Source organism: Neisseria sp. P0021.S006, assembly GCF_051956895.1.
On sequence record NZ_JBQCWZ010000005.1, the window covers coordinates 1 to 57,671 of the forward strand.

The 57,671-nt window shown below is 49.0% G+C and carries 52 protein-coding genes, 3 tRNA genes and 2 pseudogenes (1 of these 57 running past the window's edge); 34 read left to right on the forward strand and 23 right to left on the reverse strand.

Translation table 11 applies throughout. The features are described from left to right. The 7 genes and pseudogenes from ACTHUM_RS01975 to ACTHUM_RS02005 form a co-directional block, all read left to right on the forward strand. Positions 1-331, forward strand: a 331-nt coding sequence (locus ACTHUM_RS01975) for a hypothetical protein (protein WP_440364647.1), incomplete at its 5' end; no start/stop codon positions are given. Between the two features lie 83 nt (positions 332-414). Continuing rightward, a pseudogene (locus tag ACTHUM_RS01980) lies at positions 415-1,155 on the forward strand (RHS repeat domain-containing protein); the annotation flags it as partial. Positions 1,156-1,353: 198 nt separating this feature from the next. Then, positions 1,354-1,746 (forward strand): hypothetical protein, encoded by a 393-nt coding sequence (locus ACTHUM_RS01985; RefSeq protein WP_004521002.1) that lies wholly within the window; start codon positions 1,354-1,356, stop codon positions 1,744-1,746. A 252-nt stretch (positions 1,747-1,998) separates the two neighbouring features. Then, the gene (locus ACTHUM_RS01990; RefSeq protein WP_049343954.1) at positions 1,999-2,403 is read left to right on the forward strand and encodes a hypothetical protein; all 405 of its coding nucleotides are present in this window, start codon (positions 1,999-2,001) and stop codon (positions 2,401-2,403) included. Between the two features lie 18 nt (positions 2,404-2,421). Then, positions 2,422-2,832 carry a tetratricopeptide repeat protein gene (locus tag ACTHUM_RS01995; protein ID WP_224783393.1) on the forward strand — a complete coding sequence of 137 codons (411 nt, stop codon included), beginning with the start codon at positions 2,422-2,424 and terminating at the stop codon, positions 2,830-2,832. A 40-nt stretch (positions 2,833-2,872) separates the two neighbouring features. After that, positions 2,873-3,001 (forward strand): annotated as a pseudogene (locus ACTHUM_RS02000) (colicin E3/pyocin S6 family cytotoxin); the annotation flags it as partial. Positions 3,002-3,450: 449 nt separating this feature from the next. After that, positions 3,451-3,606 carry a hypothetical protein gene (locus ACTHUM_RS02005; protein ID WP_004521108.1) on the forward strand — a complete coding sequence of 52 codons (156 nt, stop codon included), beginning with the start codon at positions 3,451-3,453 and terminating at the stop codon, positions 3,604-3,606. A 210-nt stretch (positions 3,607-3,816) separates the two neighbouring features. Here the strand turns inward: ACTHUM_RS02005 and ACTHUM_RS02010 are convergent. Both ACTHUM_RS02010 and ACTHUM_RS02015 read right to left on the reverse strand, forming a co-directional pair. Then, positions 3,817-3,891, reverse strand: a tRNA-Glu gene (locus ACTHUM_RS02010). A gap of 12 nt (positions 3,892-3,903) precedes the next feature. Further along, positions 3,904-3,980: transfer RNA gene (locus ACTHUM_RS02015), tRNA-Arg, on the reverse strand. Positions 3,981-4,095: 115 nt separating this feature from the next. Between ACTHUM_RS02015 and ACTHUM_RS02020 the strand changes: the two genes are divergently transcribed. Beyond that, complete coding sequence (locus ACTHUM_RS02020; protein ID WP_039862575.1) at positions 4,096-5,487, forward strand: 3'-5' exonuclease family protein; 1,392 nt, start codon at positions 4,096-4,098, stop codon at positions 5,485-5,487. Between the two features lie 198 nt (positions 5,488-5,685). Then, entirely contained in the window at positions 5,686-6,477 is a 792-nt protein-coding gene (locus tag ACTHUM_RS02025; RefSeq protein WP_004521105.1) for a Cof-type HAD-IIB family hydrolase, read from the forward strand. A 67-nt stretch (positions 6,478-6,544) separates the two neighbouring features. Here the strand turns inward: ACTHUM_RS02025 and ACTHUM_RS02030 are convergent, their stop codons facing one another. The 4 genes from ACTHUM_RS02030 to ACTHUM_RS02045 all read right to left on the reverse strand — a co-directional run bounded on the left by ACTHUM_RS02030 (position 6,545) and on the right by ACTHUM_RS02045 (position 9,637). Continuing rightward, on the reverse strand, positions 6,545-6,751 hold the full coding sequence (locus ACTHUM_RS02030) for a DUF2788 domain-containing protein (RefSeq protein ID WP_004521104.1): 207 nt from the start codon (positions 6,749-6,751) through the stop codon (positions 6,545-6,547). Positions 6,752-6,840: 89 nt separating this feature from the next. After that, complete coding sequence (gene metZ / locus ACTHUM_RS02035) at positions 6,841-8,010, reverse strand: O-succinylhomoserine sulfhydrylase (protein WP_004521103.1); 1,170 nt, start codon at positions 8,008-8,010, stop codon at positions 6,841-6,843. Positions 8,011-8,154: 144 nt separating this feature from the next. After that, the gene (locus ACTHUM_RS02040; protein ID WP_004521102.1) at positions 8,155-8,715 is read right to left on the reverse strand and encodes a DUF3465 domain-containing protein; all 561 of its coding nucleotides are present in this window, start codon (positions 8,713-8,715) and stop codon (positions 8,155-8,157) included. A gap of 121 nt (positions 8,716-8,836) precedes the next feature. Beyond that, entirely contained in the window at positions 8,837-9,637 is an 801-nt protein-coding gene (locus ACTHUM_RS02045) for a hypothetical protein (protein WP_004521101.1), read from the reverse strand. Positions 9,638-9,799: 162 nt separating this feature from the next. On the opposite strand from ACTHUM_RS02045, the gene ACTHUM_RS02050 reads away from it, so the two are divergent. The 3 genes from ACTHUM_RS02050 (at position 9,800) to ACTHUM_RS02060 (ending at position 11,300) form a co-directional block, all read left to right on the forward strand. After that, entirely contained in the window at positions 9,800-10,051 is a 252-nt protein-coding gene (locus ACTHUM_RS02050; RefSeq protein ID WP_003680526.1) for an NGO1151 family protein, read from the forward strand. 76 nt (positions 10,052-10,127) lie between these two features. Further along, positions 10,128-10,931 carry a basic amino acid ABC transporter substrate-binding protein gene (locus tag ACTHUM_RS02055; protein WP_004521100.1) on the forward strand — a complete coding sequence of 268 codons (804 nt, stop codon included), beginning with the start codon at positions 10,128-10,130 and terminating at the stop codon, positions 10,929-10,931. 129 nt (positions 10,932-11,060) lie between these two features. Further along, entirely contained in the window at positions 11,061-11,300 is a 240-nt protein-coding gene (locus tag ACTHUM_RS02060) for a putative hemolysin (RefSeq protein ID WP_004521099.1), read from the forward strand. Between the two features lie 65 nt (positions 11,301-11,365). On the opposite strand, the gene serS is transcribed toward ACTHUM_RS02060, so the two are convergent. Together serS and ACTHUM_RS02070 are read right to left on the reverse strand one after the other, a co-directional pair. Next, complete coding sequence (gene serS, locus ACTHUM_RS02065; RefSeq protein ID WP_004521097.1) at positions 11,366-12,661, reverse strand: serine--tRNA ligase; 1,296 nt, start codon at positions 12,659-12,661, stop codon at positions 11,366-11,368. 125 nt (positions 12,662-12,786) lie between these two features. Further along, positions 12,787-12,862: transfer RNA gene (locus ACTHUM_RS02070), tRNA-Glu, on the reverse strand. Positions 12,863-12,995: 133 nt separating this feature from the next. Here ACTHUM_RS02070 and ACTHUM_RS02075 point away from each other — a divergent pair. The 4 genes from ACTHUM_RS02075 (at position 12,996) to dcd (ending at position 15,903) form a co-directional block, all read left to right on the forward strand. After that, the gene (locus tag ACTHUM_RS02075; protein WP_004521096.1) at positions 12,996-13,895 is read left to right on the forward strand and encodes a recombination-associated protein RdgC; all 900 of its coding nucleotides are present in this window, start codon (positions 12,996-12,998) and stop codon (positions 13,893-13,895) included. Between the two features lie 78 nt (positions 13,896-13,973). Further along, entirely contained in the window at positions 13,974-14,756 is a 783-nt protein-coding gene (locus tag ACTHUM_RS02080) for an ADP-ribosylglycohydrolase family protein (protein WP_039862574.1), read from the forward strand. 22 nt (positions 14,757-14,778) lie between these two features. Continuing rightward, positions 14,779-15,210 (forward strand): hypothetical protein, encoded by a 432-nt coding sequence (locus ACTHUM_RS02085; RefSeq protein ID WP_004521094.1) that lies wholly within the window; start codon positions 14,779-14,781, stop codon positions 15,208-15,210. Between the two features lie 126 nt (positions 15,211-15,336). After that, on the forward strand, positions 15,337-15,903 hold the full coding sequence (gene dcd / locus ACTHUM_RS02090; protein ID WP_003680541.1) for a dCTP deaminase: 567 nt from the start codon (positions 15,337-15,339) through the stop codon (positions 15,901-15,903). 55 nt (positions 15,904-15,958) lie between these two features. On the opposite strand, the gene ppsR is transcribed toward dcd, so the two are convergent. Further along, entirely contained in the window at positions 15,959-16,780 is an 822-nt protein-coding gene (gene ppsR / locus ACTHUM_RS02095; protein ID WP_004520520.1) for a posphoenolpyruvate synthetase regulatory kinase/phosphorylase PpsR, read from the reverse strand. Positions 16,781-17,192: 412 nt separating this feature from the next. Here ppsR and ppsA point away from each other — a divergent pair, with 412 nt between their 5' ends. The 5 genes from ppsA to ACTHUM_RS02120 all read left to right on the forward strand — a co-directional run bounded on the left by ppsA (position 17,193) and on the right by ACTHUM_RS02120 (position 22,676). Further along, complete coding sequence (gene ppsA, locus ACTHUM_RS02100) at positions 17,193-19,577, forward strand: phosphoenolpyruvate synthase (protein ID WP_004520518.1); 2,385 nt, start codon at positions 17,193-17,195, stop codon at positions 19,575-19,577. A 270-nt stretch (positions 19,578-19,847) separates the two neighbouring features. Further along, a complete protein-coding gene (locus ACTHUM_RS02105; RefSeq protein ID WP_049332073.1) occupies positions 19,848-20,552 on the forward strand; it encodes a peptidoglycan DD-metalloendopeptidase family protein in 705 nt (234 codons plus the stop codon). 170 nt (positions 20,553-20,722) lie between these two features. After that, positions 20,723-21,205: a hypothetical protein gene (locus tag ACTHUM_RS02110; RefSeq protein WP_049336190.1), complete on the forward strand. Its 483-nt coding sequence runs from the start codon at positions 20,723-20,725 to the stop codon at positions 21,203-21,205. Positions 21,206-21,410: 205 nt separating this feature from the next. After that, positions 21,411-22,370: a DnaJ C-terminal domain-containing protein gene (locus ACTHUM_RS02115; RefSeq protein ID WP_440361292.1), complete on the forward strand. Its 960-nt coding sequence runs from the start codon at positions 21,411-21,413 to the stop codon at positions 22,368-22,370. 15 nt (positions 22,371-22,385) lie between these two features. Then, positions 22,386-22,676: a chaperone modulator CbpM gene (locus ACTHUM_RS02120; protein ID WP_049336193.1), complete on the forward strand. Its 291-nt coding sequence runs from the start codon at positions 22,386-22,388 to the stop codon at positions 22,674-22,676. A gap of 117 nt (positions 22,677-22,793) precedes the next feature. Here ACTHUM_RS02120 and ACTHUM_RS02125 read toward each other — a convergent pair whose 3' ends face one another. Together ACTHUM_RS02125 and ACTHUM_RS02130 are read right to left on the reverse strand one after the other, a co-directional pair. Then, positions 22,794-22,988 carry a YbdD/YjiX family protein gene (locus ACTHUM_RS02125; RefSeq protein WP_003747442.1) on the reverse strand — a complete coding sequence of 65 codons (195 nt, stop codon included), beginning with the start codon at positions 22,986-22,988 and terminating at the stop codon, positions 22,794-22,796. After that, complete coding sequence (locus tag ACTHUM_RS02130) at positions 22,978-25,059, reverse strand: carbon starvation CstA family protein (RefSeq protein WP_049336196.1); 2,082 nt, start codon at positions 25,057-25,059, stop codon at positions 22,978-22,980. Before ACTHUM_RS02130 ends, ACTHUM_RS02125 begins: the two co-directional genes overlap by 11 nt. A 330-nt stretch (positions 25,060-25,389) precedes the next feature. Between ACTHUM_RS02130 and ACTHUM_RS02135 the strand changes: the two genes are divergently transcribed. Beyond that, positions 25,390-26,133: a pseudouridine synthase gene (locus ACTHUM_RS02135; protein WP_004520512.1), complete on the forward strand. Its 744-nt coding sequence runs from the start codon at positions 25,390-25,392 to the stop codon at positions 26,131-26,133. 59 nt (positions 26,134-26,192) lie between these two features. On the opposite strand, the gene alr is transcribed toward ACTHUM_RS02135, so the two are convergent. Further along, entirely contained in the window at positions 26,193-27,251 is a 1,059-nt protein-coding gene (alr, locus tag ACTHUM_RS02140) for an alanine racemase (RefSeq protein WP_049336198.1), read from the reverse strand. Positions 27,252-27,467: 216 nt separating this feature from the next. Between alr and ACTHUM_RS02145 the strand changes: the two genes are divergently transcribed. Together ACTHUM_RS02145 and ACTHUM_RS02150 are read left to right on the forward strand one after the other, a co-directional pair. After that, positions 27,468-27,929 (forward strand): winged helix-turn-helix transcriptional regulator, encoded by a 462-nt coding sequence (locus tag ACTHUM_RS02145; protein ID WP_440361293.1) that lies wholly within the window; start codon positions 27,468-27,470, stop codon positions 27,927-27,929. 573 nt (positions 27,930-28,502) lie between these two features. Continuing rightward, positions 28,503-29,840, forward strand: a complete 1,338-nt coding sequence (locus ACTHUM_RS02150) for a GTPase/DUF3482 domain-containing protein (RefSeq protein ID WP_107849057.1) — start codon at positions 28,503-28,505, stop codon at positions 29,838-29,840. Positions 29,841-29,914: 74 nt separating this feature from the next. Here ACTHUM_RS02150 and ACTHUM_RS02155 read toward each other — a convergent pair whose 3' ends face one another. The 3 genes from ACTHUM_RS02155 to ACTHUM_RS02165 are packed head-to-tail and all read right to left on the reverse strand — an operon-like array spanning position 29,915 to position 35,869. Then, positions 29,915-31,321 (reverse strand): efflux transporter outer membrane subunit, encoded by a 1,407-nt coding sequence (locus tag ACTHUM_RS02155; RefSeq protein WP_440361291.1) that lies wholly within the window; start codon positions 31,319-31,321, stop codon positions 29,915-29,917. A 55-nt stretch (positions 31,322-31,376) separates the two neighbouring features. After that, entirely contained in the window at positions 31,377-34,589 is a 3,213-nt protein-coding gene (locus ACTHUM_RS02160) for an efflux RND transporter permease subunit (RefSeq protein WP_070829651.1), read from the reverse strand. A gap of 11 nt (positions 34,590-34,600) precedes the next feature. Continuing rightward, entirely contained in the window at positions 34,601-35,869 is a 1,269-nt protein-coding gene (locus ACTHUM_RS02165; protein ID WP_440361290.1) for an efflux RND transporter periplasmic adaptor subunit, read from the reverse strand. 226 nt (positions 35,870-36,095) lie between these two features. Between ACTHUM_RS02165 and mtrR the strand changes: the two genes are divergently transcribed. Further along, the gene (mtrR, locus tag ACTHUM_RS02170; RefSeq protein ID WP_440361289.1) at positions 36,096-36,731 is read left to right on the forward strand and encodes a multidrug efflux system transcriptional repressor MtrR; all 636 of its coding nucleotides are present in this window, start codon (positions 36,096-36,098) and stop codon (positions 36,729-36,731) included. Positions 36,732-36,796: 65 nt separating this feature from the next. Here the strand turns inward: mtrR and ettA are convergent, their stop codons facing one another. Then, a complete protein-coding gene (ettA, locus tag ACTHUM_RS02175) occupies positions 36,797-38,473 on the reverse strand; it encodes an energy-dependent translational throttle protein EttA (RefSeq protein WP_003747462.1) in 1,677 nt (558 codons plus the stop codon). 341 nt (positions 38,474-38,814) lie between these two features. Here ettA and ACTHUM_RS02180 point away from each other — a divergent pair, with 341 nt between their 5' ends. The 3 genes from ACTHUM_RS02180 (at position 38,815) to pgmB (ending at position 43,178) form a co-directional block, all read left to right on the forward strand. After that, on the forward strand, positions 38,815-40,167 hold the full coding sequence (locus ACTHUM_RS02180) for an SLC45 family MFS transporter (RefSeq protein WP_440361288.1): 1,353 nt from the start codon (positions 38,815-38,817) through the stop codon (positions 40,165-40,167). A gap of 74 nt (positions 40,168-40,241) precedes the next feature. Next, positions 40,242-42,500 (forward strand): glycoside hydrolase family 65 protein, encoded by a 2,259-nt coding sequence (locus ACTHUM_RS02185; RefSeq protein WP_049336213.1) that lies wholly within the window; start codon positions 40,242-40,244, stop codon positions 42,498-42,500. Positions 42,501-42,512: 12 nt separating this feature from the next. After that, complete coding sequence (gene pgmB, locus ACTHUM_RS02190; RefSeq protein ID WP_049336215.1) at positions 42,513-43,178, forward strand: beta-phosphoglucomutase; 666 nt, start codon at positions 42,513-42,515, stop codon at positions 43,176-43,178. 161 nt (positions 43,179-43,339) lie between these two features. Here the strand turns inward: pgmB and nadB are convergent, their stop codons facing one another. Next, positions 43,340-44,848 (reverse strand): L-aspartate oxidase, encoded by a 1,509-nt coding sequence (nadB, locus tag ACTHUM_RS02195; RefSeq protein ID WP_004520497.1) that lies wholly within the window; start codon positions 44,846-44,848, stop codon positions 43,340-43,342. A 51-nt stretch (positions 44,849-44,899) separates the two neighbouring features. Continuing rightward, positions 44,900-46,012: a quinolinate synthase NadA gene (gene nadA / locus ACTHUM_RS02200; protein ID WP_003747473.1), complete on the reverse strand. Its 1,113-nt coding sequence runs from the start codon at positions 46,010-46,012 to the stop codon at positions 44,900-44,902. Positions 46,013-46,168: 156 nt separating this feature from the next. Between nadA and ACTHUM_RS02205 the strand changes: the two genes are divergently transcribed. Together ACTHUM_RS02205 and nadC are read left to right on the forward strand one after the other, a co-directional pair. Further along, positions 46,169-47,107, forward strand: a complete 939-nt coding sequence (locus tag ACTHUM_RS02205; protein WP_049343932.1) for an NUDIX hydrolase — start codon at positions 46,169-46,171, stop codon at positions 47,105-47,107. Between the two features lie 75 nt (positions 47,108-47,182). Continuing rightward, entirely contained in the window at positions 47,183-48,064 is an 882-nt protein-coding gene (nadC, locus tag ACTHUM_RS02210) for a carboxylating nicotinate-nucleotide diphosphorylase (RefSeq protein ID WP_004520494.1), read from the forward strand. A gap of 62 nt (positions 48,065-48,126) precedes the next feature. Here the strand turns inward: nadC and murI are convergent, their stop codons facing one another. Further along, positions 48,127-48,936, reverse strand: coding sequence for a glutamate racemase (gene murI, locus ACTHUM_RS02215; protein ID WP_049343929.1), 810 nt, complete (start codon positions 48,934-48,936; stop codon positions 48,127-48,129). Positions 48,937-48,997: 61 nt separating this feature from the next. After that, complete coding sequence (locus ACTHUM_RS02220; protein ID WP_070503814.1) at positions 48,998-50,227, reverse strand: multidrug effflux MFS transporter; 1,230 nt, start codon at positions 50,225-50,227, stop codon at positions 48,998-49,000. 241 nt (positions 50,228-50,468) lie between these two features. On the opposite strand from ACTHUM_RS02220, the gene ACTHUM_RS02225 reads away from it, so the two are divergent. Both ACTHUM_RS02225 and ACTHUM_RS02230 read left to right on the forward strand, forming a co-directional pair. Beyond that, positions 50,469-51,998 carry a helicase HerA-like domain-containing protein gene (locus ACTHUM_RS02225; protein ID WP_070607567.1) on the forward strand — a complete coding sequence of 510 codons (1,530 nt, stop codon included), beginning with the start codon at positions 50,469-50,471 and terminating at the stop codon, positions 51,996-51,998. Positions 51,999-52,179: 181 nt separating this feature from the next. Continuing rightward, entirely contained in the window at positions 52,180-52,659 is a 480-nt protein-coding gene (locus tag ACTHUM_RS02230) for a DUF4410 domain-containing protein (RefSeq protein ID WP_049343922.1), read from the forward strand. Positions 52,660-52,758: 99 nt separating this feature from the next. On the opposite strand, the gene ACTHUM_RS02235 is transcribed toward ACTHUM_RS02230, so the two are convergent. The 3 genes from ACTHUM_RS02235 to ACTHUM_RS02245 all read right to left on the reverse strand — a co-directional run bounded on the left by ACTHUM_RS02235 (position 52,759) and on the right by ACTHUM_RS02245 (position 55,649). Next, on the reverse strand, positions 52,759-54,114 hold the full coding sequence (locus ACTHUM_RS02235; RefSeq protein ID WP_070695317.1) for a PFL family protein: 1,356 nt from the start codon (positions 54,112-54,114) through the stop codon (positions 52,759-52,761). Positions 54,115-54,129: 15 nt separating this feature from the next. After that, positions 54,130-54,402 carry an ACT domain-containing protein gene (locus ACTHUM_RS02240; protein WP_003680574.1) on the reverse strand — a complete coding sequence of 91 codons (273 nt, stop codon included), beginning with the start codon at positions 54,400-54,402 and terminating at the stop codon, positions 54,130-54,132. Positions 54,403-54,509: 107 nt separating this feature from the next. After that, positions 54,510-55,649, reverse strand: coding sequence for a polyamine ABC transporter substrate-binding protein (locus tag ACTHUM_RS02245; protein WP_070646723.1), 1,140 nt, complete (start codon positions 55,647-55,649; stop codon positions 54,510-54,512). Positions 55,650-55,977: 328 nt separating this feature from the next. Here ACTHUM_RS02245 and ACTHUM_RS02250 point away from each other — a divergent pair, with 328 nt between their 5' ends. Both ACTHUM_RS02250 and parE read left to right on the forward strand, forming a co-directional pair. Further along, positions 55,978-56,514 carry an RNA pyrophosphohydrolase gene (locus ACTHUM_RS02250; protein ID WP_070583356.1) on the forward strand — a complete coding sequence of 179 codons (537 nt, stop codon included), beginning with the start codon at positions 55,978-55,980 and terminating at the stop codon, positions 56,512-56,514. A 68-nt stretch (positions 56,515-56,582) separates the two neighbouring features. Then, a protein-coding gene (gene parE / locus ACTHUM_RS02255; protein WP_440361287.1) for a DNA topoisomerase IV subunit B crosses the window boundary here: on the forward strand, positions 56,583-57,671 show its 5' portion. The gene runs 897 nt beyond the window's last position; 1,089 of the gene's 1,986 nt are visible here — the first part of the coding sequence; its start codon is at positions 56,583-56,585; the stop codon falls past the right edge of the window.

Here is a 57,671-nt window from a genome sequence, read left to right on the forward strand (position 1 = left end):
ATTTATAGTAGTTCAAAGCATCTCTGATTTTCTGAGAGCAATATCTATACTCAACTTTAATGACCTACAAAAACAGGAAATTGCTGATTTGATTTTTCAAAATCTAAATATTTTAAGCAAAAATTGTGATTTTGAGTTAAATGTACTAATAACAAAATTAATAGAACCCAATAAATTTTTTATGCAAGTTGAGAAAATTAAAAATAATTTAGATGATTATTCAAGAAAATATTTATTAGATTTTATTTTTTATGAGAAAGAATATCTTGAAAATGGCTTTAATGAAGATGAAATAAATGATTTCATAAAATTTTTGAGCTACCCTAGATAAAATAGCAAGCCGTAGCCCGCACGTAGTATGTGTGCCCAAAGGCATGCACGCGGGTTTTGTTCTTACAATTTAAAAGGCCGTCTGAAATTCTTTCAGACGGCCTAACCAATGGAGAAACAGTCACCGTCGTCAGCCTTTGCTACGGCTACGACTATACCGGCAACCTGATCCACCGCAAACTGCCGGACGGCGAAGTGCAGAACTATTTCTACGATCTGCACGACCAACTGGTTAAAGCGGAAATCTTCAAAAAAGACGGCACGAAAGAGACTTGGGCCTACACCTACGACGCCTTGGGCAGAAGGATAGGCAAAGGCCGTCTGAAAAACGAAGAAGTTTCAGACGGCCTGAAAGAGGAAACCGGATTCGTTTGGGACGGCAGCCACCTCTTGCAAGAAATCCACCCGGACGGCAGGTATACCTATATCTACACCGATCCCGACAGCTATGAACCTTTGGCACAGGTACGCAACTGGACCAACGAAGACGGCGAAAGCAAACAGGAAATCCACTACTTTCACTGCGACCAAATCGGCATCCCGAGAGAGATGACCGATAAAGACGGCAACCTGGTTTGGTTTGGCAACTACACCGGTTGGGGCCGTCTGAAAGAGGAAACCAAGGTAACGTATAACGCATACCAACCCTTCCGATTGCAAAACCAGTACGCTGACCGTGAGACAGGGCTGCATTACAACTTCTTCAGGTACTATGAGCCTGATGCGGGTCGATTTATCAATCAGGACCCGATTAGGTTGTGGGGCGGGGATAATTTTTATTGGTTTGCACCAAATTCTAGTGCTTGGATTGATGTTTTAGGTTTAGCAAGTATTTTTGAGAAACTTAAAATTACAACTTCTGATGGATTTTTGTTTAAAGGATTTACTGTTAAGGCACCATTTAACATACCTGTACAGAGATTTGGAGATTTGCATCTTAATTCAAGTCGTGGAGATTTTTGGGGGCTACGTATAGGAACTAACAAATTCATAAAAAATTAAAAGAAAGGGAAAGTGTTAGAAATGCCTAAGTTAAAAATTTTGAATGAAACTCCTTTAGACTTTCAAGAAAAATTTTTGTTTGACAAATGGGAAGTCAGCTACCTTGATTTGATGGAAGTAAATCAAGGTTCTCCCTTAGTTGGGAGTCTATCCATTAACGGTCAAGTTATTATTAAAGAACAGGGGTTTGGAGGGCCTTTGTTGTATTTCAATAGAAAAATATATATTCCAGTTTTCATTAGACGATTTTGCGTTGTTGGATTTAGGCTTGCAACATTAAATTTAGATGATTTATCAATTGAGTATATTGGGGGTATCGAAGACTTGGTTTATCTGAAAGAGATAAAAGGTAATAGAATTTATTTCTATACAGATATATATAAAAGCACAGAAAAGAATTTAACTTTATATTAACAAATATATCTCAAGAATATGCTGTAAACTGAAGCGTGCCGAGATAAATAAGACGATTTTTTGAGAAAAATGAAGTGCTGTTTTATTTCATAATGTGAAAGCTATTTTCAAATCCTGCCGATCTTAAGGCAGGATTTTTAATTAAGCGATGGCGTCGTCGCTATCCGATAGGGTTGATGGGGGGATAATCTTTATCAATTTGCACCTAATACCCAAGTATGGGTCGATTGGTTAGGTTTAGCTGGAGTTGATATGAATTTATTCCTAAGTAATGAAGACATACACTCTTACGCTCATAAAGTTGCCAATAAACCGAATACTTTCCAAGTAGGAGGGCATGGTAATCCTTCATTGATGGTAGATGGAGCTACAGGTGAAAGATTAGATGCTAAAAAATTAGCAGCGAGAATTAAAAAAAATCCTAACTATAAATCAGGTATGACGGTTGAGATTTTATCCTGTAATACAGGAAAAGGAGCAAACCCTCTTGGACAACAACTTGCTAATGAATTAAATACTACAGTTAAAGCACCAAATGAATATCTTTGGTTTTCAAGTAACGGGGAATTAACACCGATGGGAATGAAGGCTGATCGCTCGCAAGATACAAGCAAACCAGGCACCATGAGAAGCTTTACTCCTCAAAGTAAAAAATAAGTAAGGAACATGCTAACTATGGAAATACTGAAAAATTTCTTAATTTTATTTTTGTTATTAACCCCTTTAATATCATGTAAACAACATCCGGAAAGAAATGAGAAAATGACTGACTTCATATCAACAGGTAGTACTTATTGGATTCCAGATGAAGAAATTCAAATTCTCGAAAAGAACGCCACTAATGGAGATAAAAACTCAGCATTCAAATTATATCAATACCATATGTTTGTATCTTTAGATCAAGATTTGGAATTTAAATGGCTAGAGATAGCGGCAAAAAATGGACATCCAATTGCCCAATCCAATTTAGCCGATTTATTTTTCACACAAGGCAATAAAGAAAAAGCCATATTTTGGGCTAAAAAGGCATATATAAATGGTGCCAAACTACCAGACGAATTAAAAATATTGATAAATATCAATTAATTAATAAGATTTAGCGGACTATCGTTACAAACCTAAAACTTCTGGAGGAGGATTAAGAAAATGTTGGAAACTTCCTAAGGGGCACATTATCGAACAGGACTCATTCCATGGAGAATATTTGATATCAAATAAAGTTTCAAAAATTAATCTTACTTATTTAAGAAATTAGACACAAAAAATTATGACTATTTTTTGCCCTGTTAAGAAGATATTATTTACCCAATAATGTGAAGATAATATCTTAACAGAGCATTAAGTTTGTCTGGAAGGAATGTTTTAAGACAACCTTAATGCCATAGCTCATAATACCTGAAAAAGTTGTAATGCATAATCGAAATGGTTAGCGAGCAGTTCCAGATATATCCATTTCTCTTTTTAGTTTGCCCCAGTCGTAATAATTCCCAAACCAGAGGTTATCTTCACAGTCGGTCATCCCTCTTGGGATACCAATTTGATTACAGAGGAGGTAGTGTGTCTGTTGGCTGCTTTCTTCTGCAGTTGTCTAATCGTGAATTTACACCAGTAGCTTGACTCTTTCGGCACCTGAAAACCAGAAAGAGAAGATAGTACTGGAATAGAGGCAAGCCCTAATGGGTCAATCTATCTTTCCCCAAAAAATTGAACCTAATTCAACAAATCGTCCCTCATATACCGGACAACCCCCTTAAAGAATACAACGGCAGCAACTATTACTACGACCACTTCGGCAACCTGATCCACCGTGAACTGGCCGACGGCGAAGTACAGAACTACTTCTGCGATCTGCATGACTAACTGGTCAAAGCCGGAATCTTCAAAAAAGACGGCACAAAAGAGACTTGGGCCTACACCTACGATGCTTTGGGTAGAAGGATAGGCAAAGGACGTCTGAACAACTAAGAAAGCTATTTAAAAAATTAAATAACTATAAACTTATAAATGTAAAAATAAATGTAAAAAAATAAGCCATCACTATTCTTTAGTGATGGCTTATTTTAAAGTAACTGGCACGCCCACGGGGAATCGAACCCCGGTTACCGCCGTGAAAGGGCGATGTCCTAACCGCTAGACGATGGGCGCGGAGATTTTCTGTGGCGCACCCGGAGCGATTCGAACGCCCGACCCTCTGGTTCGTAGCCAGATACTCTATCCAACTGAGCTACGGGTGCATCAAGAAAGATTCGAATTATAAAGAGAGGGCTATTTATTGTCAAGCGTTTTATTTGGAAAACTTGCAGACAGCGTGTAAAATGCGCATTTGCTATTGAATTTACAGAGAATAAAATGTCAGATTTCGCACGCTGGCCGCTCTTATCCGAAGCATTTTCCCGTTTGGGACGGCCTGTGGTCGTGGTGGATTTGGAGACGACCGGTGGAAATTTCTATCAAGACAGGATAACGGAAGTCGCCCTTGTTCGCTTTGAGCAAGGACGCGCCTCACATTACGAGCAATTGGTCAATCCTTGCCGCAGCATTCCCGAATTTGTTGCCAGGCTGACCGGAATTCATGATGAAACGGTAAAAAACGCGCCTGTCTTTGCCGATATTGCAGGCGATTTGTTGCCGCTGCTGCAAGGTGCAGTGGTTGTTGCCCACAACAGCCGCTTTGACTACACCTTCCTGCGCCACGAGTTTGCCCGTATCCATACTGACTTTGCCGCTCCCTCGCTCTGTACGGTTCAACTGTCGCGCCGCCTGTATCCTGAGTTTTACAAACACAGCCTCGACAGCATTATCGAACGCACCGGCATTCAGACGACCAACCGCCACCGCGCCATGACCGATGTGGCCGCATTGTGTGATTATCTCGAATTAAGTCTGACAGAAAAAAATCATCAACAATGGGACGAACACGTCCGTGTATTGATGAATCCGAAAATGTTGCCCACTTGGCTGCCTGATTCGCTTGCCCAACAGCTCTATGCCCTGCCCGACAGTTACGGCGTATTGGTTTGGTTTGACTATTTCGGCAAAGCCCAAGCCATTGAAGCACATGAACGCACATACAGTGAAACCGCTACCCTGCTGCACAGCAAAAAACTGCCGCCGCACATCAAAGCCGCAGCCTCCATCCGTTTTATTCCGGCAGTCGGGCAGCTCCATACATTATGGCTCAAAGCCCAGACTATGCAGGAATACCAACTGATGCCGTCTGAAAAGTCCACATCGTTTTCTACCGTCCGCTTTATCGCTGACGAACACGGCGGCCTTCAAGCACGCATTGTCTTGTTAAACAGCGGCACCAGAAACTGGCGTCCTTACGGTTTGTTTGCCCACAAAAAAGCAGCCAAACGCGCTTTGACGCAATGGTCGCAAGAACACAGACTCTGCCCAGATTCGCTCAATATTTTGCCGACCGGCTACGCAAAGGGCGAACCCTGCCCTGTTGAGGCTGTCGGAAAATGCAATGGCAACTGCCGCCAGCCAAACGGCATCAAACATCAAAACCAACGCATTACCGAGCTTGCTGCCCTACTCCCCGTAACTGATTGGGGCAAAGCGCACGAAATTGAAATTACCGAAACCGACCCCCTGACCGGAAACAGCATTACCCTGCTCTGCGCCGGCGGCGCGTTGGCATTGCCTGATGGAAGCTGGTATTTCGACAGCAGCCTGCCTCTCGTGATTAAAAACAAATTCAGACAAGACAAAGAAAATATCCGTTTGATTGCTTAAAACAAGGCCGTCTGAAAACCAAATTTTCAGACGGCCTATTGTGAATAACTTTCCGCTTTATTCTCAAAATAAAACTCTGCCTAAATTTTAATCAGAACTTATTTTTATAATAGCAATCAAATACTAAACCAATTTATACACAAGCTGTTCACACAATTTTCAATGAAAGCTGTGTATACCCAGCCCGATGAGTAAACCATGAACAATCCTGAAATCATCTTCTTTGACATCGACGACACCCTCTACCGCAAATACACGGATACCCTGCGTCCTTCGGTTGCCCAAGCCATGCGCGCATTGAAAGCCAAAGGCATTTTAACTGCCATTGCCACCGGCCGTCCGAAAGCCGCCATTCCCGCCAAAGTCAAAGCCTTGATTCAAGAATGCGGTATCGACATGCTCGTTACCATCAACGGCCAATATATTTCCTTTCGCGGCGAACCTCTGCAAAGCTACCCCTTGGACATTGCCGACATCGAAACCGCCATCAACCTGCTTGAACAACACAAAATAGACTACGCCTTTGTCAACAACCAAGAAATTGCCGTTTCCTCCCATTCGCCACGCGTTGTCGAAGGCTTATCGCATATCCTGCCCAACTTCCTGACTGACAAAGAATATTTCCGCAAACAACCTGTTTATCAAATGTTGGTCTTTGTGGATAAGGAAGAAGAAAAAATCCTGCAACCGCTAACCCAGCAACACGGCTTCAAATCCGTCCGCTGGCATGAATATGCTGTGGACCTGCTGCGCAAAGAAGGTTCAAAAGCACGGGGCATCGCCCACGCAGTGGAAAAACTGGGGATTGATATGAACAAAGTGATGGCATTCGGCGACAGCTTCAACGACTTGGAAATGCTGTCAACCGTCGGCTTTGGTGTTGCCATGGGCAATGGCGAAGACGCTGCCAAATCTGCCGCACAATTCGTCTGCCCAAGTGTTGATGAAGACGGCGTCTTGCGCGGCTTGCAAGAATTGGGCGTAATTTAAAACATCAAATCAAAAGGCCGTCTGAACATTTTTTCAGACGGCCTTGTTCTATCAATAAACTTCCTGCCTACTTCGGCAATACCAAAAAGCTAATCAGCAATTCTTTAAATACGAACCCAAACACACCCAAGCCCAAAACCAAGAAGAGCATGGCAATGCCGAATTTGCCGGCTTTGGATTCTTTACCCAAGTTCCAAACGATAAAGCCCAAAAAGATAATCAGGCCACTCAGTAGGATTTTCATTGCCCATGAGGCGAATTCTGCTTCAGACATTATTTTTTTCCTTTTATTCTTAAGATGTGTGTTTAATTGCTTTCAGACGGCCTATTAAAATTTAAGGCCGTCTGAAATTTGTTTTTAGATTATTTGTTCAATGCTTGTTGCAAATCATCAATCAAATCGTCGATGTGTTCCAAACCGACAGAGAGGCGGATCAAGCCCGGGCGGATATTCGCGGCGAGTTTTTCTTCAGGCTGCATCCGGCCGTGCGTGGTTGTCCACGGATGGGTGATGGTCGAGCGCACATCGCCGAGGTTGGCAGTACGGGAAAAGAGCTCTACGCCGTCCACGATTTTCCATGCCGTTTCTTGGTCTGCGACTTCAAAACCTACCACAATACCGCCGCCATTTTGCTGTTTGCGGATCAGTTCGGCTTGCGGATGGTCGGGCAAACCGGTGTAGTACACAGCTTGGACTTGCAGCTGCTCTTTCAACCATTGTGCAATTTTCAGCGCATTGTCGTATTGTTTTTCCATACGCAGCGACAAGGTTTCCACGCCGCTCAACAGCTGCCATGCGTTAAACGGAGACATCGCCAAACCGCAAGAGTTGCAATACATGGCTACTTGCGTCATCAATTCATCCGAACCGGCCAACACGCCACCCATCACGCGGCCGTGGCCATCAATGGCTTTGGTTGCGGAAGACACGGAAATATCCGCACCGTGTTTCAAAGGTTGCGAACCGGCTGGCGACAAGAGACTGTTGTCCACCACCAAAAGCGCGCCGATGCGGTGTGCCAGTTCAGCTAAAGCTTCCAAATCGGCAACTTCGCCCAAAGGGTTGGACGGCGTTTCCAAGAAAAACAGTTTGGTATTGGGCTTGATGGCAGCTTTCCATTCATCCACATCAACCGGCGATACATGGCTGACTTCGATGCCGAACTTGGTAACGATGTTATTGATGAAACCGACAGTTGTACCAAACAGGCTGCGGCTGGAAATAACATGATCACCGGCTTGCAAGAAGGTAAAAAACGCTGCCTGAATCGCGGACATACCGGTCGAAGTGGCTACCGCGCGCTCTGCGCCTTCCAATGCAGCAATGCGTTTTTCAAAAGCGGCAGTAGTCGGATTGGCTGTACGGGTATAGGTAAAGCCTTTAATTTTTTTGGAAAACAAATCTGCCGCATGTTGCGCGCTTTCCCACATGAAGCTGCTGGTCAAAAACAGCGCCTGATTGTGTTCGCGATATTCGGTTTGCTCTTTGCCGCCCCGGATGGCCAGCGTTTGCGGATGAAGTTTTTTGTTCATTTATTTTCCAATCTACTGTGTATTCCAATGGACGGAACAATATTTTTCCGTCTGTTTAACTTGTTAACATTTTGCGCCGATTTCTACTATCTTTCAAGCCGAAGGCCGTGTTTCGGACCGTCTGAAAAAACAGGAAAACCGTTTTTACTGATAAAGGCGGCCGTCGTGTTTCAACCAGCCGTCAGTATGCCGGGCTGACGGGTCATGGTGCGTCCAATGGATAACGCCGCCCTGCTCCGACCATTCGTATTCGCCGTAAAACGCTACTTTATCGCCTTTTTTCAAACCCTTAATCTTATCGGCAAGGTCGATATTGTGTGCCACCAAAAGCGTCTGACCGCTGGAGAGCTTCAAGATAAAGCGTTGGTGGCGCGTGCCTTTGTTGTCATCCGGCAGGGTTTTCCATACCGTGCCCTCGCCCTCAACCTGAATATCGCTTTGCTCGTTTTCAAACGCCTGTTTCAAAACCGCTTCGGCTGATTCTTTGCCCGAACCGATTTGCTGCTGAGCCGCATCGGCATTCTTTTTACCCACATTATTTTGTTTTTGAACAGCTTCTATTTTCTGCTGATTCTGCGATTGTACCGGCTGATTGTTTTGCATTTTGTTATAGGCAAATACGGCAACCAAAGCAATCAGCAATACAATGATTTTATTTTTATTCATAACAATCTCAAAAAAAATGCCCGATTCTGCATCGGGCATATCAACTATTTAGAAAGGATATTTATCACGAAAACGTGAGCCGCTATTATACACGTTTCGTAAAATTTTAAGGGAATTTTACGCCAAAGGCCGTCTGAAACTTTTCAGACGGCCAGGATACTCAACGGCGGTATTTCATTTCAGTCTTCATATCGTCCAAAATACGTTTGACGTTGTGTTCCAATACATCCTCCACCAAGCCAGGCGCCTGCTCGTTCAGCATTTGCTGCAACTGGTAAGTGAACAAGGCCATTTGTTTTTGCACGGCAATCCGAATCATGCCGTTGACCGCATCGGCCACATGGGGACGCAAACGCTTAATCAGACGCTCGGTCAAATCCTTTTCAGAAACACAGAATACTTCCCGACGGCCAATCGCCTGCGGGTTCAATACATTGATATGGACATTGATGGCCGGTTCTTTTTCAAGGCCGTCTGAAACCGCCTCTTCAGCCGCTTGCGCATCATCATTTTCCGGTTTTTCAGTTTCTTCCACTTCAGGCGCATCAAAATCTACGGCACCTGATTTCGGATTCAGTCTGACAGTGCGGGTGGATTCAATATGACGCTCTGAAGCCGCGGCCTGCAATGCCGATTGCGCGCTCAACCAGTTGTCCTGCAAAACCACCATCGCATCGGTTTCCACTGCTTCGCCATCGTCTGCAAGGGCAGTATTGTGTTCCAACTGCCAGCGGTACAAATATTCTTCCAATACTTTTTCACGATTGTCCGCATCTAATTTATATTCTTTTTTAGACGCGGTTTTGGGCGCAACATCGACAGCGTCGTCCGATTTTTTGACCAATGGCGCATGAGTCGGCGCAGTATTGAATTGTCGTGCCTGACGCAATCTTTCCAAGCGTTTTTCCCAATTCAGATCTTCTTCCTCGAGGGCTGTGGGGTCAAGACGGTTGTTTTCCATAATAATCTCGTTTTTTCATTTTTATTGTGAGCCGCATTCAAACCTAAAATCACTTGAAATACGGCCGATGGTTGGACATATCCGGCAAGCCGGCGCAAGCGTCACATTTTAATATTAATTCGCTATATAATCACTATTTTATTTAATACTCAAGGATACATCATGAGCAGCATCGAACAACGCCTCGAATATCTGGAAGAGGCCAACGACGCTTTGCGTATGCAAAACCACGTCCTCGCCACCGCCCTCAAAGGCCTTATCCGCTCCCTGCCCTCTGACATGGCCAACGATGCCGTAGAATCCATCCAGCTTGCCTTTGAAGACGCGTTGGCGGAATTGAGCTATGAAGACAGCCCGCACACCGACCTTTTCCATGACGTAACCTACGCATTTTTCCGAGAAAAAGACCACTGATTTCGGCTAGTTTGTTCACAAAATTATGCTAAACTAAGATTTTATCCGTTAACATTTTATTAAGAAAGCACATATCATGAACATGAAAAAATGGCTGGCCACTGCCCTCGCTTGTTCCGCCCTTGCCCTGACTGCCTGCGGCGGTCAAAGCAACAATGCCTCTGCTCCTGCCGATAAAGTGTACCGTGTCGGCTCTAACGCCGAGTTTGCCCCATTTGAATCTTTGGATTCTGCCGGCAAAGTGGAAGGTTTTGACGTTGACTTGATGAATGCCATGGCCAAAGCCGGCAACTTCAAAGTCGAATTCAAACACCAGCCATGGGAAAGCCTCTTCCCTTCGCTGAACAACGGCGACGTGGACATCGTTATGTCCGGCGTAACCATCACTGACGACCGCAAACAAAGCATGCTCTTCAGCGACCCATACTTTGAAATTACCCAAGTCGTCCTCGTTCCGAAAGGCAAAAAAGTATCTTCTTCCGAAGACCTGAAAAACATGGCCAAAGTCGGCGTGGTAACCGGCTACACCGGCGACTTCTCCGTTTCCAAACTCTTGGGCAACGACAATCCGAAAATCGCCCGCTTTGAAAGCGTTCCCCTGATTATCAAAGAATTGGAAAACGGCGGTTTGGATTCCGTAGTCAGCGACAGCGCAGTCATTGCCAACTATGTGAAAAACAACCCGACCAAAGGCTTGGATTTCATCTCCCTGCCTGACTTCACCATCGAAAACTACGGTATCGCTGCACGCAAAGGCGACGAAGCAACCATCAAAATGTTGAACGATGCGCTGAAAAAAGTACGCGAAAGCGGCGAATACGACAAAATTTACGCCAAATACTTTGCTAAAGAAGGCGAAAAAACCGAAGCAGCCAAATAATCCGGTATGACTTCTTAAACTAAAGGCCGTCTGAAAACTTTTCAGACGGCCTTTAATCTGTTTAACTCAATTAAACGCAAGCGTCCCCTATAATCCACTTGTTTTTATCCTTCAAATGAAAGATACGTCATGATCAAACCCCTTATCCTCAGCCTCGCTGCCGCCACTGCTTTGGCCGCCTGCTCCGCTTCTGAAAAACAAGAATCTCCTAAGGTCGGCGTGGCCAATCCTGCTTCTGAATTCTGCGTCAAACAAGGTGGCAAATCCGAAATCAAAAAAGATAAAGACGGTGGTGAATACGGCGTGTGCCACTTACCTAACGGTACCGTTGTCGAAGAATGGGAATATTTCCGTCAACACAACAAATAATTGCTCAATCATAGAAAAGGCCGTCTGAACCCAAGTTTCAGACGGCCTTTTTATTTAAACAACGATTATTTTACTTCCAATTTGGTCACGCCGCCCATATACGGTTGCAACGCAGCAGGAACATTAATGCTGCCATCGGCATTTTGATGGTTTTCCAATACCGCCACCAAAGTACGGCCGACTGCCAAGCCTGAGCCGTTCAAAGTATGCACCAAACGGTTTTTACCGTTTTCATCTTTGAAACGCGCTTTCATGCGGCGAGCTTGGAAATCTTCGCAGTTGGAACAGCTGGAAATTTCGCGGTAAGTGTTTTGCGCAGGAACCCAAACTTCCAAGTCGTAGGTTTTAGTTGCGCCGAAACCCATGTCGCCGGTACACAAAGTGATCACGCGGTATGGCAGTTCCAACGCTTTCAAAATATTTTCAGCGTGGCCGACCATTTCTTCCAGCGCTTCGTATGATTTTTCCGGATGAACGATTTGCACCATTTCCACTTTGTCGAATTGGTGTTGGCGAATCAAGCCGCGCACGTCTTTACCGTATGCGCCCGCTTCGGAGCGGAAACATGGGGAATGCGCAGTTAATTTCAACGGAAAATCACTGCCGGCCACGATGCTGTCGGCAACAGTATTGGTCAGCGTTACTTCAGCAGTCGGAATCAGATATTGCGTTTTCTTACTCTCATCACCGCCGCGGGTAACGTGGAACAAATCTTCTGCAAATTTAGGCAGTTGACCCGTACCTTGCAGGGTCAGGTCATCCACAATGTAAGGCGTGTAATGTTCGGTATAGCCGTGTTTCAGCGTGTGCGTATCCAGCATGAACTGAGCCAAAGCGCGATGCAGACGGGCGATTTGACCTTTCATGACGGTAAAGCGCGCGCCGGACAGTTTCGCACCGCCTTCAAAATCCAAGCCCAAAGGCTCGCCCAAATCAACATGGTCTTTGATTTCAAAATCAAATTCGCGCGGCGTGCCCACTTTGCGGACTTCAACGTTTTCAGTTTCGTCTTTACCGACAGGCACACTTTCGTGCGGCAGGTTCGGAATGCTCAGCAGCCAAGCATCCAATTCTTTCTGAACGGCATCCAAATCAGCGGCAGCCTGCTCCAAATCCGCCTTGATTTGGGTAACCTGATCCATCGCAGCTTGAGCCTCTTCGTGTTTGCCTTGACCTTTCAACGCACCGATTTGTTTGGAAATACTGTTTCGTGAAGCCTGCAACTCTTCTGTTTTCACTTGAACGGCTTTACGTTGCTCTTCCAAAGCGTTGAAACGCGCGGTATCAAACTCGTAACCGCGTGCGGCCAAACGTTCTGCAACTGCGGCGGTATTGCTGCGGAGCAATTGGATGTCTAACATTGTTTTCTCTCGTTAAGATTCAGAATGGCATTATTGTAAACCAATTTAAAGATATTTTCACAGCGACAGGCCGTCTGAAAACAAAAAACGCCCCTGAAAAAAGCAGGAGCGTTTTTTAAGAATTTTGGCACGCCCACGGGGATTCGAACCCCGGTTGCCGCCGTGAAAGGGCAGTGTCCTAGGCCTCTAGACGATGGGCGCGTAACCGAAGCGCGAACTATACAGAAAGCCTTTTCTTCTGTCAACGCCTTTACTGCATTTTTAAAGGTGCTGCCGATTTCCGTATGTTATTTTCCCTGTATAATGCCGGTTTTAATAAAAAGGAAAACTCGCCATGTGGTTTAAGCAAATCAGTTTTTATCCGCTCAACAAAGACAAATTGCCCGAATTGGAAGTCCTTGCCGACAAATTGGCGCAATCCGAATTTGCCCATTGTCAGGGTTTGGACTGGTTTAGCGAAGGCTTTGCCACGCCGGTTTCCTTTTCGCCCGAGCTGGTTTTCCCTGCCGATTACACTTGGCGTGTGGCCCTGAAAAAAGAAGAAAAAGTCCTGCCTGCCGGCGTCATCCGTGATATTTTGGATGAAAAGGTTTTGGAAATCCAAAACAACGAAGCGCGCAATGTCGGCCGCAAGGAAAAACAAGAACTGAAAGAACAGATTACTGACGACCTGCTGCCCCGTGCCTTTACGCGCAGCAGCCGCACACAGGTGATTTTCGACACGCGCCACGGGTATCTTTTGGTCAACAATGCCGCATCTGCCAAAGCGGAAAATATCCTGACCAAACTGCGCGAAGCCTTGGGCGGCCTTGAAGCAGCCCTGCCCAACACCAAACAATCGCCCTCCTCCCTGATGACCAGCTGGCTGCTGCAAGGCCATTGCGAAGGCGGTTTTGAATTGGACAGCGATTGCGAACTCAAAGGCGTAGGCGATGTTGTCCCGGTCGTCAAAGTTTCCAAACAAGACCTGACCGCCGATGAAGTGGTACAACACGTCAAAAACGGCAAAACTGTTACCCAGCTGGGCTTGGTATGGCGAGAACAAATCGCATTCATCCTTACCCAAGACTTTACACTCAAACGCATCCAGTATCTGGACGTTTTGCAAGAAGAAGCGGAAAGCAACGGCGACGATGCCGCCAGCCTCGCCTTTGCCTCGCAAATCCTGATGACCGAAGCCATCAGCACCATGTTGGAAGAACTGGTTTCTTATTTGGGCGGCTGGCAAGAATAATTTTTCAGACGGCCTTTTGATTGGGAAATATCAAAGGCCGTCTGAAATATAAATAGAAGTATCAGAAAGGATGTCATGATGTTGGGCGCAGTCATTGGCGATATTGCCGGATCAAGATTTGAGTTTGACAACTACCGTCACATCGATTTTGACATTTTCAGCCCCGACAGCGACTTTACTGATGACACGATTTGTACTGTTGCCATCGCCGATTGGGTTTTACAAGGCTGCAACGATCATTTAGCCTCTATTTTACAAGGCTGGTGTAGGGCATATCCCTACCCTAAAGGCGCATATGGCGGCCGCTTTTCACAATGGATAGAATGGAAAGATCCAGAACCTTATAATAGCTGGGGCAACGGCTCGGCCATGCGTGTTTCTGCCGTTGGCTGGGCATTTGCCACATTGGAAGAAACCCTGCATTTTGCCGAACAATCCGCCGCCGTAACGCACAACCATCCGGAAGGCATTAAAGGTGCACAAGCTGTAGCCGCCGCCATCTTTTGGGCGCGTACCGGCATCGGCAAAGCGCAAATCAAAGAAGACATTACACGACAATTCGGCTATAACTTGAGCCAAAGTTGCGACCAAATCCGGCCGCATTATCATTTCAACGAAAGCTGTCAAGAAACCGTACCTCAAGCAGTTACCGCCTTTCTTGAAAGCGATGATTTTGAACACGCCATCCGACTGGCAGTTTCCCTGGGCGGAGACAGCGATACTTTAGCAGCCATTACCGGCAGTATTGCCGAAGCCTACCATGGTATCCCTGCATCCATGCGCGAACACGCTTTAGCCATATTGCCACGCCGTATTGCTGAAACCCTGCTGACTTTTGAATCCCAATATCAGGCCGTCTGAAACTGCCTGCAAAAAGGAATGAATGATGAAATACCTCGCCCTACTCCCTATCGCCTTCATGCTGGGTTCGCCTGCCATTGCCGAAACCATCAATCCTTATCAGGAAAAAGGTTGCGTTTACGATGGCGATGTCGGCAAAGACGGCAAACCATCCGGCAAAGGCACATGGAAATGCCAAGACGGCCGCAGCTATGTCGGAGCCTTTAAAAACGGCAAATTTGACGGCAAAGGCGTATATACCGTTTCCAGCAACAGCGAAACCTTTATCGAACCTTTCTCCTCCAACAGCGCCAAATTACGCAATATGACGCTGGAGGGCGTGTTCAAAAAAGGCAGGGCGCACGGAAACTTTACCGCCTCCCAAAACGGCACACCAGTCTTCATCATGAAATGCGAAGACGGTATGATTAAAGAAGTCAAACTGCCTAAGAAATCTGCTTCCAAAACCAAATAAACAGCCTTTCAGACGGCCTTATCCATCTTCTAGGCCGTCTGAAACATCAATGAACAAGCCTGCCTATAAGGCTGTTGTGTTGATTTTAAAGAATTTCCAAACAACCCTTACCCCAGGACAACCACCATGAGCATTAAATCCGACAAATGGATACGCCGCATGGCCGAAGAACACGGCATGATTGAGCCGTTCGAGCCCAACCAAATCAAAGAGGCCAACGGCCAACGCATCATTTCCTACGGCACATCCAGCTACGGCTACGACATCCGTTGTGCTAATGAATTTAAAATCTTCACCAATATCAACAGCACCATCGTCGACCCGAAAAACTTCGACCCGAAAAACTTCGTTACAGTCGAAGACGACTGCTGCATCATTCCGCCCAACTCCTTTGCTTTGGCGCGCACAGTCGAATATTTCCGCATCCCGCGCAACGTCCTAACCGTCTGCTTGGGCAAATCCACCTATGCTCGCTGCGGCATTATCGTCAACGTTACCCCGTTCGAGCCAGAGTGGGAAGGCTACGTTACGCTTGAGTTTTCCAACACCACCCCCCTGCCTGCCAAAATCTATGCCGGCGAAGGCGTGGCTCAAGTCTTGTTCTTTGAAAGCGATGAAGTCTGCGAAACTTCATACAAAGACCGCAACGGCAAATACATGGGACAAACCGGTGTTACCCTGCCTAAGACTTAATACACAAAATAAAAAAAGGCCGTCTGAAATTTCAGACGGCCTTTTATCATTTCATTTAGAAACGGCGTTTCAACTTGCAAGCCTGCAAGATATGAACGGCAAGTTCTTCCACTGATTTATCGGTTGTATTGGTAAACGGTACACCGTGGCGTTTGAACATATTTTGCGCATCAGCAATCTCGCTGCGGCAAGTATCGATTTTGGCATAGGTCGAATTAGGACGGCGTTCCTGACGGATTGCCTGCAAGCGTTCAGGCTGAATGGTCAAGCCGAACAGCTTGTCTTTATAAGGTTTGACCATACGCGGCAAATCGGTCGATTCCAAATCATCGGGAATCAATGGATAGTTTGCGGCGCGGATACCGTATTGCAGGGCCAGATAGAGACAGGTCGGCGTTTTGCCCGAACGGGACACGCCCATCAAAATCACATCCGCTTCCTGCAGGTTTTTATCGCTGACGCCGTCATCATGATTCAGTGAAAAATTGACCGCCTCCATACGCGCATCATAGCGTTGGGTATTGCCGATACTGTGGTGCCCCTGCTGGGCGGCAACCGCCTCCGTATTGAGTTCCTTTTCCAAAAGACCGAGAAAGGTTTCAAAGAAATTAATATGGAACGCATTAGCTTTCTTGATGATTTCACGGATTTCGTCATTGACCACACTGACAAAAGCAATCGGGCGCACGCCGAATTTTTCAGCTGACTGGTTGACTTTGTCTACAACAGCACGCGCTTTTTCAGGCGTATCAATAAACGGATAGGTATGGCGTTTGAACTCAACATTGCCAAATTGGTTCAGCAAGGCTTCACCGATATTTTCAGCGGTCAGACCGGTTCGGTCGGAAATATAGAAGACTTGGCGTGGATCAGTCATAATGAATCCTCTTGAGGGTAACGTTTCAGACGGCAATCATAGCAGTTACAGCCTTTGCAATAAAGCGATTCCCGATAGATTACACAGGATTACAACAAATTTGAACAATTTTTAAATTGGCACAAAATTTTATTTTTTGCTATTTTGTAGAATTTTATTCTAAAATTGCAAAATAAATCTTGTTTATCAAATTTATTAACTTATTTTGTTTTCCATATTTAACAAGAAGATAACACGTAAAAACATGAATCTGATATTCACATTTCAGAAGGCTACACGCCTGAAAAGCACAATATCACAGACGAATTTGTGATTTTTAAAAAGATAAAACACATGACAGCCATCAAACGAATGGCTACAATAAGCAGGCGGATTTGTTTCTTTTTTAACATTTTTTGGATTGGACACACAAATGGCCGAAAACTACGTTATTTGGTTTGAAAACCTGCGTATGACTGACGTTGAGCGAGTGGGCGGTAAAAATGCCTCTTTGGGCGAAATGATCAGCCAACTGACTGAAAAAGGCGTGCGCGTTCCCGGCGGTTTTGCAACCACAGCCGAAGCTTATCGTGCTTTCCTGGCTCACAATGGTCTGAGCGAGCGTATTTCCGAAGCCCTGAAACAACTGGATGTTGAAGACGTTGCTGAATTGGCACGCGTGGGTAAAGAAATCCGTCAATGGATTTTGGATACCCCGTTCCCTGAGCAACTGGATGCTGAAATCGAAACAGCTTGGAACAAAATGGTTGCCGATGCCGGCGGTGCGGACATCTCCGTTGCCGTACGTTCTTCTGCAACAGCAGAAGACTTGCCGGACGCTTCTTTCGCCGGCCAACAAGAAACCTTCCTGAATATTAATGGTTTGGATAACGTTAAAGAAGCGATGCACCATGTATTCGCTTCCCTGTACAACGACCGTGCCATTTCTTACCGTGTCCACAAAGGCTTCGAACACGACATCGTTGCCCTTTCTGCCGGCGTACAACGCATGGTGCGCTCTGACAGCGGTGCCTCCGGTGTGATGTTCACCATCGATACCGAATCCGGTTACGACCAAGTCGTTTTCGTTACCTCTTCTTACGGCCTGGGCGAAAACGTCGTACAAGGCGCGGTAAACCCTGACGAATTCTATGTATTCAAACCTACTTTGAAAGCAGGCAAACCGGCTATCCTGCGCAAAACCATGGGTTCGAAACAAATCAAAATGATTTTTACCGACAAAGCCGAAGCCGGTAAATCTGTAACCAACGTTGATGTACCTGCAGAAGACCGTCAACGCTTCTCCATTACCGACGCCGAAGTAACCGAGTTGGCTCATTACGCGCTGACCATCGAAAAACACTACGGCCGCCCAATGGACATCGAATGGGGGCGCGATGGTTTGGATGGCAAACTCTACATCCTGCAAGCACGCCCTGAAACTGTAAAATCTCAAGAAGACGGCAGCCGCAACCTGCGCCGCTTCTCTATCAACGGCGAAAAAGTTGTCTTGTGCGAAGGCCGAGCTATCGGTCAAAAAGTTGGCCAAGGTAAAGTTCGCTTGGTGAAAGATGCTTCAGAGATGGATTCCGTTGAAGCAGGCGACGTACTCGTTACCGACATGACCGACCCGGATTGGGAACCGGTAATGAAACGTGCTTCTGCCATTGTTACCAACCGTGGTGGCCGTACCTGCCACGCAGCGATTATCGCGCGTGAATTGGGTATTCCGGCTGTTGTAGGTTGTGGCGATGCTACCGACCTGCTTTCAGACGGCCAAGAAGTTACCGTATCTTGTGCCGAAGGCGATACCGGCTTCATCTACTCCGGCCTGCTGGACGTACAAGTTACCGATGTTGCTTTGGACAACATGCCTAAAGCCCCTGTCAAAGTGATGATGAACGTTGGTAACCCTGAATTGGCATTCAGCTTCGCCAACCTGCCTAGCGAAGGCATCGGCTTGGCACGTATGGAATTCATCATCAACCGTCAAATCGGTATCCATCCTAAAGCCTTGTTGGAATTTGACAAACAAGACGACGAATTGAAAGCGGAAATTACCCGCCGCATCGCTGGCTACGCTTCTCCTGTCGACTTCTATGTCGATAAAATCGCAGAAGGTGTGGCAACTTTGGCTGCTTCGGTTTATCCACGCAAAACCATCGTCCGTATGTCTGACTTCAAATCCAACGAGTACGCTAACTTGGTAGGTGGCAGCATCTACGAACCGCACGAAGAAAACCCAATGTTGGGCTTCCGTGGTGCAGCGCGTTATGTTGCTGACAGCTTCAAAGACTGCTTCGCACTCGAGTGCAAAGCCTTGAAACGCGTCCGTGACGAAATGGGTTTGACCAACGTCGAAATCATGATTCCATTCGTCCGCACTTTGGGTGAAGCCGAAGCTGTTGTCAAAGCCCTGAAAGAAAACGGTTTGGAACGCGGCAAAAACGGCCTGCGCCTGATCATGATGTGCGAGTTGCCAAGCAACGCTGTATTGGCAGAACAATTCCTGCAATACTTCGACGGTTTCTCCATCGGCTCTAACGACATGACCCAGCTGACCCTCGGCCTCGACCGTGACAGCGGTTTGGTATCTGATTCCTTCGACGAGCGCAACCCTGCCGTTAAAGTGATGTTGCACTTGGCAATCTCTGCCTGCCGCAAACAAAACAAATACGTCGGTATTTGCGGTCAAGGCCCGTCAGACCATCCGGACTTTGCCAAATGGCTGGTTCAAGAAGGTATCGAGAGCGTATCGCTCAACCCTGATACCGTGATTGAAACTTGGCTGTATCTGGCTAACGAATTGAACAAATAAGTTCGATGAGACAAAAATCCCCTGTCCGTCTATCTCGGCAGGGGATTTTTATTGCCTTATTCAATACCGTCTGAAAAAACTTTCACTTTCTTTTACCTTATCAAAAAAATCCTTTATCATCAAAATGATAAAAAAATATACCGCCATATCCACAAATTTTCAATGTTAATATGCTGCCTTTATGCAGTTTATCCCATGCCTTTTGAGTGAACCTTTTTCCACTCTTCCTATCTATCATACACAACATAACGATACATTTTGAAACAACCCATGAATACAAATTTTATTTCCACCTTTCAGACGGCCTTAAAACGTCTGGCCCTCATCAGCACCATTGCCGTCTTAGCAGCCTGCGCCGGCAACAATACCTCTTCCAACCGAGCTGTACCTGACGGCTACTACAAAGTCCGCCCCGGCGATACCCTGACCCAAATTGCCAAACGCTACGGACAAAACGTCAATACACTGGTTGCATGGAATAACCTTCCCAACGCCTCACAAATCGAAGTCGGTCAAGTATTGCGAGTCCGCCGTCATGTTGCCTCCCGCAATACTGCTACGCAGCAACGCCAAGCAACCGCCGTTACCCCAATCAACCGGTTAAGCTTGCAATGGCCGACCGATAACGCCTCATCCTCCATTATCCAACGCTACAACGGCACAAGCAGCAAAGGCATAGATATTGCAGGCACGCAAGGCCAACAAATCCGTTCTGCCGCAGCCGGTACCGTCATCTACGTTGGCGAAGAAGTACGCGGCTACGGCAAGCTGATTTTAATCAGCCACAACGACTACACCATTACCGCCTATGCCCACAACGACACGCTTTTGGTACAAAAAGATCAAAAAGTCCAAGCAGGTCAAGTTATCGCGACCATGGGCAGCAGCGATACAGACAGCGTCAAGCTTCATTTTGAAGTTCGTCTAAACGGCAAAGCAGTCGATCCCCTGCCTTATTTGACTAGAACAAATTAATGCCCCAATCAAAAGGCCGTCTGAATAGCAGTATTTCAGACGGCCTTTTGATTATCTTGCTATAACAGCTATTTCAACAAAATCTTTTCCTATTTAACTTATGTTGATTGAGTGTAAATACCGTTATACAATAACAACTCTTTTTAACATTCCATTTCAGGTACCCTACTATGTCTCCTAGCAGTATCCTTGCAACCGCATTCTTGTTTGCATCTGCATTTGCCAGCGCAGATGTCCATATTGATGAAAGCATTCCTTACCGCGATAAAGAAGAAATCGATACCCGTATTGTTTCTGAGTGTTTAGAAGTGGGCAGCATCATGTCCAAATCTTTGCAAGAAACTGCAGCCAAAAGCGATGTAACAGTTGTCCGTGACGGTAAAAAACAAGGCACATACGCAGATATCGCTATCACTTCCGCCATGAGTGCAGGCAATGCCTTTATCGGTCACGCCAAAGGGATGGCGGTTTCAGCCACTTTGTATGTTGACGGCAAACAAGTTAATAAAAAAACCTTTACCCGCAACTCTTCCGGTGGCATGTTTGGCGCTTATAAAAGCTCTTGCGCCGTCTTGAACCGCACTTCTAAAGTATTGGGTTCAGATATTGCCCAATGGGTGGTTCGCGAACAAAAAAATGCTCAAGACAAATAAAACCCCAATTTGATAAAGGCCGTCTGAAAAACCGTATTTCAGACGGCCTTTATATTTTCTATTTCTCTAAAAACAAAGAAATAAATTACCCATTAATCATTGTCAGAAATAGAGAATTTTATTTCCAATGCCCTTGATTTTAGAATATCTACCCTCAATTATTAAAACTATAAGAATTTTGTATATTAGCAGTCAAAGGAATAACATGGCAGAAAAAAACTATTATGAAATACTAGGCGTTGCCAAAGATGCGGATGAGGCCGAAATCAAAAAAGCCTACCGAAAACTGGTGCGCAAATACCACCCCGATGTCAGCAAAGAACCTGACGCAGCCGAACGTACGGTAGAAATCAACCGTGCCTACGAAACGCTTTCCGATAAAGAAAAGCGGGCCGAATACGATGAAATGTTGGCTAATCCTTACGGACGCAGCGCCGGAGGCAATCCGTTCGGTCAAGGCGGCAATCCGTTTGGCAATGGATTTAACGGTGGCGGCTTCCACTATGAACGTCATGAAGGCGAACCGTTCGGAGCGGGAGACTTCAATTTTGAAGATCTGTTTTCATCATTCCGCCAATCCCACACTCGTTCCGAGCAACCCCGCGGCCCAATAAAAGGCGAGGATCAACATGCTGAATTGAGTATTGATATTTACGCAGCGTATGTTGGCGCAGAACGTAGCATGACTTTGAATGTGCCGACTCTAGACGAATACGGACGTGCGGTTTATCAAAATAAAACCCTCAACGTCAAAATCCCCAAAGGCATTGCAGAAGGCCAACAAATCCGTTTGGCCGGTCAAGGTTTGCCGGGATATAACGGTGGAGAAAACGGTGACTTGTACTTAAAAATCAAGTTCCACGACCAACCTGATTTATACGTCAAAAACAGGAAAGACGTATATCAAACAATAGATGTCAAACCTTGGGAAGCCGTATTGGGCGGCAAAATCATCGTCCCTACCGCTTCAGGCCGCTTGCAGGTCAATCTGCCTGCCAACAGCCAAAGCGGTAAAAGCATCCGCCTCAAAGGCAAAGGTATTCCTGCAAAAGAAGCCGGAGACCTTTATCTCAATATCCGCATTAATGTTCCGCCAGTAGAGAGCGAAGCCGACCGTGCCGCATGGGAAAAATTGGCCAAACACTTTGCCGCGAAACAAGCATAAGAGAAAGGATAAATTATGATTCAGTCCTCCGATGTTACCCTTACTTTTGAAGAAATCGTTGCCGCCAGCCGCTGCCGTCGTGATTGGCTGTTGGAACTTATAGCAGAAGACATCATCAGCATAGATGGAGTGCCCGAAAAAAGCACCTTCAGTGGTTTTCATCTTGCCCGCATCCGTCGCGCACAACGCTTAAGCCGTGATTTTGAGGCCGGCATTCCTGCATTGGGGCTGATTATGCGGCTGTTGGACGAGGTGGAAGAACTCAGAAAAATACAGCGTCCGCTGGTCCTGCTCGAAGAAGAGTAAATATTGGCAAGTTGTTCGATTAAATATTGATGACAAGACAAAGTTTTTGATTTTTATTGATATTCCATAATGAAAGGCCGTCTGAAAATATTTTCAGACGGCCTTTTTATGCCTTCATTAACAACAGCGTCCGCCGTTGCCGCCGCAACGGCGTTTGCGGCAGTAGTCTTGGAATTGCAGCTCGGTCATGACCGGCGCGTTGGGATTATGTTTGCGCTGGCGGGCAACGTAGTTTTCATAATCTGGGACACCGGCCATCAAGTTCGCTGTCAACTTGATGGTTTTCCACCAAGATGCGAGCTTATGCTTCACTTTGAGTCTCCGGCTGTTTACCGTCGCGGTACACTGCTGGAATTTCTTTAGCAGTTGGCCAACCGACTTTGCGGGCTTTCATGGCAGTACGGAAACCGTACACGGCGACAATCACGACAACTGCCAAGAACAAAGCGGTCAAACCGGCATTGATTTGGTCGTTGAAGATGATTTGTGACATTTCGCCAATGTCTTTAGCAGGAGCGAGGACTTCGCCTGAAGCCAAGGCATCGCGGTATTTGCCTGCGTGAGCCAAGAAGCTGACGCGCGGGTCGCTGTGGAACAGTTTTTGCAAACCGGCATAGCAGGTTACGAACAATACGCCGACAGCAGGAACCAAAGTTACCCAAACATAGCGGTCGCGTTTCATTTTCACCAATACGACGGTACACATAATCAACGCTACGCCTGCAAGCATTTGGTTGGCGATACCAAACAACGGCCAGAGCGAGTTAATACCGCCCAGAGGGTCGGTTACGCCGGTATAGAGGAAGTAACCCCACAATGCCACAGCAAAGAATGTGGCAACCAAGTTGGCAGGGATTGAGTCGGTGTTACCGAATGGTTTGTAGAAGATACTGCCCAAGTCTTGAATCATGAAACGGGCAACGCGTGTACCGGCGTCAACTGCGGTCAGGATGAACAAGGCTTCAAACAGCAAGGCAAAGTGATACCAGAACGCCATCATGGCTTCGCCCGGAATCAGACGGCTCATGATGTGTGCCATACCGACTGCGAGGGTTGGTGCACCGCCTGCGCGGGATAGAATGGTGTTTTCGCCCACTTCTTTAGCAGTGTGCAACAGGGTTGCGGCATCAACAGAGAAATTCAGTTTAGTGGTGATGACTTCGGCAGCTGTGTTGGCATCTGTACCAATCAGCGCGGCCGGGCTGTTCATCGCAAAGTACACGCCTGGCTCAAGCGAAGCGGCGGCAGCCAGCGCCATAATAGCCACAAAGCTTTCCATAATCATGCCGCCGTAACCGATCATGCGGACGTGGGTTTCGTTTTCCACCATTTTTGGAGTGGTACCTGAAGAAATCAGCGCATGGAAGCCTGAAACTGCACCACAAGCAATGGTAATGAACAAGAATGGGAACAATGCACCAGAGAATACCGGGCCTGAACCATCGATAAAGTGGGTAACTGCAGGCATTTGCAGAGTCGGGTTAACAATAACGATACCCAAAGCCAAAGCTGCAATCGTACCGATTTTCAGGAAGGTAGACAGATAGTCGCGCGGAGTCAGCAAGAGCCAAACCGGCAATACGGAAGCCACGAAACCGTAAATCATAATCGCCCAAGTCAGCTGAATGCCGTCAAGGTCGAACCAGTGACCGAAGGAGCTGTGGGCAACATCTTCACCGTAAATCACGGCCAACATCAGCAAAATAAAGCCGACGATGGAAATCTCGCCGATTTTGCCCGGACGGATATAACGGGTGTAAATACCCATAAACAGAGCAATCGGCATAGTCGCTGCGATGGTGAACGTACCCCAAGGGCTGTGAACCAATGCTTTCACAACAATCAGCGCCAACACCGCCATAATGATGACCATAATCATCAAAATACCAATGGATGCAATCACGCCGGGAACGGTACCGAGTTCTTGTTTCACGATATCGCCCAAAGACTTACCGTCACGGCGCATAGAAACAAATAGTACCATCATATCCTGTACGGCACCGGCAAATACCACGCCGAAGATAATCCACAAAGTACCGGGCAGATAACCCATTTGCGCTGCCAATACAGGACCAACCAGAGGGCCTGCGCCGGCAATAGCGGCAAAGTGGTGGCCGAACAGTACGCCTTTATGTGTGGGAACATAGTCCAAGCCGTCATTGTGGCGTTCTGCCGGAGTCAGACGGTTAGGATCAAGCTGCATCACACGGTTGGCAATGTAAAGACTGTAGAAACGGTAGGCAATGCAGTATACCGAAATGGCGGCCGTAACCATCCAAATCGCACTGACTTGCTCGCCACGGCTGAGAGCTAAAGTAGTAAAGGAGGCCAAGCCTACCAAAACCACAATGCCCCAGATCAAAAATGATTTGAGCGATTTCATTGATTTATCCTTAAAACGTGATGCACCAAGGCTTGCTTTAGCGACAAACTGCCTTAATGCGCTTCAGAAAGACCAGTCATTATAGTCTTCATGATTTCATGAGTGAAATGTCATTTCAACCCAAATTCGACTGAAAACAAAATGATTAGTTCGTCCGTAAGGTTAACACAAACAGACAATATACCCTTCATTTTTTACTTCAAAACTAAATATTCCTTAACATATAACAAACGAAAGGCCGTCTGAAAACCCAAAAATTCAGTTTTCAGACGGCCTGACAAACAGTCAATGCTATAATCCGACATTCCCATTTCTCTATATTGCCATACCATGCAAAACAACGATTCCGAAACCATGCGCCTCTCCAAACGCATGGCGCAATTGGGCTTATGCTCGCGCCGCGAGGCAGACAGTTACATCGAGCAAGGCTGGGTCAAAGTCAACGGTCAAACCGCCGTACTCGGTCAAAAAGTCACCGAGCGCGACCGCATCGACCTCAACAAACAAGCCCATGAAAAACAAGCAGCGCGCGTAACCATCCTTCTGAATAAACCCGTCGGCTACGTCAGCGCGCAGGCAGAAAAAGGCTATAAATCCGCCGCAGAACTCATTACCGCCGAAAACCATTGGGAAGGCGATGACAGCCGTATCCCTTTCAGCGAAAAACACAAATTCGGCTTAGCCCCTGCCGGCCGCTTAGATATCGACTCCGTCGGATTGTTAGTACTCACTCAGGACGGCCGCATTGCCAAACAACTGATTGGTGAAAACAGCAGCAGCGAAAAAGAATACCTTGTCCGCGTCCGTGGCAAACTGGACGATAAAGGCCTCGCCCTACTCAACCACGGCTTGAGTTTGGACGGAGAAAAATTGCGCCCCGCCAAAGTCGAATGGCAAAACGAAGACCAGTTGCGCTTTATTTTGCGACAAGGCAAAAAACGCCAAATCCGCCGCATGTGCGAACTGGTCGGCCTGCGTGTCGTCGGTTTGAAACGCATCCGCATGGGTAAAGTCAAACTCGGCAGACTGCCGCCGGGCAAATGGCGTTATCTACGCGCTGACGAATCGTTTTAATTGCAGCTAATAAAAAGGCCGTCTGAAAACACATTTCAGACGGCCTCATCTTTTACTGCTTACTCGATATAAGTAAACTTCGCACGTTTGATATTGCAGAGAATTTCGTACGGAATCATACCGGCAACTTCGGAAACTTCATTGATATTAATCACATCGCCCCAAAGCTCGACTTCCGCGCCCAAGCCCTCTTTCGATGCTTCCAGCTCAACCGTAATCATATCCATAGATACCCTGCCGATAATACGGCTGCGTTTGCCATCCACTGCCACAGGGGAATTAGTGGAAGCGCGACGCGGATAACCGTCGGCATAGCCGCAGGCAATCAAACCGACACGGATAGATTTGCTGGTGTAGAACGTTGCGCCGTAGCCAATCGGAGAATGCGGTTGCAACACGCGCTCGCCGAAAACACGGGAAGTCAGGCGCATAACAGGTTTCAAACGCTCATCCACGCCGCCGAAAGGCGAAATACCATACAAGGCCAGACCGGCACGTCCCCAATCGCGCCGCGCTTCAGGCACGTTCAAAATCGCGGCGGAATTCGCCAAGCTCTCTTCGCCTTCCAAACCCTCACACGCCAAATCAAACGCTTCAAGCTGCATTTCGGTCATGCCGTTTTCCGGTTCGTCCGCGCAGGCAAAATGGCTGAATTTCACAATGTTTTCAACCGATTCGGATTGTTTCAATGCAGTATAGGCGGCGGCATAGTTATGCGGAAAGAAACCGGCACGGTGCATACCCGAGTCCATTTTCAGCCATACGGTCGTCGGACGTTGCCACTCATGATGCACAAACGCCTCCAACTGCCATTGGCTACCGATTGCCGGCCACAAATCATAACGGTCAACATCCGCATATTCCGCAGCCTCAAACACGCCTTCCAACAAAACAATCGGATTTTTAATGCCGTTTTGACGCAATTCCACGCCTTCATCTACCGTTGCCACCGCAAAGCCGTCGGCAATATCCGCCAACGCGTGTGCACATCTGACCGCACCATGCCCGTAAGCATCGGCCTTAATCACGGCCAACAATTTATTGCCATGCAACTCTTTGAGAAAACGATAATTTTGACGTAAATTATCCAAACGGATTTGCGCATTGAGCGGACGCATAATGTATTCCTCTTATCGGCATTCCGTTTCAGACGGCCTGCCCTATTACTTTGAAGTAAATATTATAGGTCAAAAACTACACAGGATTCCATGAAATACACAAGAATAATCTATTCATATTTTAGAACTCATGCGCACCTTTAGGCATTTATGCTTCTTCTCAGCCTGTTTTAAGGTTATGATTCAATCCAAATGAAAACGACAGACATCAAGGCCATGAAAGAACTCGACAAAACCGACTTAAAAATCCTCAAGCTCCTACAACAAAATGCACGTATCCCCATGACTGAATTGGCTGAAAAAGTCGGCCTCTCCACTACGCCAGTAACCGAACGCGTCCGCCGCTTGGAACGCGACAACCTCATTACCGGCTATCACGCCCATCTGAATCCTCATGCTTTAGGCCAAAGCCTCTTGGTCTTTGTCGAGCTGAGACTGCGTTCCAAATCCGGCAATATTTTTGAAGACTTCAAACGCGAAGTGCTGAAGATTCCGCAAATTCTGGAATGCCACTTAGTATCCGGCGAATACGACTACCTTATCAAAGTCCGCCTGCCCAATATGTCCGCCTATCGCGATATGCTCGGCAATATCCTGCTGCAACTGCCGGCTGCTTCCGAAAGCCGCAGCTATGTTGTCATGGAAGAAGTCAAAGAAGAAGTAGTATTAGACATCTAATTCTATTCAACAAACAAAGGCCGTCTGAAAGATTACAACATTCAGACGGCCTTTATTTTAAATAGGCAAAAAAAATGCACACATCCGACAGAATGTGTGCCAAGTCTACAAAGGAGAAATAGAGGAGAAACTATTAACTGACTACTCGAACCAGCTAACGAAACGAATTATGCAACAAGATATTCAACCGCGCAAGTATTTTTCTTGTAAAGTTTCTTAATTATTCAATTAACAGATCTTAAATGTAATCATGTTTCAATGTAGATAAAAAAATGCGCATACCGTTTTGATATGCGCCAAGTCTACAAAGGAGAAATAGAGGAGAAAAATCAAGCTGCATCAAGCAACTCAACGGCGCGAATTATCCTAGCCTTCTACCCTCCTGTCAACTGTTTTCCCATCTATTTTCAAGTATTTTGCTAAAAAACAACAAATCCACTATTCCCCTCTTTTTCTTGCTATTTTCGCCCATATATAAAAAGAATTTAGGGCCGTCTGAAACATATATTGCCACTAAAGATAAACGGCTCCATACTCACACATTCATAGTCCATATCAACCCAACCCACAACCATGACCACCCCACTTTCCCTTGCCGTCGTCGGCCATACTAACACAGGCAAAACCTCGCTCTTACGTACGCTTTTGCGCGACAGCACCTTCGGCGAAGTGAAAAACGCGCCCTCCACCACGCGCCATGTCGAAGAAGCCCTTATCAACGACGGCGACGACAGCCTGGTTTATCTCTACGACACACCCGGCCTTGAAGATGCCGGCGGCGTGTTGGACTGGCTGGAAACCCATACATCCGCACGCGATGACGGCATTGAGCGCATCCAGCAATTCCTCAACAGCCATGAATCGCATCACGAGTTTAACCAAGAGGCCAAAGTTCTGCGCCAAGTCATGCAAAGCGATATGGCCATGTACGTCATCGATGCGCGGGAACCCGTCCTCGACAAATACAAAGACGAGCTGACTATTTTGTCTTGGTGCGCCAAGCCCATCATGCCCGTGTTCAACTTCACCCAAAATCAAGACCTGACCGCTTGGACCAATATGCTCGCCCGCAGAAACCTGCATGTTTACGCCGGTTTCGATACCGTTGCCTTCGACTTTGAAGGCGAAATCCGATTGTGGGACAACCTTGCCACCATGTTACCCAAGCGCGACATCCTCGACCGCCTCATCAATATGCGCCGTCGCGAGTGGCAACTGCTGGATACGGAAGCGCGCCGTGAAATTGCCGATTTTCTGCTGGATGCCGCCGCATTTACCCAAGAAATTGCCGAAAACGACGACCCTGCCCCGACTTTGGAAGTCATGCAATCGGAAATCCGCCAACTTGAGCGGCAAATGCAACAACGCCTGTTCACACTTTACCGCTTCTATCACGACGAAGTCGGCAGCGACAGCACATGGATGCCCAAAGCCTTCAAACAAGATCCGTTTGACAGCGAATTGCTCAAACATTACGGCATCCGTACCGGTACCGGCGCAACCGCAGGTGCACTCATCGGCTTAGGCTTGGATATTGCCACGCTTGGCGGCTCACTTGGTTTGGGTACGGCCATCGGCGGCCTGTTGGGCGGCATTTTGCCCAATGCCCAAGACATCACCGACAAAATCAACGGCAGGCAAACCCTGCATACCGATCCGGAAACCCTTACCCTGCTCGCCGCACGCGCACTGGATTTGTTGCACGTCTTGCAAACGCGCGGCCATGCGGCTCAGTCGCATATCGAGCTAAAAGAACGCAAAGCGCCATGGAATGCGGCCAAATTGCCAAGCGAACTCAACAAAGCGCGTAGCAACCGCAAATGGTCTTCGCTCAACACACACCAGCCCGAAGCCAGCCGTAACGAACGCGCAGCCTATGCAGCCACTTTAAGCGAAAAATTAAAAGCTTAGAATTGCCGCATAACAAAAAGGCCGTCTGAAACCTAAATGTTTCAGACGGCCTTTTGATTTTAGAAGGAAAATACTTATTCAGCAGCTTTGGTTTCTCGTTTCAAACCGCCGCCAAGTGCTTTATACAAGTCGGCAAGGTTTTCCAGACGGGTCAGCTGATTGGCTAAAAGAGCAGTATCCGCGCTATAACTGCTGCGCTCGGCATCCAGTAAATCCAATGCGCTGGATACGCCATGTTTGTAGCGCAGGCTGATAAGGCGCAGGCTGTCGTTGTAGGCACGGCTTTGTTTACTCAACGCTTCATAGCTTTTATCCAGCTGTTCGCGCGCAACCAAAGCATTGGAAACGTCTTTAAATGCGGATTGAACAGCGGCTTCATAAGCAACGATTTGTGCCTGTTGGCGCAGTTTGGCTACGTCAAGATTGGCTTTGTTGGTACCCCAGTCAAAGATAGGCAGCGTGATGGACGGTGCAAACGCCCAAACACCCGTGCCGCTCTTAAACAGGCCACTCAACTCGCCGGAAGCTGTACCGACAGAACCGGTCAGGCTGATGCGCGGGAAGAAGGCCGCACGTGCCGCGCCGATATTGGCATTGGCTTGTTTGAGCGAGTATTCGGCCGCGCGGATATCCGGGCGGTTGAGCAACACGTCCGAACTCAAACCGGCAGGCAGTTTGGTGATTTTGAACTGTTTGCTCAAAGACAGGCCGGCAGGCAAATCTTCGGGCAGAGGTTGATTAATCAGCATGGCCAAGGAATTGCGCGCTTGCTCGCGGTTTTTCACCGCGGATGCATAATCGGCTTTGGCCGATTCAATCAGCGCTTCCTGTTGGTGCAAATCAACGGCGGAAATCACGCCGGCCTTATGGCGTAATTGCGAGAGCTTGTAAGTCGCTTCACGGGTTTGTAATACGCGTTGTGCCAATGCCATGGTTTCTTCCGCGTAGCGTTCGTTAAAGTAGGCTTTGGCAACGGTAGAAATCAGGGTCAGATGGGCGGCATCGCGGTTTGCGGCCACATTAAAATAACCTTGCAACGCGGCTTCGCTGGTGCTGCGGACACGGCCGAAGAGGTCAAGCTCATAAGAGGCTGCGCCCAAACCCACGCTGTATTGGCTGCTAACGCTGCCGCCACTCAAACTGCCTTGACGCGAACCTGTACCGCTGGCATTGACGGTTGGCAACAAATTATTACGCGCAATCATGTATTGCTTGCGGTAGATTTCCGCATTCAGCGCGGCTGTACGCAAATCGGTATTGCGTTCCAATGCGATGTCGATCAAGCGGTGCAGGCGCGGATCGGCAAAGTAGTCTTGCCAACCCAATTCAGCGGCGCGGATACCGTCGTCAACAGTGTCGTATTTAAACGTATCGGCAACGGCAACTTGAGGCTGCTCATATTTCGGCATCATGGTACAGGCCGACAAAGCCACAGCTGCGGCAACGGCGGTCAGTACAGGTTTGAATGTAATCTTCTTCATTTTAGAATCCTTTAGCATTTTGAGGCCGTCTGAAAATTTTCAGACGGCCTTTGCTTTAGTGCTTGTCTGAATCGTGTTTACCGTCTTCAATCATGCCGGCTTCAGCGGCGTGTTTGGCGGCCATCTCATGCTCGTGTGCGGTTTCTTTAAAGAATTTGCGCACAACCACATAGAACAAAGGCACAAGGAACACAGACAGAATCGTACCGATCAACATACCCCAGACCACGGTCGTACCAATCGCACGTTGGCTGGCGGAGCTGGCACCGCTGGCAACATAAAGCGGTACCACGCCCAAGATGAAGGCGAACGAGGTCATGATAATCGGACGGAAACGCAAGTGTGCGGCGGCAAGCGCAGCTTCAAGCGCGCTCTTGCCTTGCGCTTGCAGGTCTTTGGCAAACTCGATAATCAAAATCGCGTTTTTCGCACTCAAACCCATCACCGTAACGAAACCGACTTGGAAGTAGATATCGTTGGCGTATGCCGGAATACTGCCCAGCAGTGCTTCAAACATGTTACGACCGGTCACGCCCAATGCCGCGCCAATCAAGCCCAACGGAATCACAAGGATAACCGCCAACGGGATAGACCAGCTTTCGTACAAAGCAGCCAATACCAAGAATACAGCGGCAGCGGCCAATGCGTACAACACGACAGTTTGCGAGCCGCCTTTGGCCTCTTCACGAGACTGACCGCCCCACTCCAGACTGTAACCGCCGCCCATTTCATCAACCATTTGCTGTACCGCAGCCATTGCTTGGCCGGAAGATACGCCGCTGATAGGCGAGCCGGAGATCTCCATAGCGGGATAGCCATTGAAGCGGACGCTTTGTTCCATACCATTTTCCCAAGAAACAGTAGCAATGGTAGAAAGCGGTACGGCAACACCGGATTTGTTCGGCACAGTCAGGTTCAGAATATCGGCAGGCTGCATACGGGCACTCGCATCAGCTTGTACCATTACGCGTTGCAGACGGCCTTGATTCGGGAAGTCGTTGACATAAGACGAACCCAAAGAAGAAGCCAAGGCAGTACGGATATCAGAGAACGAAATACCTTGTGCGGCTGCTGCGGCACGGTTGATGTCGATTTTCAACTGCGGCGCATCTTCCAAACCGCTCGCACGAACGGTACTTGGGTTAAACAAACCGCTTTTACGCATTTTGTCAATCAACTCATTGCGCTTGGCCAACAATGCAGCATGGCCGCTGTTGTTACGGTCTTGCAGGTAAATCGTCAAGCCGGAGCCTGTACCCAATTCCATAATGGCAGGAGGCACAATCGCCAAACCGAAACCGTCTTTCAGCGTAGTCATCATCATACCGGTCAACTTACCGGAAATAGAAGTCGCATCGCTGCCCGGAGCAGTACGTTCGCTCCAGTCTTTCAGAATGACAAAGCCCAAAGCCATGTTTTGGCCGGAACCGCTAAAACTAAAGCCGGAAACGGTAATAATGTTCTCGATCTCAGGTATAGATTTTGCCAGCTGAGTGATTTGAGCCAAAGTTGCATCGGTACGCTCTTTGGTCGCGCCGGCAGGCAGCTGTACGCTCAACATCAAGTTACCTTGGTCTTCAGTCGGCAAGAAGGAAGTCGGCAGACGCATAAACAGGAATACGCCCACAACAGTCAAACCAATATAGACAACCATCATGCGCAAAGTCTTGCGCAAGACTTTGGCAACCCAGCCTTCGTAGCCGTGTGTCCAGCTGTCGAATTTTTTGTTAAACCAACCGAAGAAACCTTTTTTCTCTTCGTGATGACCCTTCTGAATCGGTTTGAGCATGGTGGCACATAATGCCGGAGTCAGCGTCAAGGCAAGGAATGCGGAGAATGCAATCGATGCCGCCATGGTCAAGGCAAACTGTTTGTAAATGTTACCTGTTGCACCGCTAAACATTGCCAGCGGAACAAATACGGACATCAACACGGCAGTAATACCAATCACCGCGCCGGAAATCCGACCCATCGCTTTTTTGGTTGCAGCCTTAGGCGACAGACCTTCACTCGCCATAATACGCTCAACGTTTTCAACGACCACAATCGCGTCATCGACCACAATACCGATCACCAATACCATCGCAAACATGGTCAATACGTTAATCGACATACCCATGTATGAGATAAAGGCAAAACCGCCCAACAGGGAAATCGGTACAACAATGGTCGGAATCAGCGTATAGCGGATGTTTTGCAGGAAGAGATACATCACTAAGAATACCAATACGATGGCTTCCAAAAGCGTATGGATCACTTTCTCAATCGAAATTTCCACAAATTTGGAAGTATCGTAAGGAACTTTCCAGCTCATGCCGTCTGGAAAATACTTCTGCAAAACTGCCATTTTTTCTTTCACGGCAGTCGCCGTTGCCAAAGCGTTACCGCTGTTGGACAGCATCACTGCCATACCGGTGGTATTCACGCCGTTCAAACGTGTGGAAGTAGAATAGTCCTGCATACCCAAGCTGACTTTGGCAACGTCTTTCAGATAGACATTAGAACCATCGGTATTGGATACCAAAATGATGTTGCCAAACTCTTCAGCAGTGCTCAGCTGACCTTGCGCCGTCACAGTTGCTGAAATAGTCTGACCTGCAGCCGCCGGCAAAGAACCGATAGAGCCTGCAGAAATTTGGATATTTTGTGTCGCAAGCGCATTGGTTACCGTAGCAAAAGACAGGTTGTAGTTTTGCAGTTTTTTCGGGTCAACCCAAATACGCATGGCGCGTTGCGCACCAAACAATTGTACCTGCCCTACCCCGTCGATACGCTGCAGTTCAGGAATGATATTGCGCTGGGCGTAATCGTTCATTTCCTCAATGGATTGCTTTTCAGAAGAAAGCATGACCACTTGCAAGAAGTTGGAACGCGCTTTAGATACGGTTACACCATATTGCTGTACGGTAGAGGGCAATGTGGACAACACTTCCGACAATTTGTTCTGCACGTCTACCTGCGCCAAATCTTCATTGGTTTCCGGTGTAAACGTCAGACTGACGCTGCCGCTGCCGCTGGAATTGGCAGAAGTCGTCATATAGTCCAAACCTTCCACACCGTACATATTACGTTCGATAACGGCCAGTACGCTGTCTTCCATTACCTGAGCAGAAGCGCCCGGATAAGTAGCGCGCAAAGTAATGGTCGGTGCAGCAACGGACGGATATTGGGAAATCGGCAGTTTTTGAATGCCGAAAATACCCGCTGCGATGATAAAAATCGCAATAACCCATGCAAAAATGGGGCGGTCAATAAAAAACTTAGACATTCACGCGTTCCTTATTTAGCTTCAGATGCAGCTTTAGCTTCAGGCTTGGCCTCGGATGCAGCCTGGCCATCTGAAACTGCCGGTGCTGCTGCCGCAGCACTTGCAGGCGGCGTCCATTCTTTCGGCGTTACCTGTTTAGCACCCGACATAGCGGCAATGCTGATGCCTTCAACAATCACTTTGTCGCCGTCTTTCAGGCCGTCTGTAATCACCCAATTGCTACCTTGCTGTTGGGCAATGGTCACGACACGCGCTTCCATTTCGCTCTTGTCATTCACCACCATCACCGTATCTTGCGAACCGCGGGTAACTGCTTGTTGCGGCACTACAAATGCATTATCCACTGCCACTTGTTCCATCAACACGCGCACATACAAGCCCGGCATCAAGATATTTTTGTCATTAGGAATAGCGGCGCGCAATGTAATTTGGCCGGTCGTTTCGTTAACAGTCGGATCTGCAAACAGCAGACGGCCTTTTTCAGGATAAACCGCACCATCGTCAAATTTGATGCCCACTTCAATCGCGCCGTTTGCCGCCAACAATTTGCCTTCTGCAACCTGTTGACGCAGTTTCATAACCTCACTGGCAGATTGGGTAACGTTGACATACATCGGGTTGGTTTGTTGGATGGTGGCCAAAACAGTGGTATCGCCGGCATTCAACAGCGTACCTTCAGAAACTTTAGATTGACCGATAAAGCCGGAAATCGGCGCAGTAATGCGGGAGCGGTTCAGGCTGATACCGGCAGATTTGATGGCTGCTTGAGCGGATTTGACGCCTGCTTCGGCTGAGCGCTTGGCGGTTACGGCCGCATCATATTCTTGTTGGCTGATGGCATCGGCGGCAACCAGCGGTTTGTAGCGGGCTAAGTCGGCATTCGCTTTAGCCAAAGTAGCTTGCGCACTCGCCAACTGGGCGTGTGCGCTTTCTAAGTTTGCTTCATAAGATGAGCTGTCGATTTGATATAAAGGCTGACCGGCTTGCACATAGCTGCCCTCTTGAAACAGGCGTTTTTGCAAAATACCGCCGACTTGGGCGCGAACTTCCGCAGTACGCAATGATTCCAGACGGCCCGGCAACTCGGTTGTCAATGCAACGGTTTCCGGATGTACAGTAACCACGCGGACTTCAGGCGCAGGTTGTTTTTGCTGTTGCTGACTGCCTTGCGCCTGTTGGCCGGCTGCTTTTTCATCACCTTTGCCGCAAGCGGAAAGTGCCAACGCAGTAGCTACTGCGATTGCCGCGACACGCATCATTTTAGAAGCATAAAGAGCCATAATTTTCCTATCTCTATGATAAATAAGGGTTTGACTGATTAAAAATTGCTTACTTTAATCTCATATTTCGCAAACAGAAATTGCCTGCTTTTATGAAAAACAGGCTGATTATATAGTGTTGAGAAACACTATCAAGTATTGAATTAAATTATACATACATTCTTGCATGTTCAGAAGTAATTTTTTATAATCCGAACCATAAATTTACATTCCCCACAAAACAACTATGAGAAGAACCAAAACCGAAGCCTTAAAAACCAAAGAATATCTCATGCTTGCCGCATTGGATACGTTTTATCAGAAAGGCATTGCCCGCACCTCGCTCAACGAAATCGCCCAAGCCGCAGGCGTAACGCGCGGCGCGCTGTATTGGCATTTCAAAAACAAAGAAGATTTGTTTGACGCCTTGTTCCAACGGATTTGCGACGACATCGAAAGCTGCATAAAAGAAGACTCGAACAATAATAACGAACAGGCTTGGTCAAGCTTCCGACTGACTCTGACCCGTTTTTTCGAGCGCCTGCAACACAACGAGCTTCACTATAAATTCCATAGCATTTTGTTTTTAAAATGCGAACACACCGAGCAAAACGAGGCGGTCATTGCCATCGCTAAAAAACACCAATCGCTATGGCGTGAAAAAATCGTTGCCGTTCTGACTGATGTGGTACAACAAAAAGCGTTGGCGGATAATTTAGATATCGACATGGCGGTCATCTTCATCAAGTCTTCATTAGACGGCTTGATTTGGCGCTGGCTTTCTTCAGGTCAAGGCTTCGATTTGGCGCAAACTGCCCCACGCATGATTGAAATCATCATTGATACATTGGAAAACCATCCGCAATTAAGAAAACAATCATAAACATCAAAAATAAAAGGCCGTCTGAAACATTAAAAGTTTCAGACGGCCTTTTGGTTCAAACCTGCTTAACGTGTTACCGGTTTGTAACGGATACGTTTCGGTTTCGCGCCCTCTTCGCCCAAACGGCGTTTCTTATCGGCTTCGTATTCCTGATAGTTACCGTCAAAAAACACCCATTTAGAGTCGCCTTCACAAGCCAAAATATGTGTAGCAATACGGTCGAGGAACCAGCGGTCGTGCGAAATCACCATCACGCTACCGGCAAATTCCAACAATGCGTCTTCCAACGCGCGCAGGGTTTCCACGTCGAGATCGTTAGACGGTTCATCCAACAGTAAGACATTACCGCCGCTCAACAAGGTTTTTGCCAAGTGCAGACGACCGCGTTCGCCGCCAGACAATTGACCCGCGATTTTACTTTGGTCGCTGCCTTTGAAGTTGAAGCGTCCCAAATATTGGCGGGCGGGAATTTCAAACTGACCAACCTGTAAAATGTCGCGGCCTTCGGCGATGTTATCGAACACGGTTTTATCGTTTTGCAAACCTTCGCGGCTTTGGTCAATCAAGCTCATTTTCACGGTTTGCCCGATTTTCACTTCGCCGGAATCAGGCTGCTCTTTGCCAGAAATCATTTTAAATAGCGTCGATTTACCTGCGCCGTTCGGGCCGATGATGCCGACAATCGCGCCCGCAGGCACTTTGAAGCTCAAATCGTCAATCAGCACTTTGTCGCCGAACGATTTGGAAACGTTCACAAATTCAATTACTTCATTACCCAAACGCTCGGCAACGGGAATGAAGATTTCCTGCGTTTCATTGCGTTTTTGGTATTCGTAGTTGCTCATTTCTTCAAAACGCGCCAAACGCGCTTTGGACTTGGCTTGGCGGCCTTTGGCATTTTGGCGCACCCATTCTAATTCCTGCTTCATCGCCTTCACGCGTGCAGCTTCAGACTTCGCCTCGTTTTCCAAACGTTTTTCTTTCTGCTCCAGCCAAGACGAGTAATTGCCTTTCCACGGAATGCCGTGGCCGCGGTCGAGTTCCAAAATCCATTCGGCGGCGTTGTCGAGGAAGTAGCGGTCGTGTGTTACAGCAACGACTGTACCGGGGAAGCGGACCAAGAATTGCTCCAGCCATTCGACAGATTCTGCGTCCAAGTGGTTGGTCGGCTCATCCAGCAAAAGCATATCGGGCTTGCTCAACAAGAGTTTGCACAAAGCCACACGGCGTTTTTCACCGCCGGACAAATTGCCGATTTTGGCATCCCAATCAGGCAGGCGCAGCGCGTCGGCAGCGATTTCCAATTCATGCTCTGCACCGCCGCCGGTAGACGAACCCGCCGCAATAATCGCTTCCAAGCGGCCTTGTTCTTCCGCCAACGCGTCAAAATCTGCATCAGGATTGGCATACTCGGCATACACTTCTTCCAAGCGTTTCTGCGCGGCAGCCACTTCGCCCAAACCGCTTTCCACTTCCTCACGCACGGTTTTCTCAGGATCAAGCTCAGGCTCTTGCGGCAGGTAGCCGATTTTAATGCCGCCCATCGGCACGGCTTCGCCCTCGAATTCTTTATCCACACCTGCCATAATCCGCAGTACAGTAGATTTACCCGCACCGTTCAAACCGAGCAAACCGATTTTCGCGCCGGGGAAAAAGGAAAGGGAAATGTCTTTAATGATGGTTTTCTGCGGCGGCACAACCTTGCTCACGCGCAGCATAGAATAGACGTATTGTTGAGACATAGTTTTCTCGTTTTCATCAAACAAATTTCAGACGGCCCATTTTAACCTATTGCCCCAATACTTGCTTGTTCAAATGCCGTCTGAAAATAGAAATAAGCATCACAATATGTAGCAAAGCCGAACCAATGCCTTCAGTCTCCAAAATTTTCAATACGAAACCGTAAAAAATTTGATTTAAGCCAGTTTATCTTTGAACAAACATTGCCAACATCCGGCATGCTCCATAAAATGCGCCTATATCTTTGAAAGTACATAAACAAATAATAACGAAAAAGAAACACCGCGCTAAAAACAATTTCAGATTTCCCAATACAAATACTTTTAAAATAAGGATTTGCCTCATGTCTGAACATACGCAAAAAACAACAAAACAAGGTTTGCCGTCACTGGCAAAAAGTACGATTTGGATGCTGAGCTTCGGCTATCTCGGCGTTCAGACGGCCTTTACCCTGCAAAGCTCACAAATGAGCCGAATTTTTCAAACTTTAGGCGCCGACCCGCATAATTTGGGCTGGTTTTTCATTCTGCCGCCATTGGCCGGTATGTTGGTTCAACCGATTGTGGGCTACTACTCAGACCGCACTTGGATGCCGCGCTTGGGCGGCCGCCGTCTTCCCTATCTGCTTTACGGTACGCTGATTGCGGTTATCGTCATGATTCTGATGCCGAACTCGGGCAGCTTCGGTTTTGGCTACGCTTCTTTGGCGGCTTTGTCGTTTGGCGCGCTGATGATTGCGCTGTTGGACGTATCCTCCAATATGGCAATGCAGCCGTTTAAAATGATGGTCGGCGACATGGTCAACGAGGAGCAGAAAAGCTACGCCTACGGGATTCAAAGTTTCTTAGCGAATACGGGCGCGGTTGTGGCGGCGATTCTGCCGTTTGTGTTTGCGTATATCGGTTTGGCGAACACGGCCGAAAAAGGCGTCGTGCCGCAGACCGTGGTCGTAGCATTCTATGTGGGCGCAGCCTTACTGATTATTACCAGTGCGTTCACCATCTTCAAAGTCAAAGAGTATGATCCGGAAACCTACGCCCGCTACCACGGCATCGACGTAGCCGCAAATCAGGAAAAAGCCAACTGGTTCGAACTCTTAAAAACCGCACCTAAAGCGTTTTGGACAGTGACTTTGGTGCAATTCTTCTGTTGGTTCGCTTTCCAATATATGTGGACTTACTCGGCAGGCGCGATTGCAGAAAACGTTTGGCAGACAACCGATGCCTCTTCCGTAGGCTACCAAGAAGCAGGCAACTGGTACGGCGTTTTGGCGGCGGTGCAATCCATTGCTGCCGTCATATGTTCGTTTATTCTGGCAAAAGTACCGAATAAATACCATAAAGCCGGTTATTTCGGTTGTCTGGCTCTGGGCGCGCTCGGTTTCTTCTCTATTTTCTTTATCCACAATCAATACGCATTAATCCTGTCTTATACCTTAATCGGCATCGCGTGGGCAGGTATCATTACCTATCCTTTGACGATTGTAACCAATGCCCTCTCCGGCAAACACATGGGTACTTATTTGGGTCTGTTTAATGGCTCTATCTGTATGCCTCAAATCGTCGCCTCCCTGCTGAGCTTTATCCTCTTCCCTATGCTGGGCAGCCATCAGGCAACCATGTTCTTGGTTGCAGGCGCAGTCTTGCTGCTGGGAGCCTTCTCTGTATGTCTGATTAAAGAGACCCACGGCGAATAATCCATCCATACCATCGGCAAAGGCCGTCTGAAACCTTTGCCGAACTTACGATTTTAATAACAGGAGCTTCATAAATGTACACAAGAATCATGGAAATCAGCCCTTGGACATTGCGTTCGGCAAAACTGGAAAAAGAATACAAACGGCTGCAAGAGAGCCTGACCAGTTTGGGCAACGGCTATATGGGTATGCGCGGCAACTTTGAAGAAACCTACTCCGCCGACAGCCACTTGGGCACCTACATCGCCGGTGTTTGGTTCCCCGACAAAACCCGCGTCGGTTGGTGGAAAAACGGCTATCCTAAATATTTTGGCAAAGCCATCAATGCGCTCAATTTCAGCAAAGTTAAAATCTTTGTCGACAATCAGGAAGTGGACTTGGCGAAAAACGACGTTGCCGACTTCTCCATCGAACTCGATATGCAGCACGGCGTGTTGCGCCGCTCGTTCACCGTATTCGGCGTGCGTTTCGATGTGTGCAAATTCCTGTCCGTCGCGCAAAAAGAGCTGGCGGTTATCCGCTGGGAAGCCGTATCCGTTGACGGCAAAACCCACCAAGTCCGCATCGATTCCATCATCGACGCCGATGTGAAAAACGAAGACTCCAACTATGAAGAAAAATTCTGGCAGGTATTGGACAAAGGCGTTTCAGACGGCCTCTCCTACATTGCCACCCAAACCGTCGCTAATCCCTTCGGCGTGGAACAATTCATCGTCAACGCCGAGCAAACCTTCGCCGGCAGCTTCAAAGCCCTTGGCGGCAGCCAAACCGACTGGCAGGTCTCCAATTCTTTTGAAGCTAAAGTCGGCAGCACGCCCGAAACCTTTGAAAAACGCGTGATTGTTACTACCAGCCGCGATTATCAGGGCTTGGAAGCAGTGAAAGCCGCAGGTCGCGCCTTGTCGGAAAAAATCGCAGGCGTTGCATTTGAAACCTTGCTGGACGCACACAAAGCAGGCTGGCTGCACCGTTGGGAAATCGCCGACGTGGTCATCGAAGGCAGCGACGAAGCGCAACAAGGCATCCGCTTCAACCTGTTCCAACTGTTCTCCACCTACTACGGCGAAGACGCGCGCCTGAATATCGGCCCCAAAGGTTTTACCGGCGAAAAATACGGCGGCGCGACCTATTGGGACACCGAAGCCTACGCCGTGCCGCTCTACCTCGCACTAGCGGAACCCGAAGTTACCCGCAACCTGCTGCAATACCGCCGCAACCAACTGCCGCAGGCGCAACACAACGCGCGCGAACAAGGCTTGGCAGGCGCACTCTATCCGATGGTGACGTTTACGGGCATCGAGTGCCACAACGAATGGGAAATCACCTTCGAGGAAATCCACCGCAACGGCGCGATTCCTTACGCCATCTACAACTACACCAACTACACCGGCGACGAAAGCTATCTTGCCAAAGAAGGCTTGGAAGTCTTGGTCGAAGTGTCCCGCTTCTGGGCGGACCGCGTCCACTTTTCCAAACGCAACGGCAAATACATGATTCACGGCGTAACCGGCCCGAACGAATACGAAAACAACATCAACAACAACTGGTACACCAACACCCTCGCTGCATGGGTATTGGATTACACCCACGAAGCCTTGGCGAAATACCCGCGTCCGGATTTGAACGTGAGTGCCGCCGAGCTGGAAAAATGGGCGGACATCAGCGCGAATATGTACCGTCCGCATGACGAAGAACTCGGCGTATTCGTCCAACACGACGGCTTCCTCGACAAAGACATCCGCCCCGTGTCCGCGCTTTCGCCCGACGATTTGCCGCTCAACCAGAAATGGTCGTGGGACAAAATCCTGCGTTCGCCCTTCATCAAACAGGCGGACGTATTGCAAGGCATCTACTTCTTCGGCGACCGTTTCAATATCGACGAAAAACGCCGCAACTTCGACTTCTACGAACCGATGACCGTTCATGAAAGCTCGTTGTCTCCATGTATCCACTCCATCCTCGCCGCCGAACTGGGCAAAGAAGAAAAAGCCGTGGAAATGTACCAGCGCACTGCCCGCCTGGACTTGGACAACTACAACAACGACACCGAAGACGGCCTGCACATTACTTCTATGACCGGCTCGTGGCTCGCCATCGTCCAAGGTTTCGCCCAAATGAAAACTTGGGGCGGCAAACTCAGCTTCGCACCGTTCCTGCCGAGCGCATGGACAGGCTACGCCTTCCATATCAACTACCGAGGCCGTCTGATTAAAGTCGCCGTCGGCAAAGAAAACGTCGTCTTCACCCTGCTCAAAGGCGAGCCGCTAGATTTGCAGGTGTACGGCAAAGACATCACGCTCAACGGCAGCCACACTGTCGCGTTGGAAAAATAAGGAGGGCACAAAATGACTTTTACCGCAGTCCTATTTGACCTCGACGGCGTCATTACCGACACCGCCGAATACCACTACCGCGCATGGAAAAAGCTTGCCGAAGAACTGGGCATCAGCATCGACCGCAAGTTTAACGAGCAGCTCAAAGGCGTATCGCGCGACGATTCGCTCAAACGCATCCTCGCGCACGGCGGCAAAACCGTCAGCGAAGTCGAGTTTGCCGAACTGACCCGCCGTAAAAACGACAACTACGTCGAGATGATTCAGGCAGTCAAACCCGAAGACGTATACCCCGGCATTTTGCCGCTGCTGGAAGCATTGAGAGCAAACGGCAAAAAAATCGCCCTCGCGTCCGCCAGTAAAAACGGTCCGTTTCTGCTGGAACGCATGGGGCTGACCCACTTCTTCGACGCCATTGCCGACCCTGCCGCCGTCGCGCATTCCAAACCCGCCCCCGACATCTTCCTCGCAGCAGCCGAGGGCGTAGGCGCGGACATCCGCCAATGCATTGGCATTGAAGACGCCGCCGCCGGCGTCGCCGCCATCAAAGCCGCCGGCGCATTGCCCATCGGCGTGGGCAAAGCCGAAGATTTGGGCAGCGACATCGCGCTGGTATCCGACACTGCCGACCTGACCTACGCCTACCTGCAAAACGTATGGGAACAATCAGACAGATAAAATATTAAGGAAGTAAAAGGCCGTCTAAAAAATATTTCAGACGGCCTTTCTGATTTTAGAACAGAATGATAACCCAACTTACGCAACCATAAAGACTGAATACCAACTTTTCAACCATGCTATTCAAATTTATTTGAACGACTTTCTATGACCTGCCAACCTTAACAATCACTATTAAAATGCGCGCCTATGTTCTGTCTCCGCCTGTATGCGGCTTGGGCGACAGCGAGGCTGCATTCGAGTAGGTTGCGGTTTTCGTATTCAGACGCGGTGTGCGGCTCGGCTTGGTTTTGCTTCCAAAGCCGCAGTTGGGCGATGGCGCGGCTCAGGCCGGTATCGTTGCGGAGGATGCCGAGATGGCGTTGGTTGAACGCTTGCAGGGCGGGACGGCTGAAGGTGTTTTGGAGGTCGTCTGAAAAGATACCTGCTTCAACAGAGGGGCTTTCAGACGACCTTTGGGACGGTACAGCTTGGAATGCTTGTCCGTCCGCGATGGTTTGGGCGGCAAGTCTGGCGGTAACGACGCATTCGAGTAGGGAGTTGCTGGCGAGGCGGTTGGCTCCGTGCAAGCCGGTGCAGGCTGTTTCACCTAAGGCGTAGAGCTGCGGCAGGGAGGTTCTGCCGCTGGGGTCGGTTTGGATGCCGCCGCAGGTATAGTGTTGCACGGGGCGGACGGGGATGGCTTGGCGCGTGATGTCCAAGCCGCATTGGGACAGGCAGTGCCGATGGATGGACGGGAAATGCTGGCGGACGAACGCTGCGGGTTGGCGGCTGATGTCGAGCGAGACGAAGTCTTGCGTTTGCTTGGCGATTTCGGCGGCGATGGCGCGGGCAACGATGTCACGCGGCGCGAGTTCGGCGCGGCGGTCGTAATGCGGCATAAACCGTTCGCCCGCTTGGTTGGTCAGGATGCCGCCTTCGCCGCGTACGGCTTCGGAAATCAGGAAGGTACGGCCGTTTTCAGACGACCTTGCCAAGCCTGTAGGGTGGAATTGGATAAATTCGAGGTTTTCGACTGCGCAACCTGCGCGTATCGCCATGGCGATGGCGTCGCCCGTGCATTCGGGCGGCGTGGTGGTGGCGGCGTAAATCTGTCCCAAGCCGCCGCCTGCGAGTACGGTATGGCTGGCACGGATGCTGTAGGTTTCTTGCGCTCGGCGGTCGAGGACGGTCAGTCCGCACGCTGCACCCGATTCGGTTTGGATGTCCAACGCCATCTGCCGCTCGCAAACGCGGATGCTCGGGCGGCGGCGTATTTGGGCAATCAGGCTCTGCATGACTGCTTCGCCCGTGTAGTCGGCGACGTGGGCGATTCGGCGGCAGGTGTGCCCGCCTTCGCGCGTCAGGTGCAAGTCATTATTATTTTGGTCGAATGCCACGCCCTGCGCCAGCAGCCATTCGATTGCCGGTTTGCCTTGCGACAGGATGGTGCGGACGGCAGCTTCGTCGCACAAACCTGCGCCCGCTTCCAAAGTATCGGCGACGTGTTTTTCGATGTCGTCCTCTCCCGACCACGCCGCCGCAATCCCGCCTTGCGCATGACGGCTGGCGGTGTCGTCCAGCCGGTTTTTGCACAAAATGACGATGCGGAACGATTCAGGCAGCGACAGGGCGAGCGTCAGTGCCGCCAGCCCGTTTCCGGCAATCAATACGTCGCAATCGGTTTGCATGGTGTTGTCCTTGTTTGAGAGGCCGTCTGAAACGGCAATATTGACAGCAAATCAGGCGGGTCCCATGCCGTTGAACACATCTTTTTTCTTCAGCCCTGCCGCGAAGTCGAGCATACGCTGCAAAGGCAGTTTGGCGGCTTCGCCCAGCTTTCTGTCCAACAGGATTTCGTTGTGCCCGCTCGTCAGGGCGTGTTTGATGCCGCCCAGCGAATTCATTGCCATCCACGGGCAGAACGCGCAGCTTTTGCAGCTTCCGCCGTTGCCCGCCGTCGGTGCGGCGATAAATTCTTTGTCGGGCGCCTGCTTTTGCATTTCGTGCAGGATGCCCAAATCGGTCGCCACGATGAATTTTTTTTCGGGGCGCGATACGGCGGCTTTCAGTAGTTTGCTGGTCGAGCCGACCACGTCGCCCAGCTCGATGACGCTTTGCGGCGATTCGGGATGAACCAGTACCACCGCGTCGGGGTGTTCCGCCTTCAACGCTGCCAATTCCTGCCCTTTGAATTCGTTGTGGACGATGCACGAACCCTGCCACAACAGCATATCCGCGCCCGTTTCGCGGCGGATATAGTCGCCGAGGTGGCGGTCGGGTCCCCAAATCAGCTTCTCACCGCGCGATTTCAGATACGATACGATTTCCAACGCCACCGAAGACGTTACCACCCAATCGGCACGCGCTTTCACGGCGGCGGAAGTGTTGGCGTACACAACGACCGTGCGGTCGGGGTGTTGGTCGCAAAACGCTGAAAACGCTTCTTCCGGACAACCCAAATCCAAAGAACATTCTGCTTCCAAATCAGGCATCAGCACTGTTTTTTCAGGACAGAGGATTTTTGCGCTCTCGCCCATGAAGCGTACGCCCGCCACCACCAGCGTATCGGCTTCGTGTTCCGCGCCGAAGCGTGCCATTTCCAACGAATCGCCCACGCATCCGCCCGTTTCCAAAGCCAAATCCTGAATCAGCGGATCAACATAATAATGCGCTACCAAGACCGCGTTTTTCTCCTTCAGCAAAGCCTTGATTTCGTCTTTCAGACGACCTGCCGTTTCGCGGTCGGGCGTGTCGGCAACCTTTGCCCACGCCTGACGGATTTGGCAGGCGGAAGTCGGTGTTTGGATGAGGGGCATATCGTAATCGAACGAGCGGCGGGCGGCGGTTTGCATGAGACTTCCTTATGGCTGGTTTTTCAGACGGCATAAAGATTTGCCGTTTATATTTTGAAATATTTTTATATTATGCTCAAATTGAGTATAATAAGCAAGGTCGTCTGAAAACCGCTTTGGTTTACAATAAGGTTTCCTCTTGAATGAAAGCCACGCATGGATGCCTATCCTGAAACAGCAGCCAATACGCAAAGTATCGTCGAGCTTGTTCCTGTACTGATTGCCATTACAAATGGCAGCTTGAGGGTTTTGACAGTTGCCAAAGGAGAGCTATTACCCAATGGCCTGCTTGCACCGCTTCGCCACTCTCTGCAAGCAGGAGTCAGGATGTGGGTTGCCAAACAGACATCACAGCCTATGGGCTATGTAGAACAGCTTTATACGTTTGTAGATACGCGCCGTCAAAACGAGCAAGGCCTACCTGTCTTGTACGTCAGCTATTTGGGACTGGTGCGCGAGGCAGCCGACAGCATCCTGCACCCGGATGCGAAATGGCAGGACTGCTACTGCTATTTTCCGTGGGAAGATTTGCGCACTGACGGCGGGCTGCGCGATACCATCGTCAGCCGCCTGCGCATTTGGGCAAACTCGGCGGATACGGAGGAAGTGCGCCAGAAGCGGCTCAAGCGCATTCAATTGTGCTGGGGGGTAGAACCTGAAAATTGGTCGGAAGAATACGTTTTGCAACGCTATGAAATGCTATACGAAAGCGGCCTGATAGCGGAAGCAGCCGAGTCTCAGGAAAACTTCAATTTCTCACTCACGGGGCAGCCTATGCGCCACGACCACCGCCGCGTACTGGCGACAGCCTTATCCCGCCTACGAGCCAAAATCAAATACCGCCCCGTGATTTTTGAACTGATGCCGCCCGAATTCACACTGCTGCAACTGCAAAACAGCGTCGAAGCCATCAGCGGCAGATTGCTGCACAAGCAAAACTTCCGCCGCCAGATTCAGCAGCAAAACCTCATCGAGCCGTCGGATACCGGCGTATCAGGCAGTAAAGGCCGTCCTGCACAGCTTTACCGATTCCGCGACGACGTCCTACCCGATCAGCTGATTTCTGATATTGGACTGCCGCTGGGTAGCCACTAACTGATTTTCAGACGGCCTCAAATTAAATTTTGTCCCATCAGGCAAATATCAATATTTTTCAACAAAGGAACCTTCATGTCGTCTGAAAACAATCTTCTTCCTCTACCCGATACCCTGTTGCGCCCCATGGTAGAACAAGCCTTGAGCGAAGATTTAGGCAGGCGAGGCGATGTTACGTCCGCCGCCGTTATCACTCCCGACAAAACCGCCAAACTTTTCCTCGTCAGCCGCAAAGACGGCGTTATCGCCGGCATGGATTTGGCGCGTCTTGCCTTTCAGACGATGGATCCGTCCGTCCGTTTCCAAGCCGAAATCCAAGATGGGCAAGCCGTTTGCGTAGGTCAGACACTTGCCACCATCGCAGGAAACGCCCGCGCGCTGCTCGCCGTCGAACGTACTGCGCTCAACTATCTTACGCACTTGAGCGGCATCGCCACCGCCACCGCACATGCAGTAGCCGAAGTTGCTGGTTACAATGTGGACATCGTGTGCAGCCGCAAAACCATCCCACTGCTTCGCGTCCTGCAAAAATACGCCGTCAGGGCAGGCGGCGGCGTAAACCACCGCATGGGCTTGGACGACGCCGTACTCATCAAAGACAACCACCTCGCCTATTGCGGCAGCATCGCCCAAGCCGTTCGGCAAGCGAAGCAGGCGGTCGGACCGTTGACTTGCGTGGAAATCGAAGTGGACACGTTGGCACAACTGGACGAAGCCATCGCGGCTGGCGCGGAACGGATTTTGCTGGACAACATGGACGACGAAACCTTGAAAGAAGCGGCAAACCGCTGCCACACACAAACCGTCCACACACACACCATCTATTGCGAAGCATCGGGTGGCATCGGCTTCGACCGCCTGAAGCGCGTGGCACAAACCGGCGTGGACGGCATCGCCCTCGGCTATCTGACCCACAGCAGCCGCTCGTTGGATATAGGTTTGGATTTCGTGGCTTAAATTTCGAGTTTGCTATAAAGCAAAGGCCGTCTGAAATTTCAGACGGCCTTTAATATTTCCCATCAACCCAACGTTACCATTTCAATCTGCTCCATACTTCTGCCTAAGAAGCGTTCGCCGATGGTACGGAAACGCAGTGGGATGTCGCTGACATAGAAGCGGTAATCCGGGTTGTCGTTTTCTGTATTCAGCAAACCTGCTTGCGCTAAGGCTTTGGCGGTGGCTTCGGCGGTGGTGATGGCGGAGTCGACCAAGGTAACGTTTTGTGCTTCGCAGCCGATAAGCGGTTTGAGCAGTGGGAAGTGGGTACAACCCAACACCAGCGTATCAATGTCGTCGGCCAAAAGCGGCTTCAAGTATTCGCGCACGGTCAGGCGGGTGACTTCGTGATCGAGCCAGCCTTCTTCTACCAATGGCACAAGCAGGGGCGCGGCTTGTGTGCGCACCAGCGTGTCGTTGTTTTTTGAATGGATGGCACGCGCGTAGGCATTGCTGTTGACGGTGGTGTTGGTCGCGATAATGCCGATTCGGTTGTTTTTAGTGGTTTGCAAAGCAGCTTCCGCACCGGCGGAAATGACGTCCAATACGGGCATATTGCCTGCTTTTTGGCGGATTTTTTGTCCGGCAACGGCAGCGATGGTGTTGCACGCGATGACGAGTGCTTTGACATCGTTTTCCAGCAGGAAATCGACAATCTGCATGGCGAAGGTTTCGATGGTGGCGCGGGATTTGGTGCCATAGGGAACGCGTGCGGTATCGCCGAAATAGATGATGTTTTCCATCGGCAGGCGTTCCATCAGGGCGCGGACGTTGGTCAAGCCGCCGACACCGGAATCGAATACGCCGATGGGGCGTTGTTTGCTGGTACTCATGGTTAATTTCTTCAATATAAAGTCGAGGCCGTCTGAAACCGTTTTTCAGACGGCCTGAAGGTTAAACATATTCTTTTTTATCGTTTTCCATCCAAGCCTGATGCGAGCAAATCCACAACAGTACGATACCGCATACGGTCGAGCTTAACATCATACCGGCCATTACCAAGGCGGAACCATTATGCAGCCAAGTCGTTGCCATACCGACCGATGCGCCGACAAGGGATTGGAACACGCCTAAAACCGCATTTGCGCTGCCGCCCTCTGCACTGAAATAGCTCATAAAGCAGGCCTGAGTGTTCGCACCGACCAAGCCTTGCGTACCGACTGAAAACATCACACATGGCACTAAAGCCCACAAAGGCGGCAAAGACAGCGACAACACCAAAACCGTCATCAGCAGATTGGCGGAAAATTGGACGATAATGCCCCATTTGAGGATGTTTTGCGGATGCGTACCGGTTTTCAAACGCCATGCGGTAACGCGGTTAAACGACATCATGGTAATGATATTGAGCGCAAATATCCAAGCATATTGGTTTGGTGAAACATGATACAGATGTTGGTACACGAACGATGATTCGGTCAAAAAGGCAAACATCGAACCAAAACTGAAAGCTTGGAAAAACAGATAGCCCATCGCGGCGCGCGTTCTCAAAACACGTTTAAACCTGCCGGCCACCACGCCGAACACGTCCATGCTGATTTTGCCTTTTTGGTGCGGCTTAGGCAGGAAATACCACATCAAACCCCAAAGCAGCAGCGAATAACAGGCCAGAAAGCCGAAAATCATGCGCCAGCCGCCCAAATTCTGCAAGCCTGCACCAATCATCGGTGCCATCAATGGCACAATCATCAGAATAATGCCGATTAAGGCAAACATCTGCGCGGCTTTGCGTCCGGAATAATAATCGCGCACCATCGCACCGGAAATCACCACGGTCATCCCCGCGCCAAACGCCTGCAAAGCACGCAAGTTCAACAGCTGCTCGACATTATTCACCATCGTCAAACCGATAACGGCGGCAAAATAAATGCTCAATCCCACCAAGGCGACAGGTTTGCGGCCTTTAATATCCGAAATCGAACCGCCGACCACCTGACCAAACGCCACGCCAAACATAAAAAAGCTCAGACTTTGCTCAATACGGTGGATGTCCGAACCCAGCGACTTTGCCATTTCGGGAATCGCAGGCAGATAGGCATCGACAGAAAACGGCATCAGCGCGACCAACATCGCCATCAGCACGGCCATGGTTTTTTCGCCCAAAGGGGCTTGTTGTGCAGTCATTCCGACTTTCGCTTTCGTAAAAAATATTCAAAAAACAAAGAAAACAACCGCCTTGTCAGACGGTTGCGGATTGGATGGAATTATAGCAGATTTCAACCTTGTCCAATCACTGCAAAAAAACCTTTGCAAAACTTAAGGCCGTCTGAAACTTTGCTTGGTTGAATCCCCTCGCCGCAAACGTTAAAATGCTTGTTTTTTAAGACAACAAATTGTTTCACATCACGGATTCTAAGGAATAATCATGACTACATTTCAAATTGCGCGTGCCGACGGGAAAACGCTCGAAATCCAAGGCAAAATGGCCAACCGCCACGGCTTGATCGCCGGTGCGACCGGTACGGGTAAAACCGTTACCCTACGCCGTATGGCGGAAGCCTTCAGCAGCGAAGGCGTCCCTGTATTCTTGGTCGATGTCAAAGGCGATTTGTCAGGCATCGCGCAAGCCGGTGCCAACAGCGGCAAAGTAGGCGAACGCATCGCCGAGTTTGATTTGGGCGAACATTGGCTGCAAAATTTCCCCGTGCGCTTTTGGGATGTTTACGGCGAAACCGGTATTCCCATACGCGTAACCGTTTCAGAAATGGGCCCTATGCTTTTGGCCCGCCTGATGAATCTGAACGATACGCAAGAAGGCCTGCTCAACCTCGTGTTCAAAGTTGCCGATGACAGAGGCTGGCACATTCTGGACTTGAAAGACCTGCGCAGCATGTTGAAACACGTTTCCGACCATGCTTCGGAATACCGCACGCAATACGGCAACGTTTCTGCCGCCAGTATCGGCGCAATTCAACGCCAACTGCTGACTTTGGAAAACGAAGGTGCAGAAAAATTCTTCGGCGAACCTTCCCTCAACCTGCAAGACTGGATGCAAACCGACAACGGCAAAGGCATCATCAACATCCTTAATTCCGAAAAACTAATGTGCTCTCCGCGTATGTACAGCGCGTTTTTGCTGTGGATGCTGGCGGAGTTGTTTGAAACCCTGCCCGAAGTCGGCGATTTGGACAAACCAAAATTTGTGATGTTCTTCGACGAAGCGCATTTGATGTTCGACAATGCCGCCAATGCGTTGGTCGAACAAATCGAACAAGTCGTGCGCCTGATCCGTTCCAAAGGCGTGGGCGTATATTTCGTCACCCAAAACCCGCTCGACTTGCCCGATACTATTCTCGGCCAACTGGGTAACCGCGTACAACACGCCCTGCGTGCCTTCACACCGCGCGACCAAAAAGCAGTCAAAGCCGCTGCCGAAACCTTCCGCAGCAACCCAAACATCAAAGTTGCCGAAGCGATTGCCGAACTCGGCGTCGGCGAAGCCCTCGTTTCCTTCCTTGATGAAAAAGGTATGCCCGAGCCGGTAGAACGCGCCCTCATACTGCCGCCGCAATCTTCCTTAACCCCGCTTACCGCAGAGGAACGCAACCGCCTGTTCCAAAACGACGATTTGTATCCAACCTACAAAGACATGGTGGACAACTACTCCGCCTTTGAAGCATTGGCCGAAGCAGACAGCCAGGCTGCCGCTGAAAAAGAAGCCACAAATGCCGCCAAAGAGCAGGAAAAAGCGCAAAAAACCGCAGAAAAAGAGGCTGCCAATGCCGATCCCGGCATTCTCGGCGGACTGATCGGCGGTTTGAGCGGCGGACGCAAAAAATCCGGCCAAGGTTTGGGCTACAACGTTGCCGACGCCATCGGCAGCCAAATCAACCGCCAAGTAACCAACGCCATTTCCCGCAGCGTAATGGGCATTATTAAAAATATATTTAAATAATCAGCCTGCAAATATAAAAGGCCGTCTGAAATTTCAGACGGCCTTTTGTTGTTTATATAAAGCTAAACTTTGAATTACCTTAATATATAAGCATAATAAATTGAAAGAAAAGAAAAAATGATTGATAATTCGATTTGCTTAAACTTAAGCATTTTATCAATTAAAAAAGAGAACTTTTACCATGAAAAAACTACTCACACTAACGGCATTAGCCTTTGCTTTATCTGCTTGTTCAACAACCAGTACTGTTGATTTCGGACAAAAAGAAAAAAGCTACCATAGCTACACTATTCGTGATCTTTCCCAAGATCATATTCCATCTGATACACGCGCACTTTTTACCCAATACTTGAACAATGAATTAACCACTCTCGGTTATACCGTAGGCGATGACTTAGATATTAATATCAATATCGAAAACTTTAATGAAGGAAACCGTGCTCTGCGTTATTGGGTGGGCTTTGGCGCAGGCAAAGCAACGTCAAAAATCGTTACAACACTGGTTGATAAAGAAAGCGGAAAAATTGTCGGTAATATTCAAACTGACGGTATGTTGGCAATGGGAGTATTTGGAGGAAATAGCAAAGATGTTCTGAAAAGATCAGCTAAAGACATTGCCAAAAAAATTGCAGAATCCGGTATTTTGAAAAAAGGGAAATAATCAAGATATTATTTTCTAAAAACGTTTTACCAAATAGCTATAAATAAAAGGCCGTCTGAAAATCAATTTCAGACGGCCTTTTTTTATTTATCAATCCAATCAGTTTTTCATTGATTGAACCGGAGCCGGGATTCTGCCGCCTCGGTTGACAAACACTTCGCACGAACCTTCTTTAACCGGCATCACAGGCGCGTAGCCCAACAGGCCACCGAACTCGACGCTGTCGCCGACGGTTTTGCCGGTTACCGGAATAATGCGCACGGCAGTTGTTTTACTGTTGATCATGCCGATGGCGGCTTCGTCGGCGATGATGCCGGAAATGGTATGAGCAGGCGTATCGCCGGGTACAGCAATCATGTCTAAACCAACGGAGCAGACAGCGGTCATGGCTTCGAGTTTGTCCAGCGTCAGCACACCAGCTTCGGCAGCGGCAATCATGCCCTCGTCTTCCGAAACGGGGATAAACGCGCCGCTCAAACCGCCGACCGCGCTGGAAGCCATCATGCCGCCTTTTTTCACGGCATCGTTCAGCAAGGCCAAAGCCGCTGTCGTGCCGTGCGTACCACAGACGCTCAAGCCCATCTCTTCAAGGATGCGCGCCACCGAGTCGCCGACAGCGGGGGTTGGAGCCAACGATAAATCAAGAATACCAAATGGGATGCCCAGTATTTTCGAGGCTTCGCGGCCGATGAGTTCGCCCACGCGGGTGATTTTGAAGGCAGTTTTCTTCACAACTTCCGCAACTTCGGTCAGGCTGACCGCGTCCGAATTTTCCAGCGCGGCTTTGACCACGCCCGGCCCCGATACGCCGACATTGATAACGGCATCCGCTTCGCCCGAACCATGAAACGCGCCCGCCATAAACGGGTTGTCTTCCACTGCGTTGCAGAACACGACAATTTTGGCGCAGCCGAAACCTTCGGGCGTGATTTCCGCCGTGCGTTTGATGGTCTCGCCTGCCAGCTTGACCGCATCCATATTGATACCGGCGCGCGTGCTGCCGATATTGATGGAGCTACACACGATATCAGTAGTCTTCATCGCTTCGGGAATGGAACGGATCAGCACTTCGTCCGAAGGCGACATGCCTTTTTGCACCAACGCGGAAAAGCCGCCGATAAAGGACACGCCTATCGCTTTGGCAGCCTTATCCAAAGTTTGCGCCACGCTGACATAGGAATCGGCATGGGTGGCCGCGGCGATTTGGGCAATCGGTGTGACGGAAATACGCTGATTCACAATCGGTACGCCGTATTTGGCAGACAGATATTTTGCCGTCGCCACCAAGTCTTTGCCAACAGTGGTGATTTTATTGTAAATGTTTTGGTTCAACACATTGATATCGCTGCTGATGCAGTCGTGCAAATCAATGCCGATGGTAATGGTGCGCACGTCAAAATTCTGGTCGGCCACCATTTTGACGGTTTCTAAAATCTCGCCGGATTGAATACTCATGGCTCTCCCTCCGACTTAAATACGGTGCATGGCTTGGAAAATTTCTTCGTTTTGCATACGGATATCAAGCGCGAGTTTTTTGCTCTCTTCCGCAAACAAATCCAAAACCTCTTGACGCGATTTGGTGCATTTTGAAGTGTCCACCAAAATAATCATGGTAAAAAAATCATCCATCAGCTGTTGGCTGATGTTGAGAATATTGATTTGGTTTTCCGCTAAAATTTTGGAAACGTCGTACACAATGCCCACACGGTCTTTACCGATGACGGTGATGACTGAATTGTTCATAACGCTGTTTCTCCTTATAGTATATTTGAAAAGTGTTGACAATTATAACACTCAGGCCGTCTGAAAAACTGTTTCAGACGGCCTGAGTATTCAAATTTCAATTTTGATTATCGCCCTGCTTTCAAAGCCTGCCACAGGCGAACGCTGAGTTTGCTCGCATCGGTTGACTTAGGGGAGACAATGAAGCTTTTTTCCATCAATTCTTTACTTGGGAAAATCGATTCGTCAGAAGTGTATTTTTCATCCATCAAATCACGCGCCGGACGACTGGCCGGAGCATAAGTCACATAGTTGCCGTTTTTGGCCGCTGTTTCCGGATTGAGCGTGTGATTGATGTATTTGTGTGCATTAGCCACATTTTGCGCATCACGCGGAATCATCAGCGAATCCACCCAAATACCGACGCCGCTTTTCGGCGCCAATACTTCGACTTCGACGCCGTTTCCGGCTTCTTTGGCACGGGTTTTGGCAATATTGAGGTCGCCGCCATAGCCTACCGATACGCAAAGATTACCGGCCGCCATATCATCGATATAGCCCGACGAGGTAAAGCGTTTGATGTCGGGACGCACTTTTTTCATCATATCGACTGCGGCTTTGATGTCGTCAGGGTTTTCGCTATTCGGATCTTTGCCCAAATAATGCAAAGCCAAAGGAATTTGCTCGATGGCGCTGTCGAAATAGCTGATGCCGCAGGATTTCAATTTTTGGGTGTATTCAGGGTTAAACACCAAATCCCATTCGTTTTCAGGCAACTTATCCGTACCCAACGCCTTTTGAACCTGCTGCTTGTTAATCGCCAGCGTATTGATGCCCCAGAAATAAGGGACGGCATATTCGTTGCCCGGATCGACGGTTTCCATCATTTTCAACAAATCGGGATCGATATTGGCGTAATCGGGAATTTGCGATTTGTCGATTTTTTGATACGCGCCGGCTTTAATCTGGCGGCCGACATTGGCAATAGACGGCGCAACCAGGTCATAACCCGACTTGCCGGTCAGCAGCTTGGCTTCCAGCGCTTCGTTGCTGTCGTAGTAATCGTAGCGGACGTTGATATGCGTATTTTTTTCAAACGCAGACAGCGTGGCCGGATCGACATAATCCGACCAGTTATAGATATTGAGTTTATCAGTTTGGGAAGAAGAAGTTTGAGATGCGGAAGATTCTGCGGCGGTTTCTTTTCCACCGCTACACGCAGTCAAGACGAGGCTCACAATTGCCGCCGCCATCAAAGATTTTTTCATGGTTTCAGACCTTTTGTTCGGGGGGTAAAAATATTGCAGCGGTGGCAGATGCCACTTACAAAAGGGAAACTGTGGGGGCGGCCGGCATGTGTCCTTTGCCCTTGATTCAGCAAGGTTTGCATTAAACGGCAAAAAGCTTTTGAATGCAAGACCTTAAAGCAGAAAAAAATTTCATTTTTCAGACGGCCTGAAGCTATGGTTTTATTCATAAACAACATTTTTTCAGAAACGGTTTCATGCCGTCTGGAAAAAACTGTGGGCTTATTCAGACGACCTCAAGATTTGTCAAAACCGCCCAATTTGTGGGAAAATTGCACGATTGAATTTAATGAAGGGCGACACCGTGTTAGACAGAGAAGGCTATCGCCCCAATGTCGGTATTATCCTGATTAACGAACGTAACGAAGTCTTTTGGGGCAAACGCGTACGCGAACATTCATGGCAATTTCCGCAAGGCGGCATCAAGCCGGGCGAAAGCCCTGAGACCGCCATGTACCGCGAGTTGTACGAAGAAGTCGGCCTGCTGCCGCAACATGTCAAAATCGTTGGCCGTACACGCGACTGGTTGCGTTATGACGTGCCCAGCCACTGGGTGCGGCGCGAATGGCGCGGTTCGTATCGCGGACAAAAACAGATTTGGTATCTTTTGCGTTTGGTCGGCCGCGACAGCGACGTCAACCTCCGCGCCTGCCACCATCCTGAATTCGACGGCTGGCGTTGGCACCAATACTGGGCGCCGGTTGACGAAGTCATCGACTTCAAGCGCGGCGTGTATTTGGACGCATTGACCGAACTCTCCCGTTTCTTGCGCGGCATAGAAAGCTATGAAGACTTTATCCGTCGCAATCCAATAGAAAACCTATAACCCAAACGCTTTCAGGCCGTCTGAAAGCGTTGTTTTTCATCCTTTCAGACGGCCTTTACATCATTCCTATGGCTAAAAACAATCAATACAGCGAATCCAGCATTACCGTCCTCAAAGGCTTGGAGCCGGTCAAAGAACGTCCCGGTATGTACACCCGTACCGACAGCCCGACCCATATCTGTCAGGAAGTGATTGATAACGCGGCGGACGAGGCGTTGGGCGGTTTCGCGACTGAAATTGACGTGCAAATTCATGAAGACGGTTCTCTTTCCGTCCGTGATAACGGCCGCGGTATTCCCGTCGGCCTGCACCCTGAAGAAGGCGTACCCGTAGTCGAACTCGTGTTCACCCGTCTGCACGCAGGCGGCAAGTTCAACAAAAAAGACGGCGGCAGCGCGTATGCCTTTTCAGGCGGCCTGCACGGCGTTGGCGTATCTGTTACCAACGCCCTCTCCACCCGCCTTGAAGTAACGGTCAAACGCGAAGGAAAAATCCACCGCATCGTCTTTTCCGGTGGCGACGTCATTGAGCCATTGACTGAAGTGGGCAAATGCGCCGTCAAAGACAGCGGTACCGAAGTGCGCATGTGGCCGGACGGCAAATATTTTGAAAGCCCGAATTACAGCATTCCCGAACTTGAACGCCTGCTGCGCGCCAAAGCCGTATTGCTGCCCGGCGTGCGCGTTTCCCTAACCCGCCCGGTCAAAGGCGAAGATGAAGCGCACACCCAAACTTGGCACTACCCGGACGGCCTGAAAAGCTATCTGACCGACCTCATTGCCGACGCGCAAGAAGCCGTGCCTATCTTCTCTTGTGAAAACTACATTTCAGACGGCCACAATGGCGATTTCAGCATTGGCGAAGGTGCAGCATTTGCCCTGACTTGGCTGGAAGAAGGCTCATGCGCCAACGAAAGCTATGTCAACCTCATCCCCACCCCTTTGGGCGGCACGCACGAAGCAGGCTTGAAACAAGCCGTGTTCAACGCCGTCAACAACTTCATCAATCTGCACAACCTCTTGCCGCGCGGGGTAAAAGTACAAAGCGACGACGTGTTCAGCAAAACCGCCTTCGTCCTCTCTGCCCGTGTCCTCGACCCGCAGTTCCAAGGTCAAACCAAAGACAAACTGACCAACCGCGACGCACTGAAACTTGTT

Coding starts and splice junctions, on each gene's coding strand:
- ACTHUM_RS01985 (WP_004521002.1), top strand. CDS start 1,354: ATGCCTAAGTTAAAAATTTTGAATGAAACTCCTTTAGACTTTCAAGAA.
- ACTHUM_RS01990 (WP_049343954.1), top strand. CDS start 1,999: ATGAATTTATTCCTAAGTAATGAAGACATACACTCTTACGCTCATAAA.
- ACTHUM_RS01995 (WP_224783393.1), top strand. CDS start 2,422: ATGGAAATACTGAAAAATTTCTTAATTTTATTTTTGTTATTAACCCCT.
- ACTHUM_RS02020 (WP_039862575.1), top strand. CDS start 4,096: ATGTCAGATTTCGCACGCTGGCCGCTCTTATCCGAAGCATTTTCCCGT.
- ACTHUM_RS02025 (WP_004521105.1), top strand. CDS start 5,686: ATGAACAATCCTGAAATCATCTTCTTTGACATCGACGACACCCTCTAC.
- ACTHUM_RS02030 (WP_004521104.1), bottom strand. CDS start 6,751: ATGTCTGAAGCAGAATTCGCCTCATGGGCAATGAAAATCCTACTGAGT.
- metZ (WP_004521103.1), bottom strand. CDS start 8,010: ATGAACAAAAAACTTCATCCGCAAACGCTGGCCATCCGGGGCGGCAAA.
- ACTHUM_RS02040 (WP_004521102.1), bottom strand. CDS start 8,715: ATGCCCGATGCAGAATCGGGCATTTTTTTTGAGATTGTTATGAATAAA.
- ACTHUM_RS02045 (WP_004521101.1), bottom strand. CDS start 9,637: ATGGAAAACAACCGTCTTGACCCCACAGCCCTCGAGGAAGAAGATCTG.
- ACTHUM_RS02050 (WP_003680526.1), top strand. CDS start 9,800: ATGAGCAGCATCGAACAACGCCTCGAATATCTGGAAGAGGCCAACGAC.
- ACTHUM_RS02055 (WP_004521100.1), top strand. CDS start 10,128: ATGAACATGAAAAAATGGCTGGCCACTGCCCTCGCTTGTTCCGCCCTT.
- ACTHUM_RS02060 (WP_004521099.1), top strand. CDS start 11,061: ATGATCAAACCCCTTATCCTCAGCCTCGCTGCCGCCACTGCTTTGGCC.
- serS (WP_004521097.1), bottom strand. CDS start 12,661: ATGTTAGACATCCAATTGCTCCGCAGCAATACCGCCGCAGTTGCAGAA.
- ACTHUM_RS02075 (WP_004521096.1), top strand. CDS start 12,996: ATGTGGTTTAAGCAAATCAGTTTTTATCCGCTCAACAAAGACAAATTG.
- ACTHUM_RS02080 (WP_039862574.1), top strand. CDS start 13,974: ATGTTGGGCGCAGTCATTGGCGATATTGCCGGATCAAGATTTGAGTTT.
- ACTHUM_RS02085 (WP_004521094.1), top strand. CDS start 14,779: ATGATGAAATACCTCGCCCTACTCCCTATCGCCTTCATGCTGGGTTCG.
- dcd (WP_003680541.1), top strand. CDS start 15,337: ATGAGCATTAAATCCGACAAATGGATACGCCGCATGGCCGAAGAACAC.
- ppsR (WP_004520520.1), bottom strand. CDS start 16,780: ATGACTGATCCACGCCAAGTCTTCTATATTTCCGACCGAACCGGTCTG.
- ppsA (WP_004520518.1), top strand. CDS start 17,193: ATGGCCGAAAACTACGTTATTTGGTTTGAAAACCTGCGTATGACTGAC.
- ACTHUM_RS02105 (WP_049332073.1), top strand. CDS start 19,848: ATGAATACAAATTTTATTTCCACCTTTCAGACGGCCTTAAAACGTCTG.
- ACTHUM_RS02110 (WP_049336190.1), top strand. CDS start 20,723: ATGTCTCCTAGCAGTATCCTTGCAACCGCATTCTTGTTTGCATCTGCA.
- ACTHUM_RS02115 (WP_440361292.1), top strand. CDS start 21,411: ATGGCAGAAAAAAACTATTATGAAATACTAGGCGTTGCCAAAGATGCG.
- ACTHUM_RS02120 (WP_049336193.1), top strand. CDS start 22,386: ATGATTCAGTCCTCCGATGTTACCCTTACTTTTGAAGAAATCGTTGCC.
- ACTHUM_RS02130 (WP_049336196.1), bottom strand. CDS start 25,059: ATGAAATCGCTCAAATCATTTTTGATCTGGGGCATTGTGGTTTTGGTA.
- ACTHUM_RS02135 (WP_004520512.1), top strand. CDS start 25,390: ATGCAAAACAACGATTCCGAAACCATGCGCCTCTCCAAACGCATGGCG.
- alr (WP_049336198.1), bottom strand. CDS start 27,251: ATGCGTCCGCTCAATGCGCAAATCCGTTTGGATAATTTACGTCAAAAT.
- ACTHUM_RS02145 (WP_440361293.1), top strand. CDS start 27,468: ATGAAAGAACTCGACAAAACCGACTTAAAAATCCTCAAGCTCCTACAA.
- ACTHUM_RS02150 (WP_107849057.1), top strand. CDS start 28,503: ATGACCACCCCACTTTCCCTTGCCGTCGTCGGCCATACTAACACAGGC.
- ACTHUM_RS02155 (WP_440361291.1), bottom strand. CDS start 31,321: ATGAAGAAGATTACATTCAAACCTGTACTGACCGCCGTTGCCGCAGCT.
- ACTHUM_RS02160 (WP_070829651.1), bottom strand. CDS start 34,589: ATGTCTAAGTTTTTTATTGACCGCCCCATTTTTGCATGGGTTATTGCG.
- ACTHUM_RS02165 (WP_440361290.1), bottom strand. CDS start 35,869: ATGGCTCTTTATGCTTCTAAAATGATGCGTGTCGCGGCAATCGCAGTA.
- mtrR (WP_440361289.1), top strand. CDS start 36,096: ATGAGAAGAACCAAAACCGAAGCCTTAAAAACCAAAGAATATCTCATG.
- ettA (WP_003747462.1), bottom strand. CDS start 38,473: ATGTCTCAACAATACGTCTATTCTATGCTGCGCGTGAGCAAGGTTGTG.
- ACTHUM_RS02180 (WP_440361288.1), top strand. CDS start 38,815: ATGTCTGAACATACGCAAAAAACAACAAAACAAGGTTTGCCGTCACTG.
- ACTHUM_RS02185 (WP_049336213.1), top strand. CDS start 40,242: ATGTACACAAGAATCATGGAAATCAGCCCTTGGACATTGCGTTCGGCA.
- pgmB (WP_049336215.1), top strand. CDS start 42,513: ATGACTTTTACCGCAGTCCTATTTGACCTCGACGGCGTCATTACCGAC.
- nadB (WP_004520497.1), bottom strand. CDS start 44,848: ATGCAAACCGATTGCGACGTATTGATTGCCGGAAACGGGCTGGCGGCA.
- nadA (WP_003747473.1), bottom strand. CDS start 46,012: ATGCAAACCGCCGCCCGCCGCTCGTTCGATTACGATATGCCCCTCATC.
- ACTHUM_RS02205 (WP_049343932.1), top strand. CDS start 46,169: ATGGATGCCTATCCTGAAACAGCAGCCAATACGCAAAGTATCGTCGAG.
- nadC (WP_004520494.1), top strand. CDS start 47,183: ATGTCGTCTGAAAACAATCTTCTTCCTCTACCCGATACCCTGTTGCGC.
- murI (WP_049343929.1), bottom strand. CDS start 48,936: ATGAGTACCAGCAAACAACGCCCCATCGGCGTATTCGATTCCGGTGTC.
- ACTHUM_RS02220 (WP_070503814.1), bottom strand. CDS start 50,227: ATGACTGCACAACAAGCCCCTTTGGGCGAAAAAACCATGGCCGTGCTG.
- ACTHUM_RS02225 (WP_070607567.1), top strand. CDS start 50,469: ATGACTACATTTCAAATTGCGCGTGCCGACGGGAAAACGCTCGAAATC.
- ACTHUM_RS02230 (WP_049343922.1), top strand. CDS start 52,180: ATGAAAAAACTACTCACACTAACGGCATTAGCCTTTGCTTTATCTGCT.
- ACTHUM_RS02235 (WP_070695317.1), bottom strand. CDS start 54,114: ATGAGTATTCAATCCGGCGAGATTTTAGAAACCGTCAAAATGGTGGCC.
- ACTHUM_RS02240 (WP_003680574.1), bottom strand. CDS start 54,402: ATGAACAATTCAGTCATCACCGTCATCGGTAAAGACCGTGTGGGCATT.
- ACTHUM_RS02245 (WP_070646723.1), bottom strand. CDS start 55,649: ATGAAAAAATCTTTGATGGCGGCGGCAATTGTGAGCCTCGTCTTGACT.
- ACTHUM_RS02250 (WP_070583356.1), top strand. CDS start 55,978: ATGAAGGGCGACACCGTGTTAGACAGAGAAGGCTATCGCCCCAATGTC.